The organism is Lacibacter sp. H375 (assembly GCF_037892425.1).
GTDB lineage: Bacteria > Bacteroidota > Bacteroidia > Chitinophagales > Chitinophagaceae > Lacibacter.
Genome location: NZ_JBBKTT010000001.1, coordinates 2,652,893 through 2,710,563 on the forward strand (window position 1 = coordinate 2,652,893; position 57,671 = coordinate 2,710,563).

At 39.1% G+C, this 57,671-nt stretch carries 49 protein-coding genes and 6 tRNA genes (1 of these 55 cut by a window edge); 36 read left to right on the plus strand and 19 right to left on the minus strand.

From position 1 onward, the window contains the following. Positions 1–431, plus strand: the final stretch of a protein-coding gene (gene dapA, locus WG954_RS11545; RefSeq protein ID WP_340436600.1) for a 4-hydroxy-tetrahydrodipicolinate synthase. It extends 457 nt beyond the left edge of the window; only the last 431 of its 888 coding nucleotides appear in the window; its start codon lies off the left edge, out of view; it ends in the stop codon at positions 429–431. A gap of 263 nt (positions 432–694) precedes the next feature. After that, positions 695–1,600 (plus strand): alpha/beta hydrolase, encoded by a 906-nt coding sequence (locus tag WG954_RS11550; protein WP_340436602.1) that lies wholly within the window; start codon positions 695–697, stop codon positions 1,598–1,600. On the opposite strand, the gene WG954_RS11555 is transcribed toward WG954_RS11550, so the two are convergent. Both WG954_RS11555 and WG954_RS11560 read right to left on the minus strand, forming a co-directional pair. Then, positions 1,588–2,490 carry a ribonuclease Z gene (locus WG954_RS11555; RefSeq protein WP_340436604.1) on the minus strand — a complete coding sequence of 301 codons (903 nt, stop codon included), beginning with the start codon at positions 2,488–2,490 and terminating at the stop codon, positions 1,588–1,590. The genes WG954_RS11550 and WG954_RS11555 overlap by 13 nt on opposite strands. A gap of 50 nt (positions 2,491–2,540) precedes the next feature. Continuing rightward, positions 2,541–2,915: an STAS domain-containing protein gene (locus WG954_RS11560; RefSeq protein ID WP_340436607.1), complete on the minus strand. Its 375-nt coding sequence runs from the start codon at positions 2,913–2,915 to the stop codon at positions 2,541–2,543. Between the two features lie 85 nt (positions 2,916–3,000). On the opposite strand from WG954_RS11560, the gene WG954_RS11565 reads away from it, so the two are divergent. From WG954_RS11565 to WG954_RS11585, 5 genes are all read left to right on the plus strand, one after another. Then, complete coding sequence (locus tag WG954_RS11565; RefSeq protein WP_340436609.1) at positions 3,001–5,538, plus strand: ATP-dependent Clp protease ATP-binding subunit; 2,538 nt, start codon at positions 3,001–3,003, stop codon at positions 5,536–5,538. A 65-nt stretch (positions 5,539–5,603) separates the two neighbouring features. Next, a complete protein-coding gene (cmk, locus tag WG954_RS11570) occupies positions 5,604–6,287 on the plus strand; it encodes a (d)CMP kinase (protein WP_340436611.1) in 684 nt (227 codons plus the stop codon). Between the two features lie 300 nt (positions 6,288–6,587). Beyond that, complete coding sequence (locus tag WG954_RS11575; RefSeq protein WP_340436612.1) at positions 6,588–7,538, plus strand: T9SS type A sorting domain-containing protein; 951 nt, start codon at positions 6,588–6,590, stop codon at positions 7,536–7,538. 604 nt (positions 7,539–8,142) lie between these two features. Further along, entirely contained in the window at positions 8,143–9,471 is a 1,329-nt protein-coding gene (locus WG954_RS11580; protein WP_340436613.1) for a T9SS type A sorting domain-containing protein, read from the plus strand. A 287-nt stretch (positions 9,472–9,758) separates the two neighbouring features. Continuing rightward, entirely contained in the window at positions 9,759–11,312 is a 1,554-nt protein-coding gene (locus WG954_RS11585) for a T9SS type A sorting domain-containing protein (RefSeq protein ID WP_340436615.1), read from the plus strand. A gap of 49 nt (positions 11,313–11,361) precedes the next feature. Here WG954_RS11585 and WG954_RS11590 read toward each other — a convergent pair whose 3' ends face one another. Next, positions 11,362–12,588, minus strand: coding sequence for a 4-hydroxy-3-methylbut-2-enyl diphosphate reductase (locus WG954_RS11590; protein WP_340436617.1), 1,227 nt, complete (start codon positions 12,586–12,588; stop codon positions 11,362–11,364). A gap of 134 nt (positions 12,589–12,722) precedes the next feature. Between WG954_RS11590 and WG954_RS11595 the strand changes: the two genes are divergently transcribed. Next, positions 12,723–14,003, plus strand: coding sequence for an alpha-amylase family glycosyl hydrolase (locus WG954_RS11595; protein ID WP_340436619.1), 1,281 nt, complete (start codon positions 12,723–12,725; stop codon positions 14,001–14,003). A 56-nt stretch (positions 14,004–14,059) separates the two neighbouring features. Here the strand turns inward: WG954_RS11595 and WG954_RS11600 are convergent, their stop codons facing one another. The 6 genes from WG954_RS11600 to WG954_RS11625 form a co-directional block, all read right to left on the minus strand. Next, positions 14,060–15,559, minus strand: a complete 1,500-nt coding sequence (locus WG954_RS11600; protein WP_340436621.1) for a trypsin-like peptidase domain-containing protein — start codon at positions 15,557–15,559, stop codon at positions 14,060–14,062. 294 nt (positions 15,560–15,853) lie between these two features. Beyond that, positions 15,854–17,272: a Glu/Leu/Phe/Val family dehydrogenase gene (locus WG954_RS11605; protein WP_340436623.1), complete on the minus strand. Its 1,419-nt coding sequence runs from the start codon at positions 17,270–17,272 to the stop codon at positions 15,854–15,856. Positions 17,273–17,306: 34 nt separating this feature from the next. After that, the gene (locus tag WG954_RS11610) at positions 17,307–17,534 is read right to left on the minus strand and encodes a CcmD family protein (RefSeq protein WP_340436625.1); all 228 of its coding nucleotides are present in this window, start codon (positions 17,532–17,534) and stop codon (positions 17,307–17,309) included. Next, positions 17,534–18,226, minus strand: a complete 693-nt coding sequence (locus WG954_RS11615; protein WP_340436627.1) for a cytochrome c biogenesis protein CcsA — start codon at positions 18,224–18,226, stop codon at positions 17,534–17,536. Before WG954_RS11615 ends, WG954_RS11610 begins: the two co-directional genes overlap by 1 nt. A 74-nt stretch (positions 18,227–18,300) precedes the next feature. Then, positions 18,301–18,963: a heme exporter protein CcmB gene (locus tag WG954_RS11620; RefSeq protein WP_340436629.1), complete on the minus strand. Its 663-nt coding sequence runs from the start codon at positions 18,961–18,963 to the stop codon at positions 18,301–18,303. A gap of 37 nt (positions 18,964–19,000) precedes the next feature. Further along, positions 19,001–19,564 carry a thymidine kinase gene (locus WG954_RS11625; protein WP_340436631.1) on the minus strand — a complete coding sequence of 188 codons (564 nt, stop codon included), beginning with the start codon at positions 19,562–19,564 and terminating at the stop codon, positions 19,001–19,003. A gap of 73 nt (positions 19,565–19,637) precedes the next feature. Here WG954_RS11625 and WG954_RS11630 point away from each other — a divergent pair, with 73 nt between their 5' ends. Further along, positions 19,638–20,447 (plus strand): DUF8457 domain-containing protein, encoded by an 810-nt coding sequence (locus tag WG954_RS11630; RefSeq protein WP_340436633.1) that lies wholly within the window; start codon positions 19,638–19,640, stop codon positions 20,445–20,447. Here WG954_RS11630 and WG954_RS11635 read toward each other — a convergent pair. Then, positions 20,417–21,664 (minus strand): 3-deoxy-D-manno-octulosonic acid transferase, encoded by a 1,248-nt coding sequence (locus tag WG954_RS11635; protein ID WP_340436636.1) that lies wholly within the window; start codon positions 21,662–21,664, stop codon positions 20,417–20,419. The genes WG954_RS11630 and WG954_RS11635 overlap by 31 nt on opposite strands. A gap of 118 nt (positions 21,665–21,782) precedes the next feature. Here WG954_RS11635 and WG954_RS11640 point away from each other — a divergent pair, with 118 nt between their 5' ends. From WG954_RS11640 to rfbD, 7 genes are read left to right on the plus strand one after another with little or no spacing between them, the layout of a single operon-like run. Beyond that, positions 21,783–22,934 carry a DegT/DnrJ/EryC1/StrS family aminotransferase gene (locus WG954_RS11640; protein ID WP_340436638.1) on the plus strand — a complete coding sequence of 384 codons (1,152 nt, stop codon included), beginning with the start codon at positions 21,783–21,785 and terminating at the stop codon, positions 22,932–22,934. Positions 22,935–22,948: 14 nt separating this feature from the next. Beyond that, a complete protein-coding gene (locus WG954_RS11645) occupies positions 22,949–24,259 on the plus strand; it encodes a UDP-glucose dehydrogenase family protein (RefSeq protein ID WP_340436640.1) in 1,311 nt (436 codons plus the stop codon). Positions 24,260–24,291: 32 nt separating this feature from the next. After that, the gene (locus WG954_RS11650; protein ID WP_340436641.1) at positions 24,292–25,275 is read left to right on the plus strand and encodes a UDP-glucuronic acid decarboxylase family protein; all 984 of its coding nucleotides are present in this window, start codon (positions 24,292–24,294) and stop codon (positions 25,273–25,275) included. Positions 25,276–25,312: 37 nt separating this feature from the next. Further along, positions 25,313–26,602: a nucleotide sugar dehydrogenase gene (locus tag WG954_RS11655; RefSeq protein WP_340436643.1), complete on the plus strand. Its 1,290-nt coding sequence runs from the start codon at positions 25,313–25,315 to the stop codon at positions 26,600–26,602. Continuing rightward, a complete protein-coding gene (gene rfbB / locus WG954_RS11660) occupies positions 26,602–27,666 on the plus strand; it encodes a dTDP-glucose 4,6-dehydratase (RefSeq protein ID WP_340436646.1) in 1,065 nt (354 codons plus the stop codon). The genes WG954_RS11655 and rfbB overlap by 1 nt, the downstream gene beginning before the upstream one ends. A 52-nt stretch (positions 27,667–27,718) precedes the next feature. Further along, the gene (gene rfbC, locus WG954_RS11665; protein ID WP_340436649.1) at positions 27,719–28,273 is read left to right on the plus strand and encodes a dTDP-4-dehydrorhamnose 3,5-epimerase; all 555 of its coding nucleotides are present in this window, start codon (positions 27,719–27,721) and stop codon (positions 28,271–28,273) included. A gap of 8 nt (positions 28,274–28,281) precedes the next feature. Then, positions 28,282–29,148: a dTDP-4-dehydrorhamnose reductase gene (gene rfbD / locus WG954_RS11670; protein WP_340436650.1), complete on the plus strand. Its 867-nt coding sequence runs from the start codon at positions 28,282–28,284 to the stop codon at positions 29,146–29,148. Positions 29,149–29,206: 58 nt separating this feature from the next. Here the strand turns inward: rfbD and WG954_RS11675 are convergent. Beyond that, positions 29,207–29,277, minus strand: a tRNA-Gln gene (locus WG954_RS11675). A 66-nt stretch (positions 29,278–29,343) separates the two neighbouring features. Continuing rightward, complete coding sequence (gene cphA, locus WG954_RS11680; protein ID WP_340436652.1) at positions 29,344–31,965, minus strand: cyanophycin synthetase; 2,622 nt, start codon at positions 31,963–31,965, stop codon at positions 29,344–29,346. A gap of 216 nt (positions 31,966–32,181) precedes the next feature. Between cphA and WG954_RS11685 the strand changes: the two genes are divergently transcribed. After that, positions 32,182–33,078: a cyanophycinase gene (locus WG954_RS11685; RefSeq protein ID WP_340436654.1), complete on the plus strand. Its 897-nt coding sequence runs from the start codon at positions 32,182–32,184 to the stop codon at positions 33,076–33,078. Between the two features lie 74 nt (positions 33,079–33,152). After that, positions 33,153–33,782, plus strand: coding sequence for an SGNH/GDSL hydrolase family protein (locus WG954_RS11690; RefSeq protein WP_340436656.1), 630 nt, complete (start codon positions 33,153–33,155; stop codon positions 33,780–33,782). Here the strand turns inward: WG954_RS11690 and tyrS are convergent. Beyond that, entirely contained in the window at positions 33,779–35,056 is a 1,278-nt protein-coding gene (gene tyrS / locus WG954_RS11695) for a tyrosine--tRNA ligase (protein ID WP_340436658.1), read from the minus strand. The genes WG954_RS11690 and tyrS overlap by 4 nt on opposite strands. A gap of 221 nt (positions 35,057–35,277) precedes the next feature. Between tyrS and WG954_RS11700 the strand changes: the two genes are divergently transcribed. The 4 genes from WG954_RS11700 to WG954_RS11715 all read left to right on the plus strand — a co-directional run bounded on the left by WG954_RS11700 (position 35,278) and on the right by WG954_RS11715 (position 44,560). After that, the gene (locus tag WG954_RS11700) at positions 35,278–36,396 is read left to right on the plus strand and encodes a putative type IX sorting system protein PorV2 (protein ID WP_340436660.1); all 1,119 of its coding nucleotides are present in this window, start codon (positions 35,278–35,280) and stop codon (positions 36,394–36,396) included. A gap of 6 nt (positions 36,397–36,402) precedes the next feature. Next, positions 36,403–41,466 (plus strand): putative type IX secretion system sortase PorU2, encoded by a 5,064-nt coding sequence (gene porU2 / locus WG954_RS11705; RefSeq protein ID WP_340436664.1) that lies wholly within the window; start codon positions 36,403–36,405, stop codon positions 41,464–41,466. A 471-nt stretch (positions 41,467–41,937) separates the two neighbouring features. Beyond that, on the plus strand, positions 41,938–43,017 hold the full coding sequence (locus WG954_RS11710; RefSeq protein ID WP_340436666.1) for a sulfatase-like hydrolase/transferase: 1,080 nt from the start codon (positions 41,938–41,940) through the stop codon (positions 43,015–43,017). Then, positions 42,986–44,560, plus strand: coding sequence for a sulfatase-like hydrolase/transferase (locus WG954_RS11715; RefSeq protein ID WP_340436669.1), 1,575 nt, complete (start codon positions 42,986–42,988; stop codon positions 44,558–44,560). Before WG954_RS11710 ends, WG954_RS11715 begins: the two co-directional genes overlap by 32 nt. Positions 44,561–44,573: 13 nt before the next feature. Here WG954_RS11715 and WG954_RS11720 read toward each other — a convergent pair whose 3' ends face one another. Then, positions 44,574–45,692, minus strand: a complete 1,119-nt coding sequence (locus WG954_RS11720) for a hypothetical protein (RefSeq protein ID WP_340436671.1) — start codon at positions 45,690–45,692, stop codon at positions 44,574–44,576. Beyond that, positions 45,689–47,590, minus strand: coding sequence for a putative glycosyltransferase family protein (locus WG954_RS11725; RefSeq protein ID WP_340436673.1), 1,902 nt, complete (start codon positions 47,588–47,590; stop codon positions 45,689–45,691). The genes WG954_RS11720 and WG954_RS11725 overlap by 4 nt, the downstream gene beginning before the upstream one ends. Positions 47,591–47,871: 281 nt before the next feature. Between WG954_RS11725 and WG954_RS11730 the strand changes: the two genes are divergently transcribed. The 3 genes from WG954_RS11730 to WG954_RS11740 are packed head-to-tail and all read left to right on the plus strand — an operon-like array spanning position 47,872 to position 50,598. Beyond that, entirely contained in the window at positions 47,872–48,777 is a 906-nt protein-coding gene (locus tag WG954_RS11730; protein WP_340436675.1) for a class I SAM-dependent methyltransferase, read from the plus strand. 5 nt (positions 48,778–48,782) lie between these two features. Beyond that, positions 48,783–49,637, plus strand: coding sequence for a ChbG/HpnK family deacetylase (locus WG954_RS11735; protein WP_340436676.1), 855 nt, complete (start codon positions 48,783–48,785; stop codon positions 49,635–49,637). Then, positions 49,630–50,598: a GNAT family N-acetyltransferase gene (locus tag WG954_RS11740; RefSeq protein ID WP_340436678.1), complete on the plus strand. Its 969-nt coding sequence runs from the start codon at positions 49,630–49,632 to the stop codon at positions 50,596–50,598. Before WG954_RS11735 ends, WG954_RS11740 begins: the two co-directional genes overlap by 8 nt. Here the strand turns inward: WG954_RS11740 and WG954_RS11745 are convergent. The 3 genes from WG954_RS11745 to WG954_RS11755 are packed head-to-tail and all read right to left on the minus strand — an operon-like array spanning position 50,595 to position 52,238. Beyond that, positions 50,595–51,512, minus strand: coding sequence for a glycosyltransferase family 2 protein (locus tag WG954_RS11745; protein WP_340436679.1), 918 nt, complete (start codon positions 51,510–51,512; stop codon positions 50,595–50,597). The two genes, WG954_RS11740 and WG954_RS11745, sit on opposite strands and share 4 nt — an antisense overlap. Positions 51,513–51,532: 20 nt before the next feature. After that, positions 51,533–51,655, minus strand: coding sequence for a hypothetical protein (locus WG954_RS11750; protein ID WP_340436681.1), 123 nt, complete (start codon positions 51,653–51,655; stop codon positions 51,533–51,535). Next, positions 51,642–52,238, minus strand: coding sequence for a riboflavin synthase (locus WG954_RS11755; protein ID WP_340436684.1), 597 nt, complete (start codon positions 52,236–52,238; stop codon positions 51,642–51,644). Before WG954_RS11755 ends, WG954_RS11750 begins: the two co-directional genes overlap by 14 nt. 188 nt (positions 52,239–52,426) lie before the next feature. Here WG954_RS11755 and rpsU point away from each other — a divergent pair, with 188 nt between their 5' ends. From rpsU to nusG, 11 genes are all read left to right on the plus strand, one after another. Then, the gene (gene rpsU, locus WG954_RS11760) at positions 52,427–52,624 is read left to right on the plus strand and encodes a 30S ribosomal protein S21 (protein WP_182805210.1); all 198 of its coding nucleotides are present in this window, start codon (positions 52,427–52,429) and stop codon (positions 52,622–52,624) included. A gap of 66 nt (positions 52,625–52,690) precedes the next feature. Beyond that, positions 52,691–53,596 carry a tyrosine-type recombinase/integrase gene (locus WG954_RS11765; protein ID WP_340436686.1) on the plus strand — a complete coding sequence of 302 codons (906 nt, stop codon included), beginning with the start codon at positions 52,691–52,693 and terminating at the stop codon, positions 53,594–53,596. Positions 53,597–53,797: 201 nt separating this feature from the next. Next, positions 53,798–54,100: an HPF/RaiA family ribosome-associated protein gene (locus tag WG954_RS11770; protein ID WP_182805215.1), complete on the plus strand. Its 303-nt coding sequence runs from the start codon at positions 53,798–53,800 to the stop codon at positions 54,098–54,100. A gap of 246 nt (positions 54,101–54,346) precedes the next feature. Further along, positions 54,347–54,419, plus strand: a tRNA-Thr gene (locus tag WG954_RS11775). An 11-nt stretch (positions 54,420–54,430) separates the two neighbouring features. Then, a tRNA-Tyr gene (locus WG954_RS11780) sits at positions 54,431–54,513 on the plus strand. A 124-nt stretch (positions 54,514–54,637) separates the two neighbouring features. Further along, positions 54,638–54,710 (plus strand) — tRNA-Gly (locus tag WG954_RS11785). A 57-nt stretch (positions 54,711–54,767) separates the two neighbouring features. Then, positions 54,768–54,839 (plus strand) — tRNA-Thr (locus tag WG954_RS11790). A 143-nt stretch (positions 54,840–54,982) separates the two neighbouring features. After that, a complete protein-coding gene (tuf, locus tag WG954_RS11795) occupies positions 54,983–56,170 on the plus strand; it encodes an elongation factor Tu (protein WP_340436689.1) in 1,188 nt (395 codons plus the stop codon). Between the two features lie 96 nt (positions 56,171–56,266). Continuing rightward, positions 56,267–56,337 (plus strand) — tRNA-Trp (locus WG954_RS11800). Between the two features lie 33 nt (positions 56,338–56,370). Continuing rightward, positions 56,371–56,568 (plus strand): preprotein translocase subunit SecE, encoded by a 198-nt coding sequence (secE, locus tag WG954_RS11805; protein WP_340436692.1) that lies wholly within the window; start codon positions 56,371–56,373, stop codon positions 56,566–56,568. 3 nt (positions 56,569–56,571) lie between these two features. Next, positions 56,572–57,138 (plus strand): transcription termination/antitermination protein NusG, encoded by a 567-nt coding sequence (gene nusG / locus WG954_RS11810; protein WP_182805220.1) that lies wholly within the window; start codon positions 56,572–56,574, stop codon positions 57,136–57,138. Positions 57,139–57,209: 71 nt separating this feature from the next. Here the strand turns inward: nusG and WG954_RS11815 are convergent, their stop codons facing one another. Continuing rightward, complete coding sequence (locus WG954_RS11815) at positions 57,210–57,665, minus strand: hypothetical protein (protein WP_340436694.1); 456 nt, start codon at positions 57,663–57,665, stop codon at positions 57,210–57,212. Positions 57,666–57,671 lie beyond the last annotated feature (6 nt).

Below are 57,671 nucleotides of genomic sequence, written 5' to 3' on the forward strand. Positions count from 1 at the left end.
CGTTGCGATTGGCACATGATTTCGAAAACATCATTGGTATTAAAGAAGCGAGTGGTGATATGGCCCAGTCGATGCAAATACTCAAAGACAAGCCAGCCGATTTCCTGGTGGTAAGTGGTGATGATAATTTAGCAATGCCTCAGATCGCTTGCGGAATGGATGGTGTTATTAGCGTTGCTGCCAACTGTTTGCCAAAACAATTCAGTGAAATGGTGAGACTTTCATTAAAAGGGAATTTCGCTGCTGCAAAATTGCTGAACGATCAGATGCTTGAAGCGTATGATCTTCTGTTTGCAGAAAATAATCCCGCCGGCGTTAAAGCATTCATGACTGAATTGAATTTGCTTGAAAACAAACTTCGATTACCTGTTGTTCCATTAAGTGAAGGTTTACACAAATCTGTAAAAAACTACCTGCAACGTTTGGGATAAGAAAACCTTCTTCTCATAACAATATGTACAACTATTGCTGGCGGTTTATTCTTTTATTGATAACAGTTTCCTGTTGCCACAGTTTATCCTTTGCGCAGTTCACGGTTAAGTTTGAGGTAATTAATCAGCCAATAGCTCATAACGCAGATACACTTTTTGTTGCAGGAAATTTTAATGGTTGGAATCCCGGACTACAATCTTTTAAGTTTTTTAAATCAGCCAATGGCAATTTAGTTTCTGAAGTCAAAGCAGTTGCAAAGGGCTTGCTTGAATACAAGATCACTAGAGGAAGCTGGTCAAAAGTAGAATGTGCAGCAAGTGGTACATCAATCGCTAACCGGGTTGCACAAATTAATTCCGATACAACATTACCAATTCAAATAGAGGGCTGGGCTGATGATATACCAGGCCGCCCACCTGTTTCAACCCGTACCAAGAATGTATTTGTAATGGATACGGCATTTTTCATTCCTCAACTCAACAGGAAAAGAAGAGTGTGGGTTTATTTACCGGCAGATTATGCGTTCAACAAAAAGGAATATCCTGTTTTGTATATGCACGATGGTCAGAATCTTTTTGATGCACTCACTTCTTCGTTTGGAGAATGGGGGGTGGATGAAATGATGGATAGCGTAAGGCAAAGAAACCAAAGTATTATTGTTGGTATTGATCATGGCGATAGTAAACGGCTTACAGAATATAACCCTTACTCATCAAGGTTTGGAGATGGGGAAGGCGATGCCTATGTGGATTTTCTTGCACAAACTTTAAAGCCATATATCGATAAACGTTTTCGTACTAAACCTGGACCGGCAAATACTTCAATTGCCGGTAGTTCTATGGGAGGCCTCATCTCTTTTTATGCTGTGTTGAAATATCCTGCCGTATTTGGAAGGGCAGGTGTTTTCTCACCCGCATTCTGGATTGCTCCGGACTTAATCACAAAAGTTGAAAAAACATCATCCATCAAGTCGCCTTTTTACTTTGTTTGTGGTGAGTTGGAAGGGGAGCAGATGACAAAAGACATGCAGCTTGTTTATCAGCAGGTGAAAAAGAAAGGATCAACTAAATCCATCTACCGAGTTGTTGCAAATGGCCAACATAATGAACGTTTCTGGCAGAAAGAGTTACCTGCTTTTTACATGTGGCTAATTAATCAAACCAAGTAAGTAACACCTTCAGTTGCCAGTTCTGTATTTGGAAAAACCTCTCTTGCTTCTGTTCCAAATTGCTCAATTATCTCAAATTTCGCCGAGAAATGCCCGATCAATAATCTTCCCGCATTTGCTTTTAAGGCAATGGTAGCTGCCTGCTTACTGGTAGAATGAAAGCGTTCTGTTGCTTTTTCAGTTAAGGCAGCAGGGTAAGTACTTTCATGATAGATGAGATCAGCATGTTTTACAATTGGCACGAGGGCTTCATCATAAATGGTATCAGCACAAAAAGCATAGCTTTTTGATTTTACGTTTTCATCGGTAAGTAATTCATTTTTGATCATTCCTCCGTCGCCGGTAACAAAATCTTCACCTGCCTGCAGACTGCCGAAAGCAGAAGTAGGAATGTTATAGAAAGAAGTTTTCTCAATATTTATCTTTCTTGGTTGTCGTTTTTCTCGTACGATAAAGCCCCAGCACTCAATGCGGTGTTGAGTAGGGAAACATTCCACGGTGTAGCTTTTAGAATCAAGCAATAAGCCAGCTTTATCAATTGGATGAAAGGTGAATGAGAATGGTAATGATGTATTTGAAATGCGGAACTGCAAGTTGATTACCTCAATTAATGCTGCCGGTCCGTATACGTGCAATGGTTGAATACGGCCAAGCAAGGCAAAACTGTTGAGCAAACCAATTAAGCCGAAATAGTGATCGCCATGCAAATGTGAAATAAAAATATGATTGATACGGCTACGTTTGATACGGTAGTTAAGGATCTGAATTTGACTTCCTTCACCACAATCGAACATTAACAGATCATCGGCAGTAGTAATAATTTGAGCGGTGGGGTGTCTGCCGAAAGCAGGTATAGCAGAGTTATTTCCAAGAATGGTTACAGCCAGCATGAAGGCAATTGGTTTAGTTGTTTGGTGAAGTTTTGTTTAAGGTAACACGTTTATTCATCTTCAAAAAGCTCACGTTCAATTTCTTCCATTTGAACAATGTCCCATGCTTCGCTTTCTGTTGGTGTATAATTCAGCAGATCAAGGATTTCAACTTTGTCGAGAAATTCTTCCAGCTCAGGTTTCATTTCACAAATAACAAAGGATAATTCCAAATCATAGAATTCCTGTTGACTATTTAAAATAATTTGAGCGACCTGTTCGTCCATATTTGTCACTTGGCTCAGGTTAAGGATTACGTTTTTGACTTCCTTTTCACGGCAGGTAAGCAACAATTGGCTGATTTCGGCTGTCATATTTTCCGAAAGTGTTGTTTCCATGGGTGTCAGTACATGAAATTTTTCCTTGGTATCAATTTTGACATTCATAGTTATTATTAACAGATAGTGTGTAACTTATAGTAAACTTCAGTCAAAATTATTCGTTATAATTGTAAAAACCGAATATCCATCTATGGATCATAATTTTTCAACCCAAGTAAAAGAAATCATTTCGTTCAGCAGGGAAGAAGCATTGAGGCTTGGAAATGATTTTATCGGAACTGAACATCTCGTGTTAGGGATGATCAGGGAAGGAGAGAACACTGCCATTAAAGTATTAAAAAATCTGCATGTTGATCTTTACGAGCTGCGAAAGGAAATTGAATTGGCAGTGAAAGACAAAACAGGAAAGAACATTGCCAATATCAACAGCTTGCCTCTAACGAAACAGGCAGAAAAGGTAATACGTGTAACTGTGCTTGAAGCAAAAGCACTTAAAAGTCCGCAGGTGGAAACAGAACACCTGATGTTATCAATATTAAAAAACAAAGAAAATATTGCTACTCAGATTTTAAACCAATTTGAAATTGATTACGATATTTTCAGAAATGAATTAGGTATGGTAAAATCAAACGAACCCCGTGCCGAGTATGATGATCCCGGCGAAGAAGACTTTGATGATGAAAAATCGAAGTATTCACAATCTCGTTCTAAACAACAAGCTGGTGCAAAAAGTAAAACACCTGTGCTTGACAATTTCGGAAGAGATATTACACGATTAGCTGAGAACGGGTCATTGGATCCAATTGTTGGTCGTGAAACAGAAATTGAGCGTGTATCACAAATCCTCTCCCGAAGGAAAAAGAACAATCCAATATTAATTGGTGAACCTGGTGTTGGTAAAACAGCCATTGTTGAAGGTCTTGCACTTCGTATTGTACAACGTAAGGTTTCACGTGTGTTGTATGATAAGCGTGTTGTATCGCTTGATCTTGCAGCATTGGTTGCCGGAACAAAATATCGTGGACAGTTCGAAGAGCGTATGAAAGCAATCATGAATGAATTGGAGAAAAACAGAGATGTTATTCTTTTCATTGATGAGATTCATACAATTGTTGGAGCGGGTGGTGCAAGTGGTTCACTTGATGCTTCAAATATTTTTAAACCTGCGTTATCCAGAGGTGAATTACAATGTATTGGTGCATCTACATTAGATGAATACAGAATGTACATTGAAAAAGATGGTGCATTAGACCGTCGTTTTCAGAAAGTAATTATTGATCCTCCAAGTATTGATGAAACAATTCAGATCCTTCATAATATCAAATCGAAATATGAAGAGTTTCATAATGTAGCTTATAACGATGAAGCAATTAACGCTTGTGTTAAGTTGAGTGATCGTTATATGACCGATCGTTTATTACCGGATAAAGCGATTGATGTGCTGGATGAAGTTGGTGCAAGAGTGCATTTAAAAAACATAAACGTGCCACAGGAAATTCTTGATCTTGAGAAAAAGATCGAAGACATCAAACAGGAAAAGAATAAAGTGGTGAAAAGTCAGCGATTTGAAGAGGCTGCATCACTTCGTGATACTGAAAAACGTTTGGGTGAAGAATTAGAAAAAGCAAAAGCGAAATGGGAAGAAGAAAGTAAGCACAAACGTTATCCGATAGACGAAGAAGCAATTGCTGAAGTGGTGAGTATGATGACGGGTATTCCGGTTAAACGCATGGTACAGGCTGAAACTGATAAGCTCCGCCGTATGGCAGATGATTTGCAAGGGGCAGTAATTGGCCAAGATGAAGCGATCAGCAAAGTGGTGAAAGCAATTCAGCGTAACAGGGTAGGGTTGAAAGATCCAAAGAAGCCGATTGGTACATTTATCTTCCTGGGTCCTACAGGTGTTGGTAAAACTGAGTTAGCCCGTGCATTAGCTAGGTATATGTTCGATAGTGATGATGCTCTCATTCGTATTGATATGAGTGAGTACATGGAGAAATTCACTGTGAGCCGTTTGATTGGCGCACCTCCCGGCTATGTTGGTTATGAAGAAGGTGGTCAATTAACTGAACGTGTACGCCGTAAGCCATACTCAGTTGTGTTGTTAGATGAAATTGAAAAAGCACATCCGGATATTTATAATATTTTATTGCAAGTGTTGGATGATGGTCAATTAACCGATGGACTTGGCCGTAAGGTTGATTTTAAGAACACACTGATAATTATGACATCTAATATTGGTGTTCGTCAATTGAAAGATTTTGGTGAAGGTGTAGGTTTTGCAACAGCAACACGTATGCAGAATGCGGAAGAGAATAACAAGGCGGTGATTGAAAAAGCCCTGAAGAAAACATTTTCTCCTGAATTCCTGAACAGGATCGATGATGTGATGATCTTTAATTCTCTCACAAGAGATCATATCTTCCGCATTATAGATATCCTGATGAAAGGCGTAAGTGCCAGGTTAAAAAATCTTGGATTTGCACTTGAGCTCACTGAAGAGGCAAAAGAATTCATTTCTGATAAAGGATATGATGCACAGTTTGGCGCCCGTCCTTTGCACCGTGCAATTCAAAAATATCTCGAAGATCCGTTAGCAGAAGAGATATTGAATATGAATATTAAAGATGGTGATGTGTTGATCGCTGATCTGGATAAAGAGAATCAGAAAATAAAATTCTCTTTTAAAGAAAAGGCGAAAAAATCAGCAAAATCATCAGAAGCATAAAGAAATACACTTCTCAATACCTCAAACCCCGCTCTTGCAGCGGGGTTTTTAATTAGTTTTGCTTTGTGGAGAAAAATAAAAAAATTACGATAGCTATCGATGGGTGGTCGAGTTGTGGTAAAAGCACATTGGCAAAGCAATTGTCGAAAGAGCTTGGCTATATATACATTGACAGCGGGGCAATGTACCGTGCTATAACGCTTTATTTTCTACGCAACCATATTGACTGGACTAATGAAGCGGAAGTAGATGAGGCGCTGACTAATATCACACTGGAATTCAAGTCAAACAATAAAACAGGCGACTCAGAAATCTTCCTCAATGAAGAAAATGTAGAGTATGTAATCCGTGATCTTGTTGTAGCTGAAAAGGTAAGTGAGGTCGCTGCTATTAAAGCCGTTCGTTCATTTGCTGTGGCCCAACAACAGAAAATGGGTGCAGAAAAAGGCATTATTATGGACGGCCGTGATATTGGCACAACCGTATTCCCCAATGCTGAATTGAAAATTTTCATGACCGCTGATAATGCCATCAGGGTTGAGCGACGTTTCAAAGAACTCTTCGAGAAGAATCCCAATATTACAATTGAAGAGGTAAAGTCAAACCTGGAGATGAGAGACTATATCGATTCGCATAGAGAAGTAAGCCCGCTTCAAAAAGCAGCCGATGCAGTGGTAATTGACAATACTGATCTTACACAATCCCAGCAACTACAAATTGCACTTAAGTATGTAAGGATGAAGCAGTAATAGCTCGCATGCCAAAAAGTATTTTCAAAAATTTCTAAAAAAAGCTTTGCATTTTCAAAACCTACGTATATCTTCGCCCTACCATCTAATCCTGATATCCCAAGAACTTCCCCTAAATCCGTTCATCCGAACAATCCAATTTTTCTCTTTTAAGAACTTAATTTCTGGTTATACTGTCCATCTTCCTGTGATGAGCTATGTCGTTTTACGACACAGTAATCACTATATCCTCCATTGAATAGCTTTTTCAAAAGGTGTCCTTTGAACCGCCAATCTATTTTTTACCTCTAAACCTTTTTTATGAAAAAGTTTTTACTCTCTTCGGCTTTTGCTCTTTTAATCGCTGCAGCGTTTGCTCAGCCAGTTCCTTGCCCTACTAGTTTCAAGCGTAACAACGGTAACAATTGCGCACTTGGTGGCGGAATTACATTGACATTTGCAGCCAATGCAGTTATTCCTGCAAATCTTCAGATTTTATTAGTTACGCCTGTTGGATTTCCAGGTTCAGCTACTGTTATTGAAACTACAAAGTCAGTTACTCCCAATGGTACAGGAATAACGTGGTGTTTTGAAACGGACAACTTGCCGCCTGCAAATAACACATCAGCATATCAGGTAACTTTTTACATTGATGGCTCTCTTGATGGCGTTATAAATAATCAGTTTGATCCAGGCGAGAAACAAAGTTCATGTACTGAAGGTACGTTACCTGTAACTTTAGTTGGTTTCAATGCTGCTCAAAGAAGCAATAAAGTAAATCTTTCTTGGGAAACTTTATTTGAATTGAATAACGATGGTTTTGAAATTGAGCGTCGTATTGGTGGTGGTGCATATCAAAAGATTGCTTTTGTTGATTCAAAAGCGCCAGGTGGTAATGGGGATGCATTCTCTTACAGTTTCGAAGATGCTACGAGCCTCCCTAAAGGTGTAACATACTATCGCCTTCGTCAGGTTGATCTTGACGGTCGTGCAACTTATAGCGAAATCAAAGCAGTAAGAACTGGTAATGGAACTATCATTTTATCAGTGTATCCTAACCCTAGTCGTGGAACAACAAATGTTGCTCTTCCTTCAGGTGTTGGAACTTACGATGTATCACTCGATGACTTTACTGGTAAATCAGTTCAACGTTTCAGTGGTCTTACTTCAAGTAATCTCCAGTTGAATAATTTGAAACCAGGTATGTACATGCTGCGTGTAAGCATCCGTGCAACTGGTGAAACCATCACAGAAAGAATTGCAGTGCAATAAAATACGGGACAGGAAAAACCAGATAAGATCAAAACAAATGAAAGCCTCACGTAAGTGGGGCTTTCTGTTTTTATAGAAAAAAAATAACACAGTTCATTTGCATTTATAAATAATCCACTCTATTTTTATGTCCTAATCTATTCTCCATCCTACGAACACTCAATTACTTTATCTCCAATTTTCCATTCCAAATTTTATTTCATTACTAACTCCAAGCTTCCTTTGAATGATCTGATTTTGTTCAGATAAATTTCTATTCACCTATATCCCATTGATTAACTTTTTCAAAAGGTGTCCTTCGAATTACCTCTGATTTCTTCACCTCAAAAACCTTTTTATGAAAAAGTTTTTACAAATCTTGATTTTCTTTTTTTGCTTAATTTCCTCAAATCATTTAAAAGCTCAGTGCACAGTAAATAATGTAGTGATAGAGAAATTCAGTTTCTCGCCTGGGATAGGAGGGACTAATGTTACTATTGATGTTTCTTTTACAGCATCTACAAACGGTGGGAACAAACTGGTTTTTTTTCATGTTTGGAAGCAATTGGAATATCCACAGGCACAAATGCACCCGAGCCCTTTTAATTGTGACGGTAATCAGTCCGTGGCTCCTGCTCCCGTAAGAGTTAGCGACGGCAACTCAGAAATTGATGTGCTGGACAATGCATTTTTGAATTATGGCTTCAATATTAATACCGTTTCCTCTACGGCCCATACTACAGCCGGCATAATCACCAGCTACTCAGCTTATGATCTTAATGTGCCTTTAAATCACACTGGTTCTACAATTAAGAAAACAAATATTAGCACTGACGTTGATCGCATTTCAATTCTTAATTTAAGTTTCTTTATTCCTGGTTATGATTACCAAGTTGACCCGTTCATACAAGTACGTGCGTTTAACTGGTCAACAAACGGGACAGGTGGTAAACCGCAATGTTGGGGTTGTACTCCAACATTTACAGTTGGAGATCCGATTGTTGGCGGATCAGTTGTATGTTCACAACCAGGTGGTGGTAGTCAGCCAAAATATAATTTGTTTATTGATAGCAAATATGATGACCTTGCCACACTGGGCATCCAAACTATTCAAGGAAATTATACATTGTATGCTGACGTGAATGGAAGCCAGTTGTTTGAAGAGGGTGTTGACTTATTGGTTAAAAATACGACTAACTTCATTACCTCTATCGAAGATCCAAATACTCCAGGGCAAGAAGTTCCAACCGGGTTCAATAGCAGGTATGCAGAATTTAATGCTTCGTTTGGCGTGAACCTCCCCGCTGGTTTCAACGGAAAGATTTTTGCAAAAGTAATTGTCACAACCACAGGATATTTGGGTGCCGGCGTGGTTGGAGATTTGCCAAATAATTGTGCTCCGCTTCCTGTTTCGCTCAAATCATTCAATGCCACACAAAGAAGTAACAAAGCATTCTTAACATGGGAAACTGACCTTGAAAATAACAACGACGGATTTGACGTTGAAAGACGTTCTGCCGGTAACAGTCAGTACCAAAAAATAGGGTTTGTTGATTCAAAAGCTCCAGGTGGAACAGGCAGTGCTTATTCATACAGCTTTGATGACAACCAGGCATTGGCAAAAGGTGTTACGTATTATCGTTTGCGCCAGGTTGATCTTGATGGCAAAGCCACATATAGTGAAGTAAAAGCAGTGCGTACCGGTAATGGCGGATTGCTTACAATTTCCATCTATCCAAATCCAAACCGTGGCGCCGCTAATGTAACTATTCCTGAAAGCGCTGGTAAAATGGATGTATCATTAGATGATTACACAGGCAAGTCTATTCAACGATGGAGTGGCATAAGTGTACGTAATCTTCAATTGAATAATATGCGGCCTGGTATTTATATGCTTCGCATAAATTTCCGTGAAACGGGTGAAACTATAACTGAACGAATTATTGTTCAATAAAATTTCTTTGGACAGGAAAAACCAGATAAAACCGAAGAGAAGAGGCCTCCGAAAGGAGGCTTCTTTATTTTATATACCTGCATGATGACAATCATACGGCAATTAGTTTCTTCAAATGCAAGTCATTGTTTTCATCTACTTGTAGTAATATCTTTCGATAAAATTAATTACATGGAATATTCATTTGGATTTGATGCTGCTCTTTAATCTTCAGCCAGCTCTAAAATGAACGGCATCATCTGGCAACGAGCCGGGCTGAAAATTGTTCATTTCTCAATTTGTATTTTATGAAAAAGTATATACTCCTGTTACCGGTAGTGATATTTCTTTCAGGCTATAACATCCTTTTCGCCCAATGCAATGTTACAAACGTAATTGTAAGTAATGTTCGAACATCCCCATCCGGCACTGATAGTTTGTTGTACACCATAGATCTTCAATTTAATGCTACAGTAAACGGCGGCAATAAAGATGTGTGGCTCCATATGTGGCGTGAGGAGGACTATCCTACTTCAGCAATGCAACGATATAATTGCACGAGTCAACAAAGTACGGCACCCGCACCTTCTACATTTAGTGAGGCAAATAACAATCTTGATGTCTTAGATAAAGCGTTTCTTACTTTCGGATTTGATGATAATGCCATTAATACGGATGTTCCCGGATTAACAGGCATTTTTACCGATTACCACTATGATGCTGCTGTTACGCCTAATTACCTTGGGGCTACTATTTATAGAATTGCACATAGTACCGACCCTAATGTGGACCATGTTTATATTCAGGATCTGTCATTTAAAGTTAGTAACACTGCACTTGATTTTTTACAGGTTCGGGCATTCAGCTGGTCAACTGTGGGCGATCAGCGTCCGCAATGTTGGGGATGTGGTGAAACGTTTGTAGTAGGTGACCCAACTGTATCAGGTTCTGTTAACTGTACAGCAACAAGAACATATAACTTAAATATCCAAAGTAAATTTGACGATGTAACTGTTCCGGGTATTGAAACTATTTCAGGCTATTATCGTTTGTATATTGATGTAGACAGAAGTGGATCAATTAATGAAGGAATAGACATTCTTGCGCAAACAACTACAAATTTCAACACAGGGTTTGTTCCAGGTACAGTTCTTCCCGGATTCAAAAGTGCTTATGTAGGGTCAGTACTGTCGTTCAATAACTATACATTTCAAAATGGCGACACTAACTCGAATAAGTCGTTGATTGCATTGGTAAATATTACCACTCCGGGTTACCTTGGAGCCGGTGCAACAGGAATTCTGAATAACCCCTGTACAGTGTTGCCGGTTGAGATGTTGGATTTTAAAGCTCAGCGGTTGTTTAACAATGTAAACCTCACTTGGGAAACTGCACAGGAATTTAATTTCAGTGGGTTTGATGTGCAACGAAAAATTGGTAAAGGCGCATATACAAGTATTGGATTTGTAACAGCTAAAGCAAATGAAGGTAATGGTGCTGCTTACAATTTTACCGATGCTGATCTTGCTTCCGGAACGAATGTATTGTATCGCTTGCGCATTGTAGATAAAGATGGAGCTTACAGTTACAGTGATATCAGAGCTATTCGTAATAACGCTCAAAAAATTGATGTATCTGTTTATCCTAATCCATGTAATGGATTCTTTGCAATAGCTGTTCCTGCCGATGCAGGTCTATATGATGTAATACTAACTGATGTGGCAGGAAAAACTTTGAAATCAATGAACGGCTTGCGTAGTCAGTCATTACAAATGAATAGTCTCAACCCAGGAATATATATTATAAAGATATGGTTCCGTGAAACTAGCGAAGCCATCACAGAAAGGATAGTTGTAAAATAAGTAGTGACGGGGATTGATAACAGCAGCGGGGCTCTAAGAGCCCCGCTTTTTATTGGTAAGTTTCTTTTAACTGTTGAAATGAATCGGCCGCCTTGCATATTAAAGCAAGTTTATCCATCACCGCTTCCACCAATGAATCAGGACAGGAAGCTCCGCTGCTGATCAGAATTTTAACCGGTCGTTTTGCAGGCAAAAAATCTTTCGTAACGTATTCTTTCTTATCATGAAAATTGAAATGCATGATCTCGGTTTCAGAAAGAATCTTATCTGTACTGTTAATAAAATAGGTCGGTAGTTTTTCTTCACATAACTCAACAAGGTGTGTAGTATTTGAACTGTTATATCCACCAACAATCACCGCAATATCAGCATCAGTTTCCAGCATACCTGTTATTGCAGTCTGGTTATCGTTGGTAGCATAACAAAGTGTATCTCTTGTATCAGCAAATCGTTCTCCTATGTTTTGTGCATTTAAATTGTAATGCTTCATCACCAGCGATTTCAAATATTCTGCTATTGCCTGTGTATCGCTGGCAAGTTGTGTAGTTTGATTTACCACGCCAAACCGTTCAAGGTCTTTTGTAATATCAAATCCATTTGAATAAAGTCCTTTAAACTCTTCATAGAACTGTTCGGCTGGTTTTTCGCCAGTGATATATTTTCCCAGCTCAATGGTTTCTTTCATATCATTCACGATCACAGTAGGTGTGTGTGAACTTGCATGCGAAAAAGTTGCTCTTGTTTCTTCGTGTTTTGGCTTACCGTGTACCACAATTGAATAGCCTTTGCCAGCGATCTGTTCGCTTCTGTTCCATACTTTTTCTACGAAAGGGCAAGTTGTATTATATTTTTCTGTGGCAATACCTTTTGCATTTAACATCTTTTCAATATCGAGCGTTGTACCAAATGCAGGAATAATCACAACATCATCACTGGTGATCTCATCGAATGGAATGATTTGTTTGCCATAAGTGTCTTGCAGAAACTGTACACCACGCTCAATAAGCGTTGCATTTACTTGCGGATTGTGGATCATTTCACTCAACAAAAAAATGCGTTTGCCTTTGTTTTCTTCAATTGTTTTAAACGCGATTTCAATTGCATTTTCTACACCATAACAAAAGCCGAAATGGCGGGCAAGATAAAATTGAACCGGACCCAGATCAAGAAGAGTAGGCGAGAAGTCTTTTTTTAACTTGTCTTGTTCTTTTCGTTTTGCCTTAATGCCCGTAATAAGTTGGCTACGGTAGATATTTGGTACTTCAAACTTTTTCATGTCGTTTTATAACAGTTGCAAAGGTACATGGTTTACAAGTGGCCAACGGTATTTTGCCTGAGGTTTGATTTTCTATTGCTTACTAAAGGCTGTTTGCTGATTGGTTCGTATCATTGAGGCGAATTATAACTACTATGTCCACTGAATTCAGGCCCGCTGCTTGGGTAAGCTCCACGAATATTTATGAAGTGAATCTTCGTCAGTATACGGCTGAAGGTACTTTTCTTGCATTTTCAAAACATCTTACAAGGTTAAAGGATATGGGTGTTGAAGTGATCTGGTTCATGCCTGTAACACCTATCTCAGAAAAAAACAGGAAGGGAACGCTTGGAAGCTACTATGCCTGCTCCAGTTATGTAAACACAAATCCTGAGTTTGGGACGGTCGATGAGTTTAAAGCATTAGTGAAATCGATCCATGCATTGGGAATGAAGGTGATCATTGATTGGGTAGCCAACCACACCGGATGGGATCATGAGTGGACTATTTCTCATCCTGATTATTATACACAGGATTACAAAGGAAACTTTAAGCCACCGGTTGAGAATTGGGAAGATGTGATCCATCTCAACTTTTATAATGCTGCATTGCGCAGAGCAATGATTGATGCGATGAAGTTTTGGGTAAATGATTGCGGCATTGATGGTTTTCGTTGCGATATGGCTATGCTGGTGCCTGTCGATTTTTGGAAAGAGGCAAGAACTGAATTAGATATGATTCGTCCTCTTTTTTGGTTGGGTGAATTTGATCAATGGAATGATGAAGCCTATGCTCATGTATTCGACATCAGCTATACCTGGCACTGGATGCATATATCAGAAGAATTTTACAAGAATCATCGAAGAATGGTTGAATTAGATAAAGCGCTGACCGGTTACAAGCAAAAGCAACCTTCACATCACCTGCATTCTTTTTTCACAAGCAATCATGATGAGAACAGTTGGAATGGATCTGAATATGAAAAGTATGGAGCTTTTGCTTTACCATTGGCGGTATTCAGTTGCACATGGGATGGCGTTCCGTTATTATACAGCGGCCAGGAACTGCCAAATAATAAAAGATTGGCATTTTTTGATAAGGATGAGATTGAATGGACAGATCAACCCGTATTGCATACATTCTATCGAAAACTGCTTGGGCTTCGTAAAGACTATCCATCTTTATTGGGCCACGATGAACATAGTTTTACGTGGCGAATTGCCACAGACCGCCCAGATGAAGTGTTTTGTTTCGTGAGAAAGAATAAAGAAAAGGAACTTTTGGTGTTGTTGAACTTTTCCGAGAAGCCTATGAACTTTGTTTTACATGATTTGCGGGTTAGGGGTGAATTCAACGATATCTTTTCAACCGACAAAAAAGATGCAGCCGATACATTTACACTTGAACCGTGGGGTTATAAAGTAATGATCAAATAAAAAAAATCCCTCGCTTTTAAACGAGGGATTTTTTTATGAGGTATCTGCGTTTTTATTTATGGCTCATTACGCAGATCGTTAATTGCATATTGGTAAACACCTTCATATCCGGGATAAATACCTTCAATGATGATGCTGTTACCTGCATTATCAATTGCTTTCTTGAGATCATCTACAGACTTAACAGCTTTGCCACCTGCACGAACAATAATAAATCCTTTTTTGATCGTTGTTTGTTCTGCAATTAAACCATCGCTTAAAGCCTGCACAACCACACCGCCTTCAACACCATACTCTTTTGCTTTCTTAGCATCGAGTGTAGATAAATCTGCACCTAAACGATCGATTGCAGATGTTTTAACGATCTCTGTATTACCGCTGCTGTTTTTTAATGTAAGTACAGCTGTTCCTTCTTTACCATTTCTCAGGTAAGTAACATTTATTTTCTGACCAGGACGATAGCTCGCAACAGTACCGGTTAATTCATACCAGGTAGCAACTGTCTTGTTATCAAGTTTAATAATCTTATCTCCTTTCTTTAAACCTGCATCTTCAGCTGCGCTATTACTCATTACTTCACCAACAACAACACCATCGCCTTCTTTAATTTGTGAATCAGTATTCTCGTCTGCATTTGCTTCGGGGCGAATACCAAGAAATGCACGTTGTACAGTACCGAACTTAATTAAGTCATCAACTACTTTCTTTACAATGTTTACTGGAATTGCATAAGAATACCCTGCGTATGTTCCGGTAGGTGATGCGATTGCTGCGTTAATACCAATCAGCTGTCCGCTTGTATTTACCAATGCGCCACCACTGTTACCTTGGTTTACAGCAGCATCTGTTTGAATAAAGCTTTCAACCACATTTGCATTACGTCCTGCTTTACGTTGATTGATACCAAGGAAGCGATATTTGGCACTAACAATACCCGCAGTAACAGTAGTTTCTAATGTCAAGGGATAACCAACTGCTAATACCCATTGGCCAAGTTTCACTTCATCAGAATTTCCATATAATAAATAAGGGAAACTAGTGCCTTCAATTTTTACAACAGCCAGATCAGTATTTGCATCTGTTGCAATTACTTTCGCTTTGTATTGTTTTTTGTTATGTAGTGTAACCGTTACTTCATCAGCACCATCAACCACATGGTTGTTGGTCACAATATATCCATCAGCTGAAATAAACACACCACTACCACTTGCCATCTGCGGACGGTTGCTTTGAGGACCTCCGAAAAAATCATCAAAAAATTCGTCGCCAAAAATATCTCCAAATGGGCTACGGCGTTTTTGTTGATTATTGGTTTGCGTAGGGTTTGTTTTTGTTTTTATATGCACTACTCCCGCAACAGTAGAGTTTGCTGCCGCTTCAAAATCAACAGGGCCGGGCGCTCCACCACCATCAAATAATCCTGCGTAATTAACAGGTAACTGACCTTGACTTTGAGCCACAGAATTACTCCTTGTGAGTTTTGCATAGATGAAAACACTTGAGAGAGCTGTAACGGCACTCACAAGTACGGTTACAATAATGTGTTTTGCTTTCATGTTTATACTTCGTTTTTGTTTTTAATTATCAAAGGATGTGCCTTTCGTTTTGTAAAATAACAAAGCTGACATCATTTCAGATCTACCAAGAAGCCACATTTAACAAACAGTTATGAAGACCTTCGTAGTTCTGCTAAAGTTACAGATTTCTTGTCTCAGAGTTGTAGTTGAAACGTCAAACCTACTGTCATTTAACGTTACGTTCTGTCATTTGGTATTAATGAAATGGCGAAGCGGAAATAAAAAATCCCGTTGAAAAACCAACGGGATGGGGGAATAAGCAAGTAGCTGATGTTACGGGAAAATGCCAAGCTCAACATAGCTCGTAGCTACTTTGTTGATGGCAACCACATAAGCAGCAGTACGCATGTCAGGAATTGAAGGATTTTGTTTCCAGCAATCCATCACTTCATTTACAGCTGTGATCATGGTTTCTTCCAATCCACTATAAACAAGATCTACTTCATCAGGACCATGCGTAATAATATCTCTGTGCTCTTTCTTAACTTTTTTACCGCTTAAGAATTCCATCTGACCAAGAATATTGGTGTTCAGGTTTTCAGTAAAACGTTTTTCCAAACGGCCATAGCGAACATGGCTCAGGTTTTTCAACCATTCGAAATAAGATACGGTTACACCACCGGCATTCAGGAACATATCAGGAACAACCAACACACCTTTTGATGCAAACACTTCATCAGCTTCAGGAGTTAAAGGTCCGTTTGCGGCTTCGCCAATTATTTTTGCTTTAACACGTGGAGCATTGTTTCCATTGATCACGTTTTCCAAAGCAGCAGGAATTAAAATATCGCAATCCAATTCCAATGCATCAGTTGTATTTGTAATTGTAGTTGCGCCTGGAAAATTGATGATCGATCCGGTCTTTTTTCTGAACTCGATCAACTCGTCTTCATGCAAACCTTCAGGATTAAAAACAGCGCCATCATGTTCAGAAATAGCGATGATTTTTGCACCATTCTCTCTGAAAAATTTGGCGGTGTGATAGCCTACGTTACCAATACCTTGTACAACTACCCGCTTGCCTTCAACGCCGGTTGTTAAGCCAAGTTTGCTCATAACCTCAGGCATGTTACAAACCTCACGGATGCCGTAAAAAACACCAAGACCAGTTGCTTCACGACGGCCTCTAACGCCGCCTTGTGTTATAGGTTTACCTGTTACGCAACCTGCAGCATCAATTTCGCCCGGGCGAAGTGATGAATAGGTATCGACGATCCAGGCCATTTCTCGTTCGCCAGTACCATAGTCAGGTGCAGGTACGTCAATGCCGGGGCCAATGAAATTTTTCTTTACGAGTTCAGATGTATAACGTCGTGTGATCTTTTCAAGTTCATAAGCAGTGTGGTTACGTGGGTTGATCTTAATGCCACCTTTAGCACCACCGAATGGAACATTTACAATGGCACATTTATAGGTCATCAAGGATGCAAGAGCCATTACCTCATCCTGGTTCACTTCTTCACTGAAACGAATACCACCTTTACAAGGTGATTTGTGTTGAGAGTGTTGCACACGGTAAGCTTCAATTACTTCAATGCTTCCATCATCCATTTTAACGGGGAAACGCATCTGGTAAACACTGTTGCATTGCTTGATCTGTTCAAGGATACCTTTATCCCATTTTGTAAAGGCTGCAGCTTTATCAAAGCTCTGTTCTACTGCACCGAAGAAACTGTAATTCGTAGTTGACATACAATCGTTTTTTTAATTAAGTATATAGCAATCGTTAATCTTTCTGTTGTTTTTCAAGTTTGGTGAGTTTCCTGTCGATACGAAACACATAACCAATAAGACCAAATAAGATGATGAGACAAACCACCACCACCACGTAAATTTTTCCATTACTGCGCATGGAATCAGCCATTTCTGCCTGCTCTGTTTGTGCAGCGGCAGAAAATGAGATCAACAAGAGGTTGATGATAAGAAAAAGAATAGTTGCGAAAACTTTGTTCATTACAAAAGTGATTTATCGGCCAATAACCGGGTTCTGATTTTGAGTGTAGTGATCCAGACAGCTAACAATGTCCAACCGATAACTGCCGGGTAAAATACCATACGTAATCGGCTATCAATATCATTAAAGTTGAGTGCAGGGTTTCCGCTATCGCTACCGGGTGCACCGGGGTGTAAGCTACCAACCAGTCTTGGAATGATCCAGATAGTTGGGAAGAGCATAACAAAAGCAAATACGTTATACACTGCGGTTACCCTTGCCTTTTTATCCATATCAGTAAAGCTCCCCCGCAAAACAAAATAAGCGCAGTAAATAAGGATGGCGATACCTGCACCTAACAGTTTTGGTTCTTTAAGAATATTGCTGAGCGACTGGCCCTGGTCTGTTACCCAGGTATAATTTGCCCAAACGGCGCCTGTTGCATACCCCAACAAACCGAGAAACGTGCCTGTCCCTGCAAACGCAGACGCATAAATGTCGTGCCTATACTGCTGTTTACTGAGGTATTTAATGCTGTACACCAGGCTTACTCCAAACAAAATCATCATGGCAAACCACATACTTACATGAAAGTAGAGGTTACGAATTGATTCATTTAAAATAAAAAGACGGGGTACATCCATCAAGAAACCACCAACAATGGTGTAAACGAGTAAAATAACTGACGCTATCTTCCACCAGGATTTATGCATATAATCAGCTTTACAAAACAAACACAAACATTTGTTTTGCTTGTTTAAAGTGCGGCAAAGTTAGTGGTTGGATATTAATCTTTCCATAAAAAGGGAAACAAAATCATGCAGAGTGCAAGCACCAGAACATCGAGTCCACCCAACAATAAAACCATCTGAAAAACAGCACCTTCTTTAAAAATTTCACCAAAAGCAGACTTAGAAATACGAATTAGCAGCAATAGCTGAGGGATAATAACCGGGAATCCCATGATGACCATGATTGCTGCATTTTGATTAGCCCTTGAAGCAATGGCGGCCATCAATGTAAATACAAGACTCATACTGATGCCGCCAAGTATAGTCATGCCGATAAACTCAATGGCATGTAAAAAAGGGGCACCGAGAAAGAAACTGAATGTTGTGACGCTGAGTAAACTCATCACCAACATCAACAATATATTGTACAAAAGCTTGGCAAGAATAAATTCCTGCGCACTGGTAAGTGAATAGTAATAGAGCATGCGGCCACGGCTTTCCTGCAAAAAACTTTTAGCCACGGCATTTATGCTGATGAACAACATGTTTACCCAAAACAAAGCGTTCCATGTGCTTCCATCCGGTTCATTTATAGCTAAGAATAATACATACACTGTACAGGCGATATACAATACAATACCATAAAAAGTGTACTGCTGCCTTATTTCAAGCAACAGGTCTTTTTTAAAGAGTGCAATTATTTTTTTTGAGGATGCCAACGTGAATGGGATAATTTACAAGTTAATATTCCATATTTTAAAAATGATAACAATGTCTGCATCTCGGCTCATACTTATCTTTTTCACCAAGCACCACTTGTCCGCCTTCACTTGAGGTACGATAAGAGTAGTTGGCAATATTGCCACACACCACACAGATCGCATGAAGCTTAGTTATATAATCAGCAACAGCAAGGAGGTTGGGCATTTGGCCAAAAGGTTGCGCCTTATAATCCATATCAAGCCCGGCAACAATTACCCTTGTTCCACTGAGTGCTAACTTTTCGCACACGTTGGTTATTTCAGGATCGAAGAACTGGGCTTCATCAATACCAACAACTTCTACACCCTGTGCCAGCAATAAAATTTTCTGTGAATTATCAATTGGAGTTGATTGAATGGCGTTCTCATCATGCGATACAATTTTTACCTCATCATAACGGATATCAACAGCTGGTTTAAATATCTCCACCTTTAGGTTGGCTATGCGTGCCCGTTTTAAACGGCGGATAAGTTCCTCTGTTTTTCCACTGAACATGGAGCCACAGATCACTTCAATCCAGCCTCTCCGGTCGCCTTTTATATTCGGTTCAATAAACATTATCAATATTTTATGCCAAACTGTTTGTAACTTAACGGCAAATTTCCAATACCGCCAAAAGTAAGCACTATTCATGGAACGAATTGCTTCTCTTATTGAACAATTACAGCAGGCTCTTCAAAGAAACGCCGATGCAACACAAATGCTGATACTTACCAATATGCTTCGTGCAGAATTGGAACAGCAATCTCAACAAAAACAAGAAACAACAGGTAGTAACCGTGTAGCGGTTGTGTTACCAGCTTCAAGAGTATCCTTGCCGGTGCAAGAGGTACCTGAACCTGTTACTGCAACAAGACTTGTTCCGCCATCAGTGGTTAAAGTTGAAGAGAAACCTGTAGAAAAAATTCTGGAAGTATTACAAATCGACGAAAGCGAAGTAGAAGCTGAACTCGAAGAAATACGTCAAAAAGCGGAGTTTGCAAAAAAAGTAGAAGCACAGCAACATCAGCACAAACCTGTTTTGTTGTTTGATGAAGAACCTGAAATTCCTACTCTTGTTCATCAGCCCAACTATGTAGAGCCGAAGAAACCAGCGGCCAGTTCAAAGGAAGTGAACGAGATGAACAATGGCAAACAATTATCTCTTAACGAACAATTGGGTGAACATAAAACAGAAGTAGCACACAAACTGAACGAGGGCTCTTCTATTAAAGACCTGAAAAAAGCCATCGGCATCAACGATCGTTTTGTGTTCATCAATGAATTATTTCGTGGCGATGAAGTGATGTACGAACGCAGCATTAAAACCATCAACAATTTCTCTATCTATCCCGAAGCACAGTACTGGATGGAGCGTGAATTGAAAATTAAATTGGGCTGGGACAACGATCGTCCTGCAACACAGGAGTTTTATGCATTGGTGAAAAGACGTTTTTCCTGAAGCCAATCGATTATAGTTGCGGTTGCTCCCGCATTTTCCTTTACATAGTTTTCTGCAATTGTTCCTGCCGCTGCAATATCCATCTTAAGCATAACTTCTTTTAGCTCTACAGCATTAATGATTGTAAAACTTGCACCGAGTTTTTTCAAGTCAACACTTTCTTTAAACTTTTCAAAATTTGGTCCTGTAATAACAGGATTGCCATACACAGCAGCTTCTAAAATGTTATGATGGCCACTTTTGTTGAAACCTCCACCAACATAACATATCGAAGCGTATTTGTAAAGACGTGAGAGGTAACCAATGTTGTCTACTATAAGACAATTATGAGTTATGAGGTGTGCGTTATGAGTGGATAGTTGGGAGAACGTAATTGAATTGTTAAATAATGTTTTTAAACGTTTGATATTTTCTGTCTTGATCTCGTGCGGCGCAATAATCAGCTTATATTTTTCATTGCCCTTCATCCATTCAGCAAGAATTGTTTCATCTTCTGTCCATGTACTGCCAGCTACCATCACTGGATCAGTCCCACAAAAAGTGTCAACAATTTCTATGGGTTTCCAATGCTCAGCAGCAGTTATTACACGATCAAAACGTGTATCACCGGCAACAGTTGTTTTATCACTCAGTCCAATTCCATCCAACAATGCTTTTGAAGCTGCGTTTTGTACAAACAATTGCGAAAACAGTTGCAGCATGTTTCTATTAAAACTTCCCCACCATTGAAAAAATGCCTGCGAAGGACGAAAGATACCCGACACCAGAATTGTTTCGATCTTCCTGTTGTTCAGTTCGGCCAGGTAGTAATGCCAGAGCTCGTACTTCACAAAAATGGCGAGCTTCGGTTGAACAATATCAAGAAAGGCAGCCGCATTTCCTGCTGAATCGAATGGCAGGTACATCACATGATCTGCGCCTAAGTAATTCTTACGCACTTCATAACCCGAGGGAGAGAAGAAAGTAACCAGGATTTTGGAATTTGGATATTGGGTCTTGATCTGTTCAATAATGGGTCGTCCCTGTTCAAATTCGCCGAGGGAGGCACAATGCATCCACACCACAGGTTTTCCCGGCGCTACATTCCATTTGGCGTTTAATTCCTGCTGCCAGTTTTTACGGCCATCAACCCAATTTCTAGCTTTTTGGTTCCAATTTGCGGCAAAGCCTATGGCTGTTTTGTATGCAACCCGGAATATGTTGTAAAAGAAGATCATGCGCCACAAATCTAAGAGGAAAGGAATTGGTGAGAAAAACTTAACTCTTTCAACCTGTGTTTCAGAGGCTAAACGCCTTTTTTGCCGTACTTTCGCCACCGTTTAAACAAGCTTATTTATGCGGCCTATACAGATGGTTGATCTTAAGCAGCAATACCTTGCAATTAAGCAGGAAGTAGACACTGCAGTTCTTGATGTTTTAGATAGTTCAGCTTTTATTAATGGTAAACCCGTGCAGGAACTGGCCAGCGACCTGAGCCAATACCTCGGATCAAAAAATACAATTCCCTGTGCCAACGGAACTGATGCCTTGCAGATTGCGATGATGGCACTTAACCTGCAGCCAGGTGATGAAGTAATTACTGCTTCGTTCACCTACATTGCCACAGTTGAAGTGGTGGCATTGCTCCGTTTAAAACCTGTGTTTGTGGAAGTTGATCCAAAAACATTTTGCATTGATCCGGATGCGATCCGCAAAGCCATTACACCAAAAACAAAAGCGATTGTTCCGGTTCACTTGTATGGTCACGCTGCCAATATGGATGAGATCATGAAGATTGCTGCAGAACATAACCTGTATGTAATTGAAGATAATGCGCAGGCCATTGGTGCAGATTATATTTATCCCGATGGAACAAAAAAGAAAACAGGATCAATTGGTACCATTGGTTGCACATCATTCTTCCCATCTAAAAATTTAGGTTGTTATGGCGATGGTGGTGCGATGTTTACCAACGATGATGCATTGGCGGAGCAATTGAAGATGGTGGCGAACCACGGACAAAAAGTGCGTTACTATCATGAAGTAGTAGGTTGTAATTCCCGTCTTGATACGGTACAAGCCGCTGTATTAAAGATCAAACTCAAAAAACTTGACGAATATATTGCTGCACGCCGCAAAGCGGCAGATTATTATGATGCGGCATTTGCAGGCCATAAAAACATTACTACACCTTATCGTGCGCCATACAGTAATCATGTGTTTCATCAATACACATTAACACTCGATGGTTTTGACAATGTAGCAGATGTAAGAAATGGATTGAATGCTTATTTAGCTGAGCAAAAAATTCCATCGATGATCTATTACCCCGTACCGGCGCATCGTCAGCAAATGTTTGCTTCATTTGGTGGAGCAGATTACAATTTACCAATAACAGACTGGTTGACGGATCGTGTAATTTCTTTACCGATGCATACGGAACTGGAAGAAGAGCAATTGCAGTTGATCACAAGTAAAGTGTTAGAATATCTTAATACAAAATCATAAACAGAAATTAACAGATGAAAATCGCAGTAGTAGGAACAGGTTATGTAGGTCTCGTAACAGGAACGTGTTTTGCCGAAACAGGCAACCAGGTTACCTGTGTTGATATTGATAAATCAAAAGTTGATAAACTTTCAAACGGGCAGATCACTATTTACGAACCCGGACTTGAAAAAATATTTCTCCGTAACCTCAAAGAAGGTCGGTTGCATTTCACCACCAACCTTGCTGAAGGTGTGAAAGATGCAGCGATCATATTTCTTGCGTTGCCAACACCTCCCGGTGAAGATGGCAGTGCTGATCTGAAATACATTTTAGGTGTGGCCAATGATCTCGGAAAAATTCTTACCGATTATAAAGTGATCGTTGATAAGAGCACAGTGCCGGTTGGCACAGCCGATAAAGTGCAGGCTGCAATTGCGAAAAATTTCAAAGGCGAATTTGCTGTGGTGAGTAACCCGGAATTTTTGCGTGAAGGTGTGGCCGTTGAAGATTTTATGAAACCCGATCGTGTGGTTGTTGGTACAAGTGATGAGCGTGCAAAAAAAGTTATGACTGAGTTGTATGCTCCGTTTGTACGTAGTGGTAACCCGGTGATTTTCATGGATGAGAAAAGCGCTGAGCTTACAAAATATGCAGCCAACTCTTTTTTAGCAGTTAAGATTTCATTTATGAATGAGATTGCACGCTTATGCGAACGTCTTGGCGCAGATGTTGATATGGTGCGTAAGGGTATAGGTAGTGATGAGCGTATCGGTAAGCGTTTTCTTTTTCCGGGTATTGGCTATGGCGGAAGTTGTTTCCCGAAAGATGTGCAGGCATTGGTGAAATCATCCAGCGAAGTGGAATATGATTTTGAAATACTGAATGCAGTGATGAAGGTGAACGAAGAGCAGAAATTATTCCTCATGCCAAAGATCAATTCATATTTCAATGGTGATTTGAAAGGAAAGCGTTTTGCATTGTGGGGATTAGCCTTTAAGCCTAACACGGATGACATTCGTGAAGCACCGGCTTTATACATGATTGATGCGTTAACAGAAGCAGGTGCAACCGTACATGCATACGATCCCGAAGCGATGCCGAATGTAAAGCAAGTAGTGGGCGATAAAATTGATTTCGCACAAAGTCAATACGATGCGTTGGAAAATGCAGATGCATTGATCATTGCAACGGAGTGGAGCGAATTCCGCACACCTGAATTTGAAAAAATTTCTTCCATGCTGAAGAACAAAGTGATTTTCGACGGACGGAATGTGTACGACAGAGAACAAATGAAGCAACTTGGTTTCTTCTACGAAAGTGTAGGAAGAGAAGCAGTGAAGTAATTCTAATTAACGAATAGCATAATAACAATATAATGGATTGTAAACGAATATTAATTACAGGTGCTGCAGGTTTTCTCGGTTCGCATTTATGCGACCGTGCAATCAAAGAAGGCTATCATGTAATTGCAATGGATAATCTCATTACCGGTGATTTGAAAAATATTGAACATCTGTTCAAGCTGGAGCAATTTGAGTTCTATCATCACGATATAACCAAGTTCATTCACATTCCGGGTAAGCTGGATTATATCCTGCACTTTGCATCGCCTGCAAGCCCGATCGATTATTTAAAAATCCCGATTCAGACATTGAAGGTTGGTGCGCACGGAACTCATAACTGTTTGGGTTTGGCAAAAGCAAAAGGTGCACGCATTCTTGTTGCTTCAACTTCTGAAGTATATGGGGATCCGTTGGTGCATCCTCAAACAGAAGAGTATTGGGGAAATGTAAATCCTGTTGGTCCACGAGGTGTGTACGATGAGGCTAAGCGTTTCATGGAAAGCATTACGATGGCGTATAACCGCTTTCATGGTGTTGAGACAAGGATCATTCGCATCTTTAACACATACGGCCCACGTATGAGACTCAATGATGGTCGTGCTTTACCTGCTTTCATTGGTCAGGCTTTGCGTGGGGAAGACTTGACGGTATTTGGTGATGGTAGTCAGACACGAAGTTTTTGTTATGTGGATGACCTCGTTGAAGGTATTTATCGTTTGCTTATGAGCGATTATGATATGCCCGTGAATATTGGTAACCCAACAGAAATAACGTTGAAAGAATTTGCAGAAGAAGTGATTAAGTTAACAGGCACATCACAAAAAATTGTTTACAAAGATTTGCCTGTAGACGATCCTAAACAACGCAAACCGGATATTACAAAAGCAAAAGCATTGCTTGGCTGGGAGCCAAAAGTAAGTCGTGCGGAAGGATTGAAGATCACTTATGAGTATTTCAAAAACTTGCCGCAGGAAGAGTGGAGCAAATTGCCGAAAGAGTTTGTGAGCATGAAATGATGAGTAAAGAGAAATAAGTTTAAATCAGAAATCGAAAATGTATCAATCATTAATTAATAAAGAAAAGAAAGTAGCAGTCGTTGGGTTAGGCTATGTGGGATTGCCATTGGCATTGGAACTGGCTGTGCACATGCAGGTGATCGGTTTCGATATCAATAAGAAACGCATTGAAATGATGCAGCGCAATGAAGATCCCAGTAAGGAAGTTGAGGCGGACCGTTTTGCAGGAAAGGATATTGTGTTTACGGATGATAGTAATGTATTAAGAGAAGCTTCCTTCTTTATTGTGACTGTGCCAACACCGGTAGATGATCATAAAGTTCCTGACCTCACCCCATTGGAGAAAGCAAGTGAAACTGTGGGTAAGGTGTTGAAGAAAGGTGATTATGTGATTTATGAAAGCACCACCTATCCCGGTTGTACAGAAGAAGATTGTATGCCGATCCTGGAACAGTTCTCCGGCCTGAAAGGAAAAATTGATTTTAAGATTGGCTACTCACCTGAGCGGATTAATCCGGGTGATAAACATCATACATTAAGCAACACCATCAAGATTGTTTCCGGTTGCGATGATGAATCATTGCAGGAAATTGCTGCGGTGTATGAAAGTGTAGTAAAGGTTGGAGTACATCGTGCACCAAACATTAAAGTAGCAGAAGCAGGAAAGATCATCGAAAATGCGCAGCGTGATCTGAATATTTCATTGATGAATGAACTCTCGATCATTTTCGATCGCATTGGCATTAACACATTTGATGTGGTGGAAGCTGCAGGAACAAAATGGAACTTTCATAAATACACACCGGGCTTAGTAGGCGGCCATTGCATAGGTGTGGACCCTTACTATTTAACTTACAAGGCACAGCAGCTTGGTTATAATTCAAAAGTAATTGCCAGTGGTCGTTTTGTGAATGATGAAATGCCCCGCTATGTAGCAAAGAAAATTATTCAGCATATTATTAAGCATGCACCAAATCCTGCTACTGCAAAAGTGTTGGTGCTGGGTGCAACGTTTAAAGAGAACGTAGCAGATATCCGCAATTCGAAAGTGGCTGATATGGTAAAAGAGTTGCTGGAGTATAATGTAGCTGTAGATTTTGTTGATCCGCATGCTGATGCAGAAGAAGTACATCATGAATATGGTTTAACGATTGCTGGTGAAATTGGAACAGGATATGATGCAATTGTATTGGCAGTAGCGCATCATCCCTATACTGCATTTACAGAAGAGTACTTGTTGTCTATTGCCAATGAGAAAGCCATGTTTGCTGATCTAAAAGGTATCTATCGGAATAAAATTTCAAAACTCAAATACTGGAGTTTATAATGAGCACATTCGATAAAACAATATTGGTGACTGGTGGCGCAGGCTTTATCGGCAGTCACGTAATTCGTCTTTTTGTAAATAAATATCCCAATTACAAAATTGTAAATGGTGATGCTTTAACCTACGCAGGCAACCTGGAGAATCTGAAAGATGTACAGGATCAACCAAACTATGCGTTTGCAAAAATTGATATTACAGATGAAGCAGCTGTTGAACAGCTCTTCAATCAATATCATTTTGATGCTGTAATTCATTTGGCAGCAGAAAGTCATGTTGATCGTAGTATTCTTGATCCATTGGCATTTGTAAAAACAAATGTGTTGGGTACTGCAATTTTGCTGAATGCATGTCGCAAGCATTGGGCCGGTAATCTTGAAGGCAAGCTGTTCTATCATGTTTCAACAGATGAGGTATACGGTTCATTAGGCGAGTCTGGTTTCTTTACAGAAGAAACACCGTACGATCCACATTCTCCATACTCAGCTTCAAAAGCTGCGTCTGATCATTTTGTAATGGCTTATTATGATACTTATGGTTTGCCGGTGGTAATGAGTAACTGCAGCAACAACTATGGTTCACATCATTTTCCGGAAAAATTGATTCCGTTAATGATCAACAATATCAAAAACAACAAGCCATTGCCTGTGTACGGTAAAGGTGAAAATGTTCGTGACTGGTTATTTGTAGAAGATCATGCAAGAGCGATCGATACTATTTTCCATAATGGAAAACAGGGACAGAGTTATAATGTAGGTGGATTCAACGAATGGAAAAATATTGACCTGGTTCATTTGCTCTGCAGCATCATGGATAAAAAACTTGGTCGTGCAGAAGGGGAAAGCGCCAAGCTCATCACTTATGTAAAAGACCGTGCCGGTCATGATCTGCGTTATGCCATTGATGCAACAAAACTCAATAAAGAATTAGGCTGGAGTCCGTCGCTTCAGTTTGAAGAAGGACTAGAGAAAACAGTCGAATGGTATTTAAGTAACGAAGAGTGGATCAACCATGTAACCAGTGGTGATTACCAGAAATATTACGATGTGCAATACGAAAAAAGGTGAGTGGTCAGTAGTTAAAATCAGAAATCATACATCATAAATCAGACATATCGTAATGGCTTTTTTACAAACAGGATTCCCGGGCTTAGTAGTGTTTGAACCAAACGTATTTGGCGACGACCGGGGTTATTTCTTTGAATCATACAACCAACAGACTTTCGAGAAGGAAGGATTGTTTTATAACTGGGTGCAGGATAATCAATCGAGTTCTACTTACGGCGTTATCCGTGGGCTGCATTTTCAAAAAGGCGAACATGCACAGGCAAAGTTGGTTCGTTGCTTAAGTGGAAAAATCCTGGATGTAGTAGTTGATCTGCGTAAAGATTCACCCACTTTCAAAAAGGTGTATGCTGTTGAATTAACATCAGAGAAGAAAAATGCATTACTTGTGCCACGTGGATTTGCACATGGTTTTTCTGTATTAAGCGAAACGGCTGAAGTGTTGTACAAATGCGATAATTTCTACAGTAAACAAAGTGAAGGCGGTTTGTTGTACAAAGATCCAACTCTGAATATTAATTGGCGAATTGAAAGCGGTAGAGAAATCGTTTCAGGGAAAGATCTGCTCAATTCATCATTTACTGATCTGGGCGAAGACAGCCTCTTTTAATAATTGATATGGAAAAGCCGGTTATACTTGTTACAGGTAGTAATGGTCAGCTTGGGAAAGAGTTGCAACAACTTGCAGATACTTATCAGCAATATAGTTTTGTATTTGCTTCAAGAGAAGACCTGAAGCTTCACCACTTTGGGTTAGTTGAGAACTTTTTTATTGCAACGAAGCCGAAGTATTGTATTAACTGTGCAGCTTATACGGCAGTTGATAAAGCCGAGAACGAACAGGAAATGGCCATGCTAGTAAATGGAGAAGCTGTTGGTCACCTTGCATCTGTTTGTAAAAAATATAAAACGAAGTTCATTCATATCTCTACTGATTATGTGTTTGATGGCGAAAGTGAAACGCCTTACAAAGAAGATGGTGCGACTGGTCCCATCAACACCTATGGTAAATCAAAACTTTTAGGTGAGCAGTTGTGCATGAAAGAAGATGAAGATGCCATCATTATTCGTACTGCTTGGGTGTATTCTTCATTTGGTCACAACTTTGTGAAAACAATGATGCGGTTAATGAATGAACGCAATGAATTAAATGTTGTAGCTGATCAAATCGGTTCTCCAACCTATGCTGCTGATCTTGCAAAAGCAATTCTCGATATCATTTCTTCCGGCAAATGGGTGAGTGGTATTTATCATTATAGCAACGAAGGAAAGATCAGTTGGTATGAATTTGCTCAGGCTATTAAAGAAATAACCAGTAGTAAAGCCATTGTGCATCCAATTGAAACAGCTCAATACCCAACACCCGCACGTCGCCCTCATTATTCTTTGCTTAATAAAGAAAAGATCAAATCAACCTTTAATGTGGCCGTTCCGGAGTGGAAAGAGAGCTTGCAAAAATGTATCGGCATCTTGCAGGATGCCTGAAAATACTCCCGGAATGGTCTTTAAAATCAAAAACCCTCCACAATGTGGAGGGTTTTTGTTGGCCTACCTGGATTCGAACCAAGACAAACAGAACCAAAATCTGTCGTACTACCATTATACTATAGGCCAATCTCCCTTTCGGGGCTGCAAAAATAAGGTGCAACAGATGATCAACCAAAAAATTTATCAAATTGATCAACTCTTGCTTTCCCGATCTTTCAGTTCTTTGATCTTATCGAGCGCTCCGGCCACCACATCGCACATAATGGTGTAAAGGGCACCTTGCTTCGGATTAGCGTAAATATATTCCAACGCCTCATTTTCATTCGCAATTTTCATCACCGGAATGGTTTTATTCACCTTCCGAATGCCTTCTTCAAGCAAGTCCATGATTTCTTCTGCTGTGCGGCCACGCAGGTTTTTATCGCATCGCATGATGATCTCATCAAAATACTTACCGCTGATTTCACCAAGTTCACGGATATCTTCATCTCTCCGGTCGCCTGTACCACTAATAACGCCGACTTTATACTTGTAATCGAGTTTGTTTACAAATTCGCAAAGCAATTGAAGTCCGTGTGGGTTGTGCGCAAAATCGGCGAGGAACGTATAATTTTTAAAGTGAAAGAAATTCAAACGACCGGGCGTTAAGCTTTCGCCTGGTATAAACGTGAGTAACCCCTGGCGAATATCATCAATGCTGATGTCACGATAAAGATATGTGGCAAGTACTGCTGGTAAACAGTTGGCGATATTATGCACCGCTTTGCCTTCGTAGGTAAGCGGAATATCTTTTGCAGGAAGCACTCTTATTTTCCATGTGCCTTTCATGATGCTGATAAAACCATTTTCAAAAACAGTCGCTAATCCGCCACCAGCACAATGTTCTTTAATGCGTGGATTGTTTTCGTCCATACTGAACAACGCAACATTACACTTCAGATCATTTTTCATTTTATAAACGAGCTCATCTTCTGCATTAAGAATCGCATAGCCATGCGGAAAAACCGTTTCAGGAACAACTGCTTTTACTTTCGCCATTTGTTCAACAGTGTTGATGCCGCCAAGGCCAATATGATCTGCAGCAACATTTGTAACAATGGCCACATCACAATTTTGAAATGCCAGACCTGATTTTAAAATACCACCTCTTGCACATTCCAATACTGCAAAATCAACGGTGGGATCTTTTAATACAAATGTTGATGAGATTGGCCCGGTACAATCGCCCTTCATCATTAAATGATTCTGAATATAAACACCATCACTTGTTGTGTAACCAACTTTCTTACCTGCGCTTTTTGCAATATGTGCAGTTAACCGTGTTGTAGTTGTTTTGCCATTTGTTCCTGTAATGGCGATAATGGGAATACGACCAACACTTCCTTTTGGAAACAACATGTCGATCACGGGTTCTGCTACATTACGTGGCAATCCTTCAGCTGGGTCAATATGCATACGGAAACCCGGTGCTGCATTTACTTCGAGAATGGCTCCTCCGTTTTCACTCACAGGAGTACGTAAGTCTGTTGCCATAATATCAATACCGCAAATATCAAGACCAATAATTTTGCTGATGCGTTCGCACATGAACACATTTGCAGGATGTACCTCATCGGTTACATCTGTTGATGTACCACCTGTTGAAAGATTTGCTGTTGTTTTTAATAAAACCAATTCGCCTTTTGGCGGAACTGTCTCTAATGTATATCCTTTCTCTTCCAGCATTTTCATAGTGCTGCCATCAACAGTAATTTGTGTCAATACTTTTTCATGACCATAGCCACGACGGGGATCTTTATTGGTTTCATCGATCAGCCATTGAATGTTATGTTCACCATCTCCAATTACACTTGCAGGCGTGCGCAACGCAGCACAAATAAATTTATGGTTGATGACGAGTATGCGAAAATCAAAACCTGTAATAAAGCGTTCAACAATTACACTACGGCTATATGCTTTCGCTGCTTCAAATGCTTTTAATGCCTGTTCTTTATTGGTAATGTTGGTGGTATTCCCTTTTCCGTGATTGCCGTCAATTGGTTTGATCACTAAGGGGTATCCGAATTTTTCAATGGCTTCATCTAAACCAACTTCAGTGCGAATCACCGTTCCTCTAGGTACAGGAATTTCAGCAGCTTCGAGCAATAGTTTTGTTTCTTCTTTATCGCATGCAATATCTACTGCAATATTTGATGTGGTTGATGCAATAGTTGCACGAATGCGTTTTTGATGAACACCATAACCCAACTGCACCAAACTTTGTTTATTCAATCGTATGTAAGGAATGTTTCGTTTGGCTGCTTCATCAACAATACAGCCGGTTGAAGGGCCTAGTCTTGTATCTTCTCGTATTTCTCTCAGCTTTTGAATATCTTCTTCCAGGTTATATTCTTCTCCTGCAACCAACGCTTCAGCAATACGCACAGCAGCTTTGGCTGCATATACACCCGCATCTTCTTCGAGATAAGTAAACACTACATAATACACACCTTCTTTTTCATTGGCGCCACGGGTTCTTCCGAATCCTGTATCCATACCTGCCAATGTTTGCAGTTCTAATGCTACATGTTCTATCACATGGCCCATCCATGTGCCTTCATCAACCCGTTGAAAAAATCCACCTGGTTTGCCCACACTGCAACGATGTCCGTAAAGGCTGGGAAATAATTTTTCCAATCGTTCACGGAAACCTGGAATGTGGTTAGTGGGGCGTTGTTCAAGTTCTTCGAGGTCGAGTTTCATTTGTATGAGTTTGGTCCGGCGCACACTCCAATAGTTTGGACCACGAAGAATTTTAATTTCAAGAACTTTCATGTGTTATTTTTTATTTGATTTTGGCCACATGCTATTCGCCATAAAATTTTCATCGGTGCGATGTGAGTTACCTCGAAAATTTTATGGCTCATTTCATAACCGTCGATTGATGTTGTTTCCGAATATATCAAAATTTATCCGATGCTGTTGATAAAAGCAAGGCAACACAGGAAATATTTTACCCTTAATTTTGTTTGGAACTAAAAATCACAATCATTGCAGTATCCAAAAGGAAAGCTGATCGCTATCGGCGGTGCAGAAGATAAAGGGACCGATCTTGAAGCGGGAGAAATAAACCGCAATAATCTTAACTTTTTTGAGCTGGGTATTCTCAGGCGGGTGGTGGAAGAAGCCGGTGGTATTGATGCCCGTATTGAAGTAATAACAACTGCTTCAACTATTCCATACGAAGTAGGGGATAATTACATGAATGCATTTGGAAAGATCGGCTGCACCAATATTGGCGTGCTGCATATCCGCAACAGGCAGGATACAGCTAATTCTGAATATCTTGAACGTATCAAAATCTGCAATGCAGTGATGTTCTCTGGTGGTAATCAAATGCGTTTAAGCGTAACCGATGGAGGAACAGAGTTTTTAGCCATTTTGAAAAAGCGTTACCAGGAGGAAGCCGGTTTTGTGATTGCTGGCACGTCTGCAGGTGCAATGGCTATGAGCAAAACAATGATCTATGAAGGAAATGCTGCACGTGCTTATTTGAAAGGCGAAGTAAAAATGACTGCAGGCTTAGGGTTTATTGATAATGTTATTATTGATAGCCATTTTGAAAAGCGTGGGCGTTTTGTTCGGTTAACGCAAGCTGTTGCAACAAACCCTTCCTGCATTGGTATTGGTTTGGGTGAAGATACTGGCATGCTCATCACCGAAGGAAATAAAATGGAAGCAATTGGAAGTGGTTTGGTGATCATCATTGATGGGCATGACATGATGCATTCCAATATTGCTGACATTCCCGATGGTAATCCAATCAGTATCGAAAATCTTAGAGTACATTTCTGTGAAAAAGGAAATGGCTACATGGTAAAAGAGCGTCAGTTTTTAATGGAGGCAAAAGATGGTGCACTCATCAAAAAGCAAGTACACGTAGAATAAATAATTGATCTAGTCAAATCATCGATTCAAAAAGCTGTATGAAAAAAATAATTCTTTTCGCAATTTCCGTTCTAATGCTTTTGGCATTCACTCGTCAGGATAAAATCAAAGTCATCTTTTTTGGTGATTCTATAACACAGGCAGGCGTTAATCCCGGCGGATATGTTAAACGCATCGACAGTATGGCACGTGCACAAGGAAAAATGAATTATGATTTTATTGGTGCCGGTATTGGTGGTAATAAAATTTACGATCTGTATTTAAGAATGGAAGATGATGTGCTTGCAAAAAATCCAAATGTAGTAGTGCTCTATATTGGGGTAAATGATGTGTGGCATAAAGCTTCATCAGGTACAGGAACTGATGCTGATAAGTTTGCGAAATTTTACCAGGCAGTGATTGATAAGATCAAAGCAAAAAATGCAAAGATCATTTTATGTACACCTGCAGTGATAGGAGAGAAGACCGATGGTAGTAATCAACAAGACGGGGATTTAACAGAGTACAGCAAAATCATTCGTGGACTTGCGCAAAAGAATGGATTGCCATTGGTGGATCTGCGTAAATCATTTATCGATTACAACAACAAGAACAACAAAGAGAATAAAGATCGTGGCATTTTAACCACTGACCGTGTTCATTTAAATGCAATCGGCAACCAATTGGTCGCCGATGAAATATGGAAAGCTATACAGGCACTTTAAACAGCCGATACTAAATAATAATTCTTCTTTCCTTTTTGTACCAGCAGATATTTTTCATGAAGGAGTAACGAAACGTCGATCTTCATATCGATTGTTTCTACTTTTTTACGGTTGATGCTTACGCCACCGCCTTGCACAGTTTTGCGTGCCTCACCTTTGCTTGGGAAAATGGTTGTTTCAGCTAAGAAAGAAACCACATCAATTCCAACTTGTAATTTATCTGCTGCAAAATCAAACTTCACCACACCTTCCATTCCTTCAAGATCATCAACACTCAGACTTTCCGCTGATGCTGTTTGATTGGCAAATAATTTAGCTGTTGTTTCAACTGCATTCTTCAGTTCTTCTTCACCATGAACAAATTTTGTTACTTCTTCAGCCAAGCGTTTTTGAAGGATGCGTTTGCCGGGATCGCTATGATGTTCGCTGATCAAACCATCAACTTCTTCTTTTCTAAGAAATGTGAAGATTTTGATCCATCCTTCAGCATCAGCATCACTTGCATTTAACCAAAACTGGTAAAACTGGTACGGTGTTGTTTTGGTTGAATCTAACCACACATTACCCTGTTCGGTTTTGCCAAACTTGGTGCCATCTGCTTTTTTGATCAATGGACAAGTGAACGCAAAGGCTTCTCCATTCACTTTTCTGCGGATGAGTTCCGTGCCGGTGGTGATATTTCCCCACTGATCACTTCCGCCCATCTGGAGTTTGCAATTCTTATTTTCGTACAACCAATAGAAATCGTAGCCCTGCATCAGCTGGTAAGCAAACTCGGTGTAGCTCAAGCCAACTTCACTTTCAATGCGCTTCTTCACACTATCCTTCGCCATCATGTAGTTGATGGTAATGTGTTTGCCGGTATCACGCAAAAAATCGATGAATGAAATACTCTTAAACCAATCGTAGTTATTGGCCATTTCAGCTGCATTGACTTTTGAAGCATCAAAATCAAGGAATTTTTCCAACTGGGCTTTTACACCAGCTATATTTTTGTTGAGCGTTTCTTCATTCAGCAAATTTCTTTCCTGGCTTTTACCGCTGGGGTCGCCAATCATACCGGTAGCACCGCCCACCAAAGCAATTGGTTTGTGGCCCGCCTTCTGAAAATGAACAAGCAATAAGATCGGTACAAGACTGCCAATATGCAGACTATCAGCCGTAGGGTCAAAGCCGATATAAGCCGTAGTCATCTCTTTTTTCAGTTGTTCCTCCGTTCCGGGCATGATATCCTGTATCATCCCTCTCCATCGTAATTCGTCGATCAAATGCATGTTTTTTAGCAATATTTTTCGCAAAAGTAGGGCAGCGGAGGGCATTTTACTAAAAAGGAGCAATAAACACTGAAAATCAGCGTTTCGAGAAGCTGGTACTTTCTTAAACAGAGTTTGCTTTCGGCAATAGAATGTTTACTTTTGTCAATGCCTTGAGCAGCTTTCGAAAGGAAGTATGTCTCTTTAATAAGAAACTAATTGTTTATCAGAATACTGACCAGATGATAACCCGAGCAACCCTGATCCTATCTGTTACCCTTTTGTATAGCGCAAACAGCTTTGCGCAAATCCGTATTTATTCCAACGAATTTTTAAATATTGGTGCTGGTTCCCGTGCTTTTGGTATGGGGGGCGCTCAAGTGGCATCTGTAAGCGATGCTACTGCTGGTTATTGGAATCCTGCAGGATTAACAGCTGTAAAAAATGATCCTTCTCTTTCCTTAATGCATGCTGAATATTTTGCCGGCATAGGCAAATATGATTTTGGAGCTTTAGCAATTCCTGTTGCAAATAATAAGCGTACGATCGGTCTTTCTTTCTTACGTTTTGCAGTAGATGATATTCCCAATACACTTTATCTGATCGAGCCTGATGGCAGCGTGAACTATGCCAATCTTCGTTCTTTTTCTTCGGCCGATTATGCAGTGATACTATCTGTTGCTCAAAAAATTAAAGAGACTGAAAATAAATCGATGAGCGTGGGTGTAAATGCAAAAGTGATCCATCGTAAAGTTGGAAGTTTTGCAACAGCCTGGGGGTTTGGTTTAGATGTTGGCTTCCAGATGAAAGGAAAGAACTGGTCGGTTGGTGCTGCTGCAAGAGATATTACTACAACATTCAACGCCTGGTCGTTTAGTTTTACTGAGAGGGAGAAAGAAGTTTTGTTTCTCACCAATAATGAGATACCTGTTAAATCAACAGAGTTAACAGCCCCACGTTTAGTCATTGGTGGTGCTTATGATTTTCGATTCAGAAAAAATCTTTCACTAAAAGCTGAAGTAAATCTCGATCTCACGTTTGATGGACAGCGTAATACTGTGATCAGTTCTGAGGTGATCAATGCCGATCCAAGAATTGGAGCTGAGTTAAATATCAAAGATGTGTTCTTCCTGCGTGGAGGAATTTTTAATTTTCAGAAAACACTGGCTGATGGTGATACACTTAATCAAAAGAAAGTGTGGATCTATCAACCGGGAGCTGGTGCCGGTTTCAAACTCGGCAATTCTTTTTATGTAGATTATGCATTTACAAATCTGGCCAACCAGTCAAATCCGTTATATACACATATAGTATCTCTTCGTCTCGACCTTATGAAGCCTAAAAACCAAAAGAAAAAATAACTAGCAATGAAACGCTTTTTACTCTCCGTTACCATATTGCTTTGTGCAGTTGCAAGTATTACCGCTCAGTCGTATATGAATGAGTGGATTGATTTTAATAAAACCTATTACAAGTTTAAAGTTGGCGCAACAGGCGTTTATCGTATATCGCAGGCTCAGTTAAGTGTAATGGGCATTGCCAATGCAGATGCATCGCATTTCCAATTGTGGCGTAATGGCCAGCAGGTGCCGGTTTATACATCTGCTGCAAGCGGAACATTACCAGCAAATGGGTTCATAGAGTTCTGGGGGCAAGTGAATGACGGTAAATGGGAAAAACGAATGTATCTCGATCCGGGATACCAAATCAACGATAACTGGAGTTTGTACACAGATACATCTTCTTATTTTCTCACTGTAAATACAACGACTGCACAGAATAAGCGATTTGTTGAAACCCCAAATGATCTCTCCTCTGGATTGCCGGCAGAGCCCTATTTTACCCATAAAGCTTCACTTTATTATCGCAATAATTTGAATCTTGGTTTTGCGGCTGTTGTTGGGAGTTATGTTTACTCATCTTCATTTGACAGAGGTGAAGGTTTTACAAGTGCGGAATTTAGATCAGCTAACCCTTTGGTTTCTTCACAAACAAATTTATATGTTGCGCCTTCAGGTCCAAATGCAAAACTAAAATTTTCAGCTGTTGGCAGGGCATTAAATATCCGTACAGTTCAGGCTTATATCAATGGAACGTTAGTTGCTGATCGTGAAATGAATTATTTCAATTCAATTATTGATGAAAATGCGAATAATATTCCTCTTTCACTAATTTCCGGCAATACTGCAAATGTTGAGTTTCGTGTGAATGTTCTTGATCCGGCAGCTGTGGCAACAGACCGGATTGTTGTAGGGATGTATGAATTAAGCTATCCAAGACAATTTAATTTTGGTGGTCAAACAAATTTTGAGTTTGACTTACCCGCCAGTGCAACAGGCAACAATCTAATTATTGATAATTTTAATTTTGGAGGTTCTATTCCTCCTGTGATGTACGATCTTACAAATGGTCTTCGCATAACAGCAAGTATTGTTTCTCCAACACAGATACGAGTTGTATTACCTGCTTCTGCTTCTGATCGAAAACTTGTACTTGTAAGCCAGGATGGAGGGAATATCCGGTCTGTATCAAGTTTCATTTCACGCAATTTTACCAATTACGCATTACCAGCCAACCAAGGAAATTATATTATTATTTCAAACCCTCGCCTGTATTCAGACGCAAATGGAGTGAATCAAGTAGAACAATATCGCTTATATCGTAGTAGCACAACTGGCGGCGGTTATAATGCAAAAATTTATGATGTACAGGATATTCTTGATCAGTTTGGATATGGTGTAAAAAACAATGGTTATGCGATCAAAAATTTCCTCCGCTTTGCATACTCAGGTTTTGCTCAGAGACCTTCTTATTGTTTAATAATTGGGAAAGGAGTTGTTTATACAAACTATCGTGCGGCGGAATCTACTCCAACAATCGACCAACTTAATTTGGTACCAACTTTTGGGAACCCGGCGTCAGATATGTCTCTCGCTTCTGCAGATGGTAGTATTGTTCCCAAAATACCAATAGGTCGATTGACGGTTGTAAATGGTAACGAGGTTAAGGCCTATCTCGATAAAGTAAAGACTTACGAAACATTTTATAACAGTAATTCCTGTGTTATTAATGATGAGTTATGGAAGAAAAACGTTATTCACGTGGCAGGTGCTAATGATTATTTAGGTGAGCAAATTCGGTTTTATCTTAATCAATACGGTAACGTATTGAAAGATACTTCTTTTGGTGCAAGTATTTATTCCTTGCAAAAAACAGGTGTGGCAGCTATTCAAACGATTGCTAGCGCAAATATTACCAGGCTGTTTGAGGAAGGTTTTTCCCTTCTCACTTATTTTGGGCACTCCTCTCCATCAACACTTGAGTATAATTTATCTGACCCCACAAGCTATCCGTCAATTGGCAAGTATCCCATTCTTTTGGTGAATGGATGTCAGGCAGGTAATATGTTTTTATCTGATGCTACAAGGCTTACTGGAAACATGATCATTACGGAGAAATGGGTATTGACTCCCAATAGGGGTTCTGTTGCATTTATTGCATCAACACACTTAGGGATAGTTAACTACCTGCATATCTATAGCGAAGAATTTTATAACCAGTTGTCTAAAACAGATGGTTATGGTGAGTCAATAGGCAGAATAATGGCGAACGTGAACGATACTTTATCACGAACTTATTCTTTTAATGACTTCTATGTTCGTATGCACATGGAGGAAATTACCCTACATGGCGATCCTGCAATTCGTTTCTATAGTCAGAGAAAAGCAGATTATGCTATTGAAGCTCCAATGGTAAAAATTGCTCCCGAGTTTATTTCAATTGCAGAAACAAAGTTCGATGCAAACATTAAAATTGTCAATATCGGGAAAGCAACCGAGGATTCAGTACGTATAAAAATTACGAGAATATTTCCCAGCGGTAATTCAACTGTGGTTTATGATCAAAAAAATAGACGGGTGCCTTACGCCGATTCAATACTTCTGCAATTGCCTATCGATCCTTTCCGGGATAAAGGAGCCAATAAGCTCAAGGTAGAAATCGACCCTGATAACCTTATAGAAGAATCCTGTGAAACAAATAATACAGTTACCAAAGAATTCTTCATTTTCGAAGATGAGTTAAGACCTGTTTATCCATTTAATTACTCCATTATCAACAAACAGAATATTACCTTCTATGCTTCAACGGCTAACCCGTTAGGCACATCAAGAAAATATTATTTCGAATTGGATTCCACACAGAAATTCAATTCAGGCTTGCGAAAAGCCGACTCGGTTACCTCGATTGGAGGATCAATTTCATTTAAACCAACAGGGTTTACCTTCACAGATAGTACAGTCTATTACTGGCGTGTGGGTATGAGACCTGAAGCAAATTCTGGTATACTTTGGAATGATTTCAGTTTTGTATATATACCGGGTTCAGAAACTGGGTTTAATCAATCTCATTTCTTTCAGCATAAACAAAGTGCATATAAGTATTTGGTGCTTGATCCTGCAACTCGTTTGATGACCTTTGACTCAACAATCAGAAAGGTGCAAATCAGAACAGGAATTCATCCATTTCACATTGAGGCAAGCATTGATGTAGCAATAGATTTCACCAATATTGAGCGATACGGTTGTCGTTATGGATCATTTCAAATTTATGTCTTTGATGGGAAAACACTGGAACCTATGCGTAACACGTTTGGAGGCGCACCAGGTTTATATAACAGTTTGGCCACTTGTGGCGAAGCTCCACGTATTTTCTTTGAGTATTCATATACACAGCAGACATCAAGAATAAATGCCATCAACTTCCTTAAGAATATTGTCAAGGATGGCGATTATGTTGTCGTTACAAATCTTGGCTCAAATCAACTCGGAATAACTGATACAGCCGCTCTTAAATCCGATGAATCTGTTTTGGGTGTTGGTAATTCGCTTTATCATACATTAAAAAATGCAGGGTTTACAGAAATTGATAATTTCAAGAGTAACCTTCCAATGATATTTGCCTATAAGAAAAACAACCCAATGTTTATTCCTCAGCAAAAAATTGGCTTGGTGAACGAAGCAATTAGTGATGTACTTGAAGTACCTGGCTATTTCACATCAGGCGCCGTTGAGTCGCCTTGGTTTGGACCAGCAAAAACATGGAAAGATCTGAAATGGAAAGGATATCCTCTTGAAACATCACCTATAACAGACACTACGAGTCTTGACATCATCGGGAAAACAAGCACAGGAATTGAAGTGCTCTTGTCAACAATTACTGAAGCAAGAGATACAAGTCTGTCGTTTATTAATCCTTTAGCATTCCCTTATCTTAAATTGCGTTTGAATAATAAAGACGATAAGAAAATTACGCCTTACCAACTAAGCAAATGGAAGTTGTATGCAGATTACGTACCGGAAGGAGCCATTGCTCCTAACGTAGCATTCAGTTTTAAAGATACTCTTGAATTAGGTGAGCCACTTAATTTTGCGATCGCTTTCCGAAACGTAAGTGAAACCGCATTTGACAGCCTTAAACTGAAGCTGGTTGTAACCAATCAAAATAACGTACCCATTACAATTGACCTTCCTAAAAAGAAACCGTTAGTTTCTGGCGATTCAATTGTTGTGTCGTATAGATTTGATAGTAAAGATTTTGTTGGCCTCAATACACTCTATCTGATGGTTAATCCGGATGAAGATCAACCAGAGCAATTCCTGTTTAACAACTTTATTTTTAAGAGTTTTTACGTTAAGCCAGATAATTATAAGCCATGGCTTGATGTTACTTTCGACGGTTCACATATTCTTAACAGGGATATTGTTTCTTCGAAACCGCATATTTTCGTCCAGTTGAAAGATGACAGCCGCTTTCTTGCGTTGGATGATACAACGGGTATGAAAATACAGATACGTTATCCTGATAATACTTTACGTGACTATAAGCCGCAGTCAGATTCAGTGAAGTTTACACCTGCGAATCTTACAACAGGAAATAATTCTGCAACAATTGATCTGTATCCGAAATTTATGCAGGATGGAGAATATGAACTGATTGTAACGGGTATGGATAAGAGTGGAAATAAAGCCGGAGAGTTGGAATACAAAGTGTCATTCCAGGTGATCAATAAACCAATGATCTCAAATCTGCTGAACTATCCTAATCCATTTACAACATCTACCGCTTTTGTATTTACCATTACGGGCTCAGAAATCCCTCAGAATATGCGTATCCAAATCCTGACGATCACTGGTAAAGTTGTAAGAGAAATAACAAAAGCAGAGCTCGGTACACTTAGAGTGGGAAGAAATATTACAGATTTTAAATGGGATGGAACTGACCAGTTTGGCAATAAACTGGCAAATGGTATTTACCTCTACAGAGTTATTACGAACCACAACGGTAAGGCGTTGGATAAATACAAGGCGGAAGGCGATAACACAGATCAGTATTTTAACAAAGGGTATGGTAAAATGTACCTGATGCGTTAATAATAATTTTAAATTAAGTTGCACCCGGCAGTAAAATATACCTGCCGGGTTTTCTTTAGATGAAAGTGTATGGATGTTGTCGTAAAATCATTAAACAGGTTAGGAAGCCAATTTCTATTTATTGGATTGATTGCTTTTTTTACGTTGCATGCTAAGAACATTTTTTTCGAAGTACTGCCATTCTCAATTGTGGCAAAAACAATGGTTGCATTGTGTACAGCTTCATTTATCTATTGGGCAGTTTCGACAATCGTTTTTAGAAGTAAGATCAAGGCGTCATTGTTTACAGCAGTATCGTTTTTCCTTTTTCTCTTTTACAACATTGTGCAATCATGGGCAACAGCGGCGAATAAGATTGGGGTTCAGATAAGCGATAAGTTTTTATTGGCTACTTGTTTACTCCTTGCTCTTGTTATTGTATTGCTCGCCAAAATAACAGGCAGTCGGTTTCTGTTGTTTCTTAAGTCTGCTTTGGTTATTCTTGTTTGCTATGAATGTATAATGATCTGTATCCAATCGCTTACTCATAAAGAACCGCCAAAATCTTTCATGTCGGCTAGTAGACAAAATGTCCCTAATGCCAACCTCCCGTCCGTTTATTTTATAGTACTCGATGAATATGCAGGCAGTGAAACGCTCGAAAAATATTTCAAATATTCAAATGCTGGTTTTGTAAATACACTTGACAGCCTGGGGTTCAAAGTGATAAGGAATGCCAGTAGTAATTATCACTATACTGTTCTTTCCATGGCTTCTACTTTAAATGGTGAGTATATCGAAACTCACAAAAACAAACCTGTATACACACAAGAAAGCTTTCGTAACGGAATGAATGCTATCTATTACAATAAAGCTTTTGCAACTTTTGAAGAACTTGGTTATTCGGTATTTAACTATTCGCCATTCAGGATGAAGGAACATGCGTCTCGTTATTCTAACCGGTTTCTACCTACTGATTATTGGCTGATCCTTCATCCCACTTTTTTTGATCGGGTCATTGAGTCGTTCCCATATTTTTTTGCAAGGAAGTCAGGGAACAAGAATCTTTTGAAGAATCTATTCACCAGGCAAGTTGATGTGAGCCGTAATGTGTTGAATGATGTGCTCAATAAAAGTGGAGAGAATTTAAATGCCCCCACTTTTTCGTATATCCATTTGATGATGCCTCATGCTCCTTATGCAACTGATAGTACAGGGATGATTAATATGGCGTTTCTTACTTCAGAAGCTATTACTAAGAAACAGCGAATGGATGCCTATCTGCAGTATCTTGTTTATGCAAATCGGGTTGTATCTGATTTTTTAAGAAAGATAAAAACCAAAACAAATGGAAATGCTGTGGTAATGTTAATGAGCGATCATGGTTTGCGGGATCAACTTAATCCTGAAGATACAATATCAAAGTTCAACTCGTTGAATGCAGTTTATTTGCCTGCAGGAATGCCAAATAAATGGTATGATAATATGAGTAATGTTAATCAGTTCAGATTGTTGTTTTCATTACTCTCACAACAGCAGATTGAATACAAACAAGACTTACAAGTTCATTAAGCAAAGAGAATATCAAGAAATGGTTATACAAGGTGCAAATACTTTCACTTCGATAAAGAAGGTTATTCAGGCAGTTAGGAAACATTCTGTTCTTGCTACGTTACCCTTGTACTTTGTACTCGATGCAACAAATCAGTTTTGGGGATTGATCCCTTTTAGTTCCGGGATTGTAGCTTTTGCCAGTATAAGCGGTTCGATGCTTCTTTTATTTTTAGGGCTTAAGATTTTTTTACAAAAAGAGAAAGCATTGATTTTCCTGGTATGGGTCACGATATGTTATCTGTTTTTTAAAACAATCAAGGATTGGCTTGTTGTAACAGTAGGCCTAAAAATGCTTTCATCATATAGTTTTTATCTCTCTTTTCTTTTTCTGCTTGCGCTCTTAGTTCTGTTTATTGTCTTCAAACTTTCAGTGCAAAATGCCAGGAAATTGAGTGCTTATCTGAACTTATTGGTTTTTATTCTTATTGTCATTGAAGTTGGCAAGTCAGTATATCATTCGGGGAAAACGAAAGTTCAGCCATATGTAACAGCAGACATACAGCTTACAGATCTATCAAGCAAGAAATATCCTGATATATATATTCTTCAGTTTGATGAATATGCAGGGCTATATACATTAAACAGTGGGTATGGAATTGATAATAGCAAATTTGTTGAGGATTTAAAGAAAAGATCATTTCATGTAGCTCAAAACTCAAATAGTAATTACAATGGTACGCCCTTTTCTGTTTTATCCTTACTGAACATGTCATATATCGATGGTGTAAGTAAAACAGAGGTTTCGTCCGCAATTGGATATAGCAAAAGCGCTGATGCAATTAAGGAAAATAAATTGACGCATTTTTTTCGTAACAATCAGTATAAGATTGTGAATCATAGTTTCTTCGAAGTTGAGCAAACAGAACCACTTAATTATCTTTTTCTGCCTATTAAGAAGCGTTTAATGTTGGACAAGACATTTGGGAGCGTATTGATAAATGATCTTTTGTGTTCGGTCAACTCAAATTCATTTCATTTCTTCATTAACGATTTCCCAGCCCGTATTGATAATTATAACCAGGAGGTTATAAAAAGATCATTTGAAACAATCGAAAGTGAAATTGGTCCGGTGTTTATGTATTCGCATTTCATGATGCCACATAGCCCGTTTCTGCGTGACAGCAGTGGCAGACTGCGGAGTATGGGTATGGCGTACGTAGAATCGAATAAAACGAGAAATATTGAATCTTATATTCAGTACCTTAAGTATTGCAATATCGTGTCTTTAAAAATGATTGATTCAATACAGGCAAAAAAACCAAATTCAATCATTGTCTTGTTGAGTGATCATGGCCTTCGTAATTCAAAATTGGAGAACAGAAAATACATTGAGTTTAATAATTTCCTGGCAATTTATTCTCCAAGCAAAGAAGATTTTCAAATGCCTGATTCCGTTTGCACTGTTAACACATTTAGGTTGATAATGAATGCTCACTATGATCAAGCATTTCCTATGCTTGATAACAGAATGATAAATGTAAATATGGGGTTAATTGAATAGAGAGAACTTTCGATCATTTCCTCATTCTTGGCCATACCGCTGTTAAAATGTAGTTGAATGAAAGGACAGAAAGTACAATTAGAAAAGGGAAAATTGCTAACGTAAATCTGTAATGCCATTCATTATAAGTTAAGGCAGTAAGGTTGGCAATTAAAAGCATGACTACGAGGAAAAAGATAAGCAATTGCATTTTGTTTCTCAAAAGGAACAAGCCTCCTATTGCAAGGAAGTAAAGTAAATAGTGAAGCGACAGAATGCTGTTGTTAAGTTTCGAATAATACGGTCTTGTTAATGTAAAGAATGAACCGAGCTTACGAAAGTATAAACCTAGTGTTTGGGAAAAGCCTTTGTGCTCAAATAGATAGGAATATGCTGCACTTAGGGTACTCTTTTCAAGTCCATTAAATTCCGGAACATCGTAATCCGGTTTATTAACGATGATAGCACCTGCTGCAATAGGTTTAATATACCCACTTGTTTCAACAGGTATAAAAAAGAGAATTGAAAATAAAAAAAGGAATAGAATCACTACTAATGCCCAAAGTCTTGAAGTTGAAACAATTTTTTCCGTGTAGAGATAGTAACATCCAAATACAGTTGATAAAAAAACACCTGGAGGACGGGAAAATACCTGGATAAGTAAAAGAAACAACCAGAAAATTTTTTCTGGCATTGTCTTTTTCTTTATTGTGTAATAGAGGCAAATACTGATAAGACATACAAAAAAGTTATCGCTAAAAAGGGTTAATGTCCAGTATTGAATTGGATAACTGAATAAAAAGATCAAAGAGCCAAGTGTAGAAACTTTATTGCCGGGTAATATAAGATCAATTGATTTTTTTAAGCAGATTGCGGCAAGGATATTAAATACAACCTGTGCAATAACAACCCCGATAACGCCTCCTAGAGCGTAAAAGGGAGTGATAAATAAAACATAGCTACTATAAAATAAATGATGCTCAAACGTATAGGCAATGTTGCCCTTTAGAAATTCCTGCGAAGCCACAATATATTTTTCTGCTTCATTCACAGTAATAATGCCGGTGTGCCGGTAAAGTAGATACAGAAAGAACACGTAAGCGATGCTGATCAGCAGGTATTTTATTTTATACGAGTGAGGTAGGCTTATCATTGCAGCAATGCTTTAAAAGTAAAACGATTTATGCGTGGCCACAATAATAGAGTGATGAAAATAATAAACGTTATCCCCGAAAGGAATAGCGCAGCTTTTATTCTTACAGGGTTAAAAAATATTGTCAAATCGTTTTCGCCTTTATCAAGCGGCACGCCAATAAAGTTTATACCCGCTTGTTGAACTGAGAACACTTTGCCATCCTTTTTATAGCACCAGTGCGGAAAGAAATTTTGTAACATCACTATATAACTTGCTGTATCGGTGGCGACCTTTAAATGCAATTCTCCTGTTTTATAAGAAACGATATTTTCTTGATCAACATCTCTTGTTTTCTTTGGTTTTTTTTCTGCAATCGAATTCGTAATATACACAAATGGCATGTCAGTTATGCGAAGGGTTGTGTCTTTTGCTGCTTCGTAGTAGTAAGTATAGTTGTTAATAAGTTTAACCGGGTATAATGCTGGTTTGGCAGCGCCAGGCTGCTTACTGTAAAAGCTCCAATCGCCAATTAACTTCACTTCGTCATAGGGTATTGTATCATTATCTCTTACAGCTTGTAAGGTTGGTGCAGGAATGCCAACGGGTGATTTTTTTTGAATGGATGAAATGGTGGACACTGGCACTTTGCCAACACCTGTAAAGGGCAAGTTTAGCAAAGTGGCAAGAATAATGTCCAGCGATGCGATCATAAATATTTTCTTCAGCTGGTTATATTTGAATGCTCTTATTAAAAGGAGTAGAAGAAGGATTTGTATAATGCATTGAACAAATAGTGTATCGTAAATACTGATTTTATCAAGCAGCTGCTTAACTGTGTCACGGGAAAACAGGCTTCCATTAACCTTATTCATAAAGTGAATAACACTTTCCCCGCCTGATAAAAGATTTATAGCACTAAATAGTAAAAGGCCTGACAATATTCCAACGAAAACAAAAAAGTATGGTTTCAGTTTCTTTAAGTAGCTTTCTTTTGTTTCTGTTAATCGATCAAAGAAAATAATGGTTGCAATAATGAAACATAGCACTGCAAAAATCCGGAATTCGGCATTTACTCTTACATAACCAAGAAGGGGTATAAATTTTCCAGTAAATAGTTTAAGCAAACCTCCCAGTGAGATCAATAAAAAAAGACTCCCGGTTACAAGAAAGAAAATTTGTTGTTTTGATTTTGCAGTAAACAGCGAAGCGAGAAACAATAAGAACATGATCAGGCCAAAGTAAATATTCCTGAATGCAGGATCATTTTTAAAGAAGTTATCTCCACTGGTTGTTGCAAAAGGTAATATACTGCTTATCCAACTTTTTAAGCCTGTATTTTGATTTAAACTAAGCGATAGGTCAACAGTCTGGTTTCTGTCGAAGTAGGGGATGATATCACTATACCCGGCAATTAAGCCGACAGAAAGTAATAACAAGCAACCAATAAATAATGAGTATAATTTTGTGTTTTTAAGTAAGCCAGCCGTGCCGGTTAATTTAAAATCAGTATAGAGTTTTAAGATAACATAGGCAGTAAAAAAATAGATAGTGCCAATGATGATGCCAGGATGCGAGGAAGAGATAAGTAGGTAAAAAGATAAAGATGAAAGTAGAAGTGATTTCAAATTACGTTCCCGATGCAGTTTTTCTAATGCCCACAAACTCCATGGGAGAAAGGCCGCACCACTTAACCAATTAAGATGTTGCAGGTGCCCCACAATGTAACCATTGCACATGTAGGAAATTGCGGCAATCAGTCGCACATATTTATTCTTTGAATAATGCCCACTCAGGCAATACATACCCACACCACTCAATAATAAATAAATCAGTACTTCAATTGTTAATGTATACGGGTTATATCCTGTTGTTGAAGCGATGAGCCAGGTAAGCGGGCTCCAATAAGACGAACTCATATCTCCATAAAATGGTAAACCAAAAGAGATGTAGGGATTCCATAATGGGAGCTGATAACTGTGTATTGCCTCACCCATTAAAAATCGGGGTGGCAAATACCCTATGAACATGTCGTTTTTTAAAGCAAAAAGAAACGAAGCAAGAGGAGAATAGGCAATGAGAAAAACAATTGAAATCAGTAAAATGGATTGAAATGTTTTTTTCAAGTGAACTTCGTTTTACTATAATTTTAATGCTAAATTACAATTATTATAACAGGACCTAAACTGATAGTTACAAAATGGATGCTTATAGTTGTTGCTTTTGTAAAAGCAGCCATTTGATATTAAAATACAAAGATCAATTTCATCCCTCTAATAAAGAAATTGGAAGCTACGATATTTATGAATGCAGTAATTGCGGTTCTGCGGTAACGAATCCTGTTCCAGATACAGAGGAATTAAAGCGATTGTACAATTCTTTCAACGGCGGTATTCAGTCTTCAACGGCTGCTTTACGTAAAGAGTCTCCTTTACATGCGCTTTATGTTCAATTGTTAGACCATGCTATCAGGAAAATGAAAAAGAAGATTGCTATGGATTCTGTTTTTACGTGGGTAGATATTGGCGCAGGTAACGGGACGCTTTCTGCTTTAATTAAACAGCGCTTCCCTAATTCGATGGGTGTGGCGATAGATTTTCATGAAAGGCCAGCACTTATTGAGCATCTGACTGGCATTGATTGGATAAGTGCTGATTTTAACCAGGAAGATTTAACTAGGGTATTGAACGGTCGTTCTTTTGACCTTGTTATCACTTTAGCGGTTTTAGAGCATGTACAGGATCCATCCATTTTTATAACAAAGCTATTGCCTCTGATAGAGCCCCAAGGTTTATTGTTTCTTGCATGCCCGGATTATTCTTCCTTCGCAAGGAAGGCGTTGAAAAAAAAATGGCCCTATTTTATACCGGGTGAACATATTAATATTCCCTCTATTGAAGGAATGGGATTGATGCTTGAACATGCACTTTCAATAAAAAGCCCTAAACAGTCAAAAAAATTTGTAAAAGGAATATGGGTTCACTATCCTCTACGGTATTTTTTTAACTATTTTGGAATGCGGTTAATTGGTAACCTTTTACCACCTTCCTTTTCATTAAAATTACCGGCAGGAGCATTAGAGGCAGGTATTATCAACGATCAATAAAAAAGATGAAGATTTATTATCATTCCGATGATGCTTGTTTAACAAAGAGCTCAACAGAAAAAATTCTTTCCTGTTGGGAGAATGGTTTTATTGATGGATTTAGTGTACTAGCAAATGCTTCATTGCTTCCAATTGTTCAGCAATCAATTCGACAAAACACTCATCTTCCAGTACGTTTATCTATTCATTTAAATCTAACCGATTTTAGTGCTGTGTCATCACCCGACAATGTATCCCTATTGACTGATAAGCAAGGAAGATTTAAAGTGGGATTTATAAAGGCATTACAGATTCATCTTTGGGGCGGCAAGCGAAGGGAAATTTTTATTGAGCAGGTTTGGCGTGAATGGGATGCACAGATCAACCTTGTGAAAAGCCAACTTAGGCCGAGTCATATAGTGGCTTTAGATAGCCATAATTACATCCATATGGTGCCATGCCTGTTTAGAGTAATTTCAGATTTATCAGAAAAACACGACGTGCCTTTTATTCGTGTGCCAAATGAACCTTTTTATATTTCGGAATGGAAACATTTTTTTCATGGGTACTTCGTTGGCAACCTCCTAAAATTCACTTTAATGAAATTATTGGTAAAGATGAATAAAGCGAATAAATACAATAAGAGACAAGAATCAATGGGAATTCTTTATTCAGGAAATATGTTCCATGAAAATATTATAAGTGGGTTAGAAAAAGCTGCAAAGAGAAACTTTGCTTCAATTGAAGTGGTGTTGCATGTTGGCAAGAGTCATACAGAAGAATTACTTGGTAACATTGAAAGACAATCAGCTTTCAGATTTTTTACGTCTGAAAAAAGAGATAAAGAATTAGATGCAGTTAAACAAATGAAGCATGAGTAGCGAACATATTACTGTATCTACATTCGAAGAAATTGACAAGGAGCAGTTTTGCATGCTTCATTCTATAGCATTTAAAGAATTGATTCAACAAAGTAAGATCAGTGAAGAATTATTTACAGTCGAGCATTACACATGGAAATACAACAGCCCGGCAGGGAAAGCAAAGATAGCGGTGATTCAGCAACATGATAAACTCGTGGGTTCTGTATCAATGTTCCCAGTTACTCTAATAAAAGGGAATAGGCTGTTTACAGCATGGAATGCGGGTGACGTAGCTGTACTGCCTGAATACAGAGGCAAGTTCTTTTTTAATCAATGTATGAATGCGCTTAAGAAAAGTAGCGGTGAAAATGATTTCCTCTTTGGATTTCCCAACCATAATAATCTTGCCGGGGCAACACGGTCTGGATTTAAGTATATAAAAGATCTGCAGTTTTATATTAAACCTTATTTTTTTACTAATGGTAAAAGACTTGAAAATCAAGGGGAATTATTTTCGGCGTTACAAGATCAGTATGCTGAAACTTTGGCTAGAGGTCGAACAATGATCCTGCGGTCTTCTGCTTATATGAAGTGGCGATATCTGAAGAAGCCGGGAACAAATTATTTGTGCTATACTTACAATGAGGGAACAAGGATTTTAGGAAATGTAGTGGTAAGAGTTGTGAAAAGAAAAAGCATAAAAGTTCTGGTGGTGATGGAATATCATTATATTGATCGTAAAGCAATTTCTTTTCTAAATCGGTTTATTGGTCAAAGTGCAATAAAAAACAAGTGTGTGACTGTGGTAATGCTGTCTGCAAGAGATCAATTTAATTCTGACCGAACAGGTTTTTTTCGATTGCCTGAATTATTTCAGCCGAAGAAAATGGTATTCTATGGAAATCCATTAAAGGAAGAAGACAAAGCATTGCTTAATGTTAGTTGGTTTATTCAAACCGGCGACTGGGATGCTTTCTAATCAACATTGATCATCTCATCAATAATATACAATGGTCGCCGTTTACTTTCTCTGAACAGACTGGCAATATATTCGCCCATCAAACCAATTACTAGTAACTGAATGCCTCCCATAAACGTTACAACCGTCATTAACGAAGCCCAACCTGGAACTGTTTTGCCCTGGAAATAACTGATGATGGTGACCGTAAGTAATCCAAATGAAATAAGGGAAACAATGGTACCTATCAATAGTGAAATGCGTAATGGTTTAAAGCTGAATGAGGTCGTTCCTCTCAACGCCAATTTCATCATGGCAGCAAAACCATATTTACTTGCTCCATGTAAACGAGAAGGTGCATCAAAAGGGATCGTCACTTTTTTAAAGCCCACCCAACTGAAAATGCCTCTCAGGAATAAGTCTCTTTCTTCAAACTTCCGGATGGCAATCAAAACTTTTCTGTTAAACCCTCGGAAGTCTGAGACATTTTCTTCAATCGGTATGTCTGATAAAAAATTAATAAAACGATAAAATAAACGTGTGAATACTCTCTTAAAAAAACCGAGGTCTTCGGTTTTCATCCTTTTAGTAAGAACAATATCATATCCTTTTTTTAACTGTTCAAGAATAACGGGCAGGCATGAGGGTGGATGTTGTAAATCGCCATCCATTGTAACGATGTAATCACCATTTGCATAATCCATTCCAGCCATCAATGCATGTTGATGACCAAAATTCCGTGAAAACGAGATGCATTTTACCCGGTCGTCTCGTAATGCTAATAGCTGTATCTCTGTAAAAGTTGTATCAGAGCTTCCGTCATCAATGAACAGCAGTTCAAAATTTTCTGGTACATATTTTTTTACTTCATAGAACAGCGGAAGAATGTTTTCAGCTTCGTTCAGTACAGGTATAAGAATGGAGACTTGCTGCATTCGCAAAAAGTAGTTTTGGTTTAAGTGTGGTTAAGAGCAATATGTTTGCCCTCTTTTGGTTTCACAATAATAACACAAGTAAAGGCATCATTGGGGTTTTCGTATAATTGTTTTTTTGCATTGGTCATTTTAGCTCTTTGCATGAAGCTGGGCGTTTCGCAAAACATATTTACCAATAATGTCAAATTCGAGGTTAACAGTTGTGCCTTCTTCTACAGCCTGCATGTTGGTGTGTTCATATGTGTAGGGAATAATAGCCACACTAAAACGATCGTTGCCAACATCAAACACAGTGAGGCTGATGCCATTTACAGCTACAGAACCCTTTTCAACAAGTAATCCTGCAAATTGTGTAGGGAATTGAAAGGTATACTCCCAACTGCCATCAAGTTCATTTAACCGTGTACAGGTTCCAGTGGAATCAACATGGCCCTGTACCATGTGTCCATCCAGCCGGGCATTCATCAACAGGCAGCGTTCAATATTGATGCGATGATCATTTTGCCAGCTTCCCAGATTGGTCTTCTCCAGCGTTTCAGCAATTGCTGTAACTCTATGGGCCCCGTCTTTTACCTCTTCTACGGTAAGGCAAACTCCATTATGGGCAACACTTTGATCAATCTTTAGTTCTTTTGAAACCGGCGAACTTATCCAAAAGGTTTTATTGGTTCCATTTGTTTCAATGCTGGTAATTGTACCAGTTGTTTCAATAATTCCTGTAAACATGGCTGCAAATTAGATGGTTTTTTGTCTTTTGCAAGATTCAAAGACGTGATTGAGACCTCGAAAACCCTCATTAATGCAATAATTTGGGGTTGAAGGAAATCTAAAAGAAAAATTAAATTGAATTGCGTGAATAAATGAGGATTCCCTTATCTTTGCGCCTCAAAATTCCTTAAAGGAGGTATCAAATTATGCTGATTATCGATTCAAAAGATTGCGAAAATATTGACAAGGCACTGAAAAAGTACAAGAAGAAGTTCGAAAAGAGCAAAGTATTACTTCAGTTGCGTGAGCGCCAGTCTTACACAAAACCATCTGTTCGTCGTAGAGGTGATGTGTTGAAAGCAATCTATAAGCAACAGATCGCAAGCGGTAAGATAGAATTGTAAGATTCTCTTTTGCAAGAATATAGCGAATAGCCGTAAGGTTTCATAACTTTACGGCTATTCGTATTTATGCCTGTCAACGATCATCCACATATCCTTTCTTTCCTGGAGTATCTCAAATTCGAGAAACGTTATTCGCCTCATACCATCCGTTCTTATCAGGATGATCTTACCTTTTTCTTCGATTTTCTTTCGTCGACATTTGGTGAAGTTCAATTACAAGAAATCAAATCTACATTTATACGCAGCTGGCTTGCCAAACAAAAAGAGGAGGGGGCGTCTTCAAAAACGCTCAACAGACGTATTTCTTCATTGCGTTCCTTTTTCAAATATCAATTAAGACAAGAGCAAATAGTTGTTTCTCCAATGACAACAATCGTAACTCCTAAACAAAGCAAGCGCTTGCCGGTTTTTGTAGAGCAGAAGGATACGGAAGTGTTATTTCAACATGTAGAGTTTCCGGATAATTGGGAAGGACTAATGAACAGAATGATCATGGAGCTGCTTTATTGTTCAGGTATGAGGTTGAGCGAACTTATTTCTTTGAAGCACACTCAGGTTGATACTGCAAAAGGTCAGCTGAAAATATTGGGGAAAGGGAATAAAGAGCGAATTGTTCCTTTATCAGTTGAGATGAAAATGAACTTAAACGACTATCTCAAACAGAAGAAAGAGCAATTCACGGGCGAGATTGTGTTTGAGTATTTGCTGGTAAATGAAAAGGGGAAAAAACTTTATCCAAAATATGTGCAGGCAGTTGTTAAAAGATACCTGTCGCTTATTACCACTATTGAGAAAAAGAGCCCTCACGTGCTAAGGCACACATTTGCCACCCATTTAATGAACAATGGTGCAGAACTGAATGCAGTAAAGGAATTGCTGGGACATAGCAGCTTAGCGGCAACACAGATATACACGCATAACACCATTGAAAAGCTTAAGGATATTCATAAAAAAGCTCATCCGAAAGCTTAGTTTAGTGCCTACATCAGTTGATACATATACTACTACAATTTGGTCAGGAATCAGTGTTAAAAAATCCCCTTATTTACACAAGAAATATTTTGATAAGTCGGCCTCCTGATGTAACTTGTTAGCACTGGAAATACCTGTACCCAAAATCAGAAAAACCAGTTCTTTCACATTTATTATTCACTAGCTAAAATTTGGAATGCTATGACCGTTAAGATCCAAACCGTACGTTTTGACGCAGATGCGAAATTAATTGAGTACGTAAAACAGAGAGTAGAGAAACTTTACAACTTTCACGACAGGATCACGAAGGTTGACGTGTTTTTAAAACTCGACAATGTGGTACACAACATTAAAGACAAAGTAGCCGAGATTAAAGTACACGTACCAAGGCAGCACTTATTCGTAAAACAAACATCCAAATCATTTGAGCAGAGTTTTGATGAAGCATTAGATTCACTCATCACCCAACTAAAACGAAAAAAAGAAAAGCAATACGACTTGTAAACACACTTTAAATCCCCCGAAATATCGGGGGATTTTTTTTTGCCCATGACTGATTGATATTTTCTTTAGAAAAATTTTTACAAAAATTTTTCGATTTCGTGTTTTCCGTTACCTTTGCCTTCCCAAAAAACGGGGTGTATCTCTGTGTACATCAAAAAGTTCTTTACAGTATTGACTTTTAGCTAATAACGCAGTATTTGCTTTTTGCAAATCTGATGGGTTCATTTTTAGTGAAAGTGTATAATTGCCACTTTAGCTCAGTTGGTAGAGCAGCTGATTTGTAATCAGCAGGTCGTTGGTTCGAGTCCGACAAGTGGCTCTTGGTTTTTAGGGCAGGTTCCAGAGCGGCCAAATGGGGCGGACTGTAAATCCGCTGTCTTTCGACTTCAGAGGTTCGAATCCTCTCCTGCCCACAAGACAAGTCGAAAATGTGCTGATTTGAAATATTGATAATTGGCCATAGATAGTTCTTTTGCATCTGAAGCTTTGAGAGAAATGATTCAAAAATCATTTCTTCTTAAATTTTCAAATTGCTTTGCGGGAGTAGCTCATTTGGTAGAGCGATAGCCTTCCAAGCTATAGGTGGCGAGTTCGAGCCTCGTCTCCCGCTCAGAGAGAAAAGTTCTTTTACCGGTTGATGTGAGAAAATCTCATTGATACTCTGCCAGCCGTTGTAGCTCAGTGGTAGAGCACTTCCTTGGTAGGGAAGAGGTCGTGAGTTCGATTCTCACTAACGGCTCAGATTGTTTAAACACGGCTTTAAACAGGTGAGTAAAGAAAAAACGATGAAGTGTGCGACGCAACAACAGCTCAGCAGAGTTTTGTTGCCGATAACATAAAAGAGTTTAACAGTTTTTGTAAACACAATTAAAACAAAATAAGATGTCTAAAGAGACCTTTAAGCGGGAAAAACCCCACGTAAACGTTGGAACTATTGGTCACGTTGATCATGGTAAAACAACTTTGACTGCAGCCATTACAGACATCCTTTCTAAGAAAGGTCTGGCGCAGGCAAAAAAATATGATGAAATTGATGGTGCACCTGAAGAGAAAGAGCGTGGTATCACTATCAATACTGCACACGTAGAATATCAAACAGCTAACCGTCACTACGCACACGTAGATTGTCCGGGTCACGCTGACTACGTAAAAAACATGATCACTGGTGCTGCTCAAATGGATGGTGCTATCCTGGTAGTAGCTGCAACAGATGGTCCTATGCCACAAACAAAAGAACACATCCTTTTGGCACGCCAGGTAGGTGTACCTAAGATCGTTGTGTTTATGAATAAAGTTGACTTGGTTGAAGATGCTGAGTTATTGGAACTGGTTGAAATGGAAATTCGTGAACTGTTGAGCTCTTATGGCTTTGATGGTGACAACACTCCAATCATCCAAGGTTCTGCTACCGGCGCTTTGGCTGGTGAACCACAATGGGTTGCTAAGGTTGAAGAATTGATGGAAGCAGTAGATACTTTCATTCCTCTTCCTCCACGCCCGGTTGATATGCCATTCCTGATGAGTGTTGAGGATGTATTCTCAATCACTGGTCGTGGTACTGTAGCAACTGGTCGTATTGAGCGTGGTATCGTTAAAGTAGGTGAAGCTGTTGAGATTGTAGGTTTGATGGAAGCTCCAATGAGCTCTACTGTAACTGGTGTTGAAATGTTCAAAAAACTTCTTGATCAAGGTCAGGCTGGTGATAACGCAGGTTTACTCCTCCGTGGTATTGAGAAAAAAGATATCCGTCGTGGAATGGTTATCTGTGCTCCAAAATCAATCACTCCTCACACTGAGTTCAAAGGTGAAGTTTACGTATTGAGCAAAGAAGAAGGTGGACGTCACACTCCGTTCTTCCAAAAATACCGTCCTCAGTTCTACTTCCGTACAACTGACGTAACTGGTGAAGTTGAATTACCTGCAGGAACTGAAATGGTTATGCCTGGTGATAACACTAACCTTACTGTAAAACTTATCCAGCCAATTGCGATGGAGAAAGGTTTGAAATTTGCGATTCGTGAAGGCGGTCGTACAGTAGGTGCCGGTCAGGTAACTGAAATTTTAAAATAAGCTAAGGCAAGGCTTTTAGCTTACGCAAATGTTTTACATTTGCAATACATAAAACTAAAAGCTGTCCACCATTTGGCGGATAGCTTTTAGCTTTCTACGGGCATGGTGCAACGGTAGCATACGGGTCTCCAAAACCTTTGATCTGGGTTCGAATCCTAGTGCCCGTGCTGATTAATCTGAAATTAAATCAGAACGAAACAATGAACAAAGTATCCGCTTATTTCAGAGACTCTTACAGAGAACTCCTCGAAAAAGTAACCTGGCCAACCTGGCAACAGCTGCAGCAATCAACTATGATTGTGCTGATTGCCACAATCATCATTACTGCTATTGTGTGGCTAATGGATTTTGGAATTGCCAGCGGTCTTCAAGCCTTTTATTCATTCTTCAAAAAGTAACATATGTCTGAAACTGCCAATGTGGAAACCAGTAAGTGGTATGTGCTTCGTGTCGTGAGCGGCAAAGAGAAGAAAGTGAAGGAATATCTTGATAAAGAAATTTCACGCAACGGTTGGGATAATATCGTTAAACAGGTATTTCTTCCTGTTGAAAAAGTTTACAAAGTAGCCAATGGTAAGAAGGTAGTACGTGAACGTAACTTCTATCCTGGATACGTAATGATTGAAGTTGAAAACGGAAAGATGGGTGATGATATTCGTGAAACAATTGCAAACACCAGCAACGTTATTCACTTCCTTGGTAAAGAAAATCCTATTGCTTTACGTAAGGCTGAAGTAAATAAAATGCTTGGTAAGGTCGACGAAATGGCTGATGCAAGCGGTATGACCATGAGTGAGCCGTTTATTGTTGGCGAGACCATCAAGATCATTGATGGACCTTTCAACGATTTTAATGGTGTAATTGAAGAAGTAAATGATGAGAAGAAGAAACTGAAAGTTGCCGTAAAAGTATTCGGTCGTGCTACCCCGGTTGAATTGAATTACATGCAGGTTGAAAAGCTTTCATAAGCTGACTAAAGGATAAAAGAAAGTCCCCATCTCAAATGAGTGGGGACTTTTTATTTTCAGATAACATCAGCTTATGATTGTGCTTCATCAGTTGTTGAAACTTCAACTACTGGAGCTTCAGCTAAAGGAAGTTCGGCCTGAACGGGAGCTGGTGCCGGAGCTTCAACAGGAGCAGGAGCTGGTGCAGCTTTTGGCTTTGGAGTTGCTTTTTTCTTTGGAGCAGCTTTTTTCGGGGCAGCTTTTTTAGGAGCCGGCTTTTTTGCCGCTGGTTTTTTAGCAGCAACTTTTTTCTTGGCTGGAGCTTTTTTAGCAACCTTTTTCTTAGCAGCTTTTTTCACCACTTTCTTGATGGCTTTTTTCGCAGCTTTTTTAACGGCTTTCTTAGCAGCCTTCTTTTTAGGGGCAGCTTTCTTCGCCTTTTTAGCTACTTTTTTCTTAGGAGCAGCTTTCTTCGCTACTTTCTTCTTTGCCACCTTTTTTACTGGTTTCTTGGCAGCCTTGGCAGCTTTCTTTTTTGCTTTTGCCATGTGATT

Coding starts and splice junctions, on each gene's coding strand:
- WG954_RS11555 (WP_340436604.1), bottom strand. CDS start 2,490: ATGCTGGCTGTAACCATTCTTGGAAATAACTCTGCTATACCTGCTTTC.
- WG954_RS11560 (WP_340436607.1), bottom strand. CDS start 2,915: ATGAATGTCAAAATTGATACCAAGGAAAAATTTCATGTACTGACACCC.
- WG954_RS11565 (WP_340436609.1), top strand. CDS start 3,001: ATGGATCATAATTTTTCAACCCAAGTAAAAGAAATCATTTCGTTCAGC.
- WG954_RS11575 (WP_340436612.1), top strand. CDS start 6,588: ATGAAAAAGTTTTTACTCTCTTCGGCTTTTGCTCTTTTAATCGCTGCA.
- WG954_RS11585 (WP_340436615.1), top strand. CDS start 9,759: ATGAAAAAGTATATACTCCTGTTACCGGTAGTGATATTTCTTTCAGGC.
- WG954_RS11590 (WP_340436617.1), bottom strand. CDS start 12,588: ATGAAAAAGTTTGAAGTACCAAATATCTACCGTAGCCAACTTATTACG.
- WG954_RS11595 (WP_340436619.1), top strand. CDS start 12,723: ATGTCCACTGAATTCAGGCCCGCTGCTTGGGTAAGCTCCACGAATATT.
- WG954_RS11600 (WP_340436621.1), bottom strand. CDS start 15,559: ATGAAAGCAAAACACATTATTGTAACCGTACTTGTGAGTGCCGTTACA.
- WG954_RS11605 (WP_340436623.1), bottom strand. CDS start 17,272: ATGTCAACTACGAATTACAGTTTCTTCGGTGCAGTAGAACAGAGCTTT.
- WG954_RS11610 (WP_340436625.1), bottom strand. CDS start 17,534: ATGAACAAAGTTTTCGCAACTATTCTTTTTCTTATCATCAACCTCTTG.
- WG954_RS11615 (WP_340436627.1), bottom strand. CDS start 18,226: ATGCATAAATCCTGGTGGAAGATAGCGTCAGTTATTTTACTCGTTTAC.
- WG954_RS11625 (WP_340436631.1), bottom strand. CDS start 19,564: ATGTTTATTGAACCGAATATAAAAGGCGACCGGAGAGGCTGGATTGAA.
- WG954_RS11630 (WP_340436633.1), top strand. CDS start 19,638: ATGGAACGAATTGCTTCTCTTATTGAACAATTACAGCAGGCTCTTCAA.
- WG954_RS11635 (WP_340436636.1), bottom strand. CDS start 21,664: ATGATCTTCTTTTACAACATATTCCGGGTTGCATACAAAACAGCCATA.
- WG954_RS11640 (WP_340436638.1), top strand. CDS start 21,783: ATGCGGCCTATACAGATGGTTGATCTTAAGCAGCAATACCTTGCAATT.
- WG954_RS11645 (WP_340436640.1), top strand. CDS start 22,949: ATGAAAATCGCAGTAGTAGGAACAGGTTATGTAGGTCTCGTAACAGGA.
- WG954_RS11650 (WP_340436641.1), top strand. CDS start 24,292: ATGGATTGTAAACGAATATTAATTACAGGTGCTGCAGGTTTTCTCGGT.
- WG954_RS11655 (WP_340436643.1), top strand. CDS start 25,313: ATGTATCAATCATTAATTAATAAAGAAAAGAAAGTAGCAGTCGTTGGG.
- rfbB (WP_340436646.1), top strand. CDS start 26,602: ATGAGCACATTCGATAAAACAATATTGGTGACTGGTGGCGCAGGCTTT.
- rfbC (WP_340436649.1), top strand. CDS start 27,719: ATGGCTTTTTTACAAACAGGATTCCCGGGCTTAGTAGTGTTTGAACCA.
- rfbD (WP_340436650.1), top strand. CDS start 28,282: ATGGAAAAGCCGGTTATACTTGTTACAGGTAGTAATGGTCAGCTTGGG.
- cphA (WP_340436652.1), bottom strand. CDS start 31,965: ATGAAAGTTCTTGAAATTAAAATTCTTCGTGGTCCAAACTATTGGAGT.
- WG954_RS11690 (WP_340436656.1), top strand. CDS start 33,153: ATGCTTTTGGCATTCACTCGTCAGGATAAAATCAAAGTCATCTTTTTT.
- tyrS (WP_340436658.1), bottom strand. CDS start 35,056: ATGCATTTGATCGACGAATTACGATGGAGAGGGATGATACAGGATATC.
- WG954_RS11700 (WP_340436660.1), top strand. CDS start 35,278: ATGATAACCCGAGCAACCCTGATCCTATCTGTTACCCTTTTGTATAGC.
- porU2 (WP_340436664.1), top strand. CDS start 36,403: ATGAAACGCTTTTTACTCTCCGTTACCATATTGCTTTGTGCAGTTGCA.
- WG954_RS11720 (WP_340436671.1), bottom strand. CDS start 45,692: ATGATAAGCCTACCTCACTCGTATAAAATAAAATACCTGCTGATCAGC.
- WG954_RS11725 (WP_340436673.1), bottom strand. CDS start 47,590: ATGAGTTCGTCTTATTGGAGCCCGCTTACCTGGCTCATCGCTTCAACA.
- WG954_RS11730 (WP_340436675.1), top strand. CDS start 47,872: ATGGATGCTTATAGTTGTTGCTTTTGTAAAAGCAGCCATTTGATATTA.
- WG954_RS11735 (WP_340436676.1), top strand. CDS start 48,783: ATGAAGATTTATTATCATTCCGATGATGCTTGTTTAACAAAGAGCTCA.
- WG954_RS11740 (WP_340436678.1), top strand. CDS start 49,630: ATGAGTAGCGAACATATTACTGTATCTACATTCGAAGAAATTGACAAG.
- WG954_RS11745 (WP_340436679.1), bottom strand. CDS start 51,512: ATGCAGCAAGTCTCCATTCTTATACCTGTACTGAACGAAGCTGAAAAC.
- WG954_RS11750 (WP_340436681.1), bottom strand. CDS start 51,655: ATGCAAAGAGCTAAAATGACCAATGCAAAAAAACAATTATACGAAAAC.
- WG954_RS11755 (WP_340436684.1), bottom strand. CDS start 52,238: ATGTTTACAGGAATTATTGAAACAACTGGTACAATTACCAGCATTGAA.
- rpsU (WP_182805210.1), top strand. CDS start 52,427: ATGCTGATTATCGATTCAAAAGATTGCGAAAATATTGACAAGGCACTG.
- WG954_RS11765 (WP_340436686.1), top strand. CDS start 52,691: ATGCCTGTCAACGATCATCCACATATCCTTTCTTTCCTGGAGTATCTC.
- WG954_RS11770 (WP_182805215.1), top strand. CDS start 53,798: ATGACCGTTAAGATCCAAACCGTACGTTTTGACGCAGATGCGAAATTA.
- tuf (WP_340436689.1), top strand. CDS start 54,983: ATGTCTAAAGAGACCTTTAAGCGGGAAAAACCCCACGTAAACGTTGGA.
- secE (WP_340436692.1), top strand. CDS start 56,371: ATGAACAAAGTATCCGCTTATTTCAGAGACTCTTACAGAGAACTCCTC.
- nusG (WP_182805220.1), top strand. CDS start 56,572: ATGTCTGAAACTGCCAATGTGGAAACCAGTAAGTGGTATGTGCTTCGT.
- WG954_RS11815 (WP_340436694.1), bottom strand. CDS start 57,665: ATGGCAAAAGCAAAAAAGAAAGCTGCCAAGGCTGCCAAGAAACCAGTA.